This is a genomic window from Paenibacillus rhizophilus (assembly GCF_003854965.1).
GTDB classification, from domain to species: domain Bacteria; phylum Bacillota; class Bacilli; order Paenibacillales; family Paenibacillaceae; genus Paenibacillus_AQ; species Paenibacillus_AQ rhizophilus.
The window spans coordinates 1-57,196 of record NZ_RQPI01000014.1; the positions used below are offsets into that span (position 1 = coordinate 1).

Here is a 57,196-nt window from a genome sequence, read left to right on the forward strand (position 1 = left end):
TGTAAACGCCTCTTGTGATGAGAATCCATACTTTACGGCAATATCCAGAACGCGCTGGTCCGTGTCGCGGAGCTCCATGGCGGCACGGCTGATTCTTCTGTTCCAGACGTAATCCCGTAATGTCATTCCGGTCAATTGGTTGAACTGCTTGGAACAATAATAGGGGGAATACCCTAACTGCTCCGACATCTTCAATAGAGATGAACTCTCCGTTATATTGGCCTCCACCCAATCCACCATAAGCTGGACCATTTCATTCCATTCGTACATGGAAGTCCTCCCTCCTTTCCCTTCGATCATATCACCGGCGATCTTCGCATACTTGATTCGAGTTGCACAATAAAAACTTGCCGTTACTTGTGGTAGGGTTCAGCGTGCTGAATCTTAAACGCCGGTACGTACGGAGACAGCCGTTTCAGATACTCCTGAATGCTGCATCTAATCTTTCCGTTCGGATAGAAATGGATACGCAATATCGAGTGAGTAAACTCTTCAGCCCTTATAAGGAGTATTTACCCAAACTGGCCAAAACGTTACTTCGACTCATATTGAACCGTTTGCAGTCCGACCGGCTGCGGCTTCTTTTTCCCCTGGTATACCTCCTGCACAATGTACAGCGGGCGCCCTTTGGACTCGTCATAGATGCGGCCGACGTACTCCCCCAGAATGCCGAGCATCAACAGCACAAAGCCGTTGAAGGTCAGTGTAATGCCGATGACCGAAGCCCAGCCCTTGACAACCGAGTCGGTAAAAATCGCCAGATAGAGCACGTACAGAAGATACAGAAACCCCGACGCCGACAGCAGAGCGCCAAGTAAACCGGCCAGCTTCAGCGGCTTGTATGAAAAAGAAGTAATCCCGTCCAGCGACAGCTTGATCATCCGCTTCAGCGGATATTTCGTCTCCCCCGCCAGCCTTTCGTCGCGTTCATATTCGATTGCCTTCTGGCGGAAGCCCACCCAGCTGACCAGCCCCCGCACGAACCGGTTTTTTTCCGGCAATCGCTTCAGCTCATCGCATACCTTCCGGTCAATCAGACGGAAATCCCCCGTATCCACCGGAATGTTGATATCAGTCGAATAGGCGAGCACCCGGTAGAACAGGCTTGCCGTCCATTTTTTGAAGAACGTCTCGCCGTTCCGCTTGACGCGTTTGGCGTACACAACCTCATAGCCGCACTTCCACTCCTCAATCATTTGCAAAATCATTTCTGGCGGGTCCTGCAAATCCGCGTCGATAATGATGACTGCATCGCCCAGGGCGTAGTCCATCCCTGCGGTAATCGCGATCTGATGGCCGAAGTTTCGGGAGAGGTCGATCAGCTTCACGCTCTCGTCCCAATAGCTGTACTCCTCGATCATCTGCGCACTGTTGTCGGCGCTGCCGTCATTAACAAAGATCAGCTCATACGGCTCTTCCGTCGTTTCCATCACTTTTTTGATCCGCCGGTAGGTCTCCTGGATGACCGCTTCCTCGTTGTACATCGGTATAATTACGGAATAACGCACGTTTGCATTCATGAGCAGTTCCTCCTTTGTTAAAAAAGATGGGCAAGCATACCGGCGTTAATCTTCGGCGCGCCCGCCTGTTAAGTCAAAACCCTTGACGGTCAGTTCAGTGTTACCTCGTACAGCGTACCGCTTGCCGTGCCGCTTGTACCCTGCCATTCCGAGGACGGAATTTCCGTGCCGTTCTCGGTGATCCAAGTCGTCAGACCCGAGTTGCCCTCGCGTCCACCGCCCATGCCGCCGCCGGATACATAGAAATATTTGACCTGGCCGCTCTTCACCAGCGCCGCAAGCGTATCCGTCGTGTAGACCACGTCTGAGCCGGAGAAGCCGTTGAGAATGACAACCTTGTTGCCTTCAATGATGTACGGTCCGCCCGTGCTGTAATTCATCGTGGCGAACAAATATTTTTGACCCGTGTTATGCTCTTTCAGATAGGCCACCAGCGATTCATTGACGCTCTCGCCGCCGTTTCTGTCGAATGCGAACTGGCCGACGTCGCTGCGGCTGTCTCCGGCGCCATCATCGCTTGGGGCGCCCGTGCCGTCCTGGGCGTTAGCGCCGTTCGGGGTCGCCGCTCCGGCCTGGGCCGCTCCGTCTGGTGCCGTTCCGCCGGGTGCGCCGGAACCGTCTTGAGCGCCTGTTCCGCCCTGGGCCTGAGCGACTCCGTTCATTGCCATGCCGCCTCTCATCCCGCCGCCCATGCTGTTGCTGTCCGGTCCCGCTGCCGGGGTCATGCTGTTCAAGCCGTAGGTGATCGGCGTGAGCGACCAGTACAGCGGGCCGATCAGAAGCACGAGCAGTCCGGCGGTCGCCGCGAGCCTGGTGATCGGCTTCCCGCCGCCCTTAACCTTAAGCATCGCCAGCAGCACGGCAAGAACAATGCCCGCGGCCAGTACGCCGATGGACCAGCCGGCCCCGATGGTTGCTTGGTAGGGATGCAGAATGTACCACTGGAACCCTGCCGTTGCCAGAATCGCCGCCGGCAGCAACCAGGAGAGCCAGCCCGTATGTTCACGGTAAAGGCTCCACAGTTTGACGAAGCCCGCTCCGGCCAGCGCCGCAATCGGCGGAGCCATCATAATGAGATAGTATTGATGGAAGAAGCCCGCGATACTGAAAAATCCCGCAACCGGAAGCAGCCAGGCCAGCCAGAATAGGGCCTCCTTATGCTTCTGTGTAAAATGTCTTCTGCGCAGACTGGAGAAGATGCCGATGCAGCCAAAGAGGATGAAGGGAAGCAGCCAGCTGGCCTGTCCCGACAGCTCCGACTGGAACAGCCTTAGCGGTCCCGCCGTGCCGGTATTGAACATACCGCCGCCGCCCATGCCGCCCCGGTCGCCTCCCATCTGTCCGAACGCCCGTCTGCCGCCGTCATCCGCTCCGTTTCCCGGGAACTGTCCGCGCATTCCTCCATCCTGCCGGCCATCGTCTGCCGTGGCTCCGTCCTGCGTGCCGGATGCCTGACCTGCGCCTTGTGTGCCCGCGGAGTTCCCGTTCGGGTTCACCGAGGCTCCCGATGTTCCGTCTACGCCATCCTGTCCGCCTCCGGAAGCGCCGCCGGCCATTCCCGGCATTGCGCCGTTCAATGACGGCACCTCTCCGTTCATGCCCTGCGGAAAGCCTCCGCCGCTTCTATTGCCGCGGTCCCCGGTCAGACGCGATACGCCGTTATACCCGAAGGCCAGCTTCATGACCGAGTTGGTCGTGCTGCTGCCGATAAAAGGGCGCTCGCTGGCGGGAACCGAATCGACGATAACCGCCCAGGAAACGGAGATGACCAGCATGACGGCGGTACATGCGGCCAGCACGCCCGTTTTTTTCTTCCAATTGACCTTATAGGCCAGCCAATAAAAAAGATAGAAAGCCGGAACCACCATATACGCCTGAAGCATCTTCTCGTTGAACGCCACGCCGATTAACGCGAACGCTGCGATCAGGCTGCCGATTCTGCCGCGCCTCGTTCCCTTGAACAAAAACCACGTCGCCAGCAGCAGTGTGAACACGAGCATGGCATCGATATTGTTCGTTCGGCCGACGGCCGCCGCCACAGGCGTAAGCGCCATCGCCAGAGCCCCGAGCCGGGCCGCCGTTTTGCCGAAGGTCGGCTTCACCAGCAGATAGACCAGCAGGACCGAACCCACTCCGGCCAACGCTTGGGGAAGAATCACGCTCCAGCCCTTAAGCCCGAATATCCAGGCGAACAGCATCTGTATCCAGAACACGACCGGAGGCTTATCCACCGTTACCGACCCCGCCGAGTCCAGCGAAGCGTAAAAGAAATTATGCCAGCTTTGCAGCATGCTTCCTACCGCGCTTGTATAGTACAAATTCACATACTTCTCATTCCAGATCCCGTAGCCGTACAAAAATGCCGCAAGCAGCAATATGGCCAAAAGGACGAGATCGGACCCCATTTTTCTAATTAATCTCATCTTTATCACTCTCCATCCGCTCTTTGTTTCTTCCGGCCCGCCGCAAGGCTTGCCGCTTCCTCTTCCGTAATGTATTATGGCATCCCTACCTTAACTCGTAATGAATTCGGGCTGAATGTTTGCTGAAGGAACAGGCCGGCTGCAATTCCTGCAAATCTGCATGCTTCGTAATGAATTTCACCCAGGGAGAAAGAAATGGATGCCATTGTGCAGCTATTTAATGCTCCAACAGCCGCTATGGGGAGATGGGATACCAAGTGCCTGCGCATTTGCAGGAATTGGATTGGGGAGAGGGCTTTACGAAAAAAAGGATGTATAAACGCCGTATTTCTTCGAAACTCGAGCCGCAGCAGGCCCCGTTCAAAACGCCCCTGGTAGAACGGCTCGCCTAAGGCTTAACGGGGTGAAACGGCTGTCCCGCTTGCTGCCGCTTCAAGGCATAAGCCTCGTAATCAATGCAAAACAAATAAGCTGCCGCCGGCAGCATACCGGAAGCAGCTTCTATTCCAATCTATACTCCGAGAGATCCGGGAAATTTCAGCAAAATCCCCCGATATTTTTTCTGCAAATCAATCTTCAAATCAATCTTCCGCTGCCATCGCCGCAAGCTTGTTCACCGTGTTCCAGTTGCGGGACGTGGCGGACACGCCCATGATTTTTTCCAGAGGGACCTTGAACAGCGGGGAATCGCTCACTTTCGTACAGTAGAGAATGTACATTTCCTTGCCGATGACGCGCAGCTTGTCCTCTCCGTCCTCATATGGGCGCAGCCGCTCCATCGCTTCATCCGTCAGCTCTCCGGCCAGAAAAGAAACGTACAACCGCTTAAACTCCTCCGGTTCGGCCAGCTCGAACGGATTGTTCGCGATCGCCGCCTCCAGCTCTTCCGCGGTGCGGATGATAACGGAGGCGTCGAAGCCGAAGGTATCCCTGATGCCTTTTTCAATGGATTCCTTAAGAGCCTCTTCCCCCGTTTCCCCGCCGTCGAAAACCACATTTCCGCTCTGGATATAAGTCTTTACGTTCTGAAATCCGAGGGACTGAAGCATCGTCTTCAAATCCTGCATTTTGACGATTTTATTTCCTCCGACGTTAATGCCGCGAATCAGGGCAATATATTTTCCCAAAAGACAGCCTCCTTCATCTTTCGCTTATTCCAGCCTGATGCGGGTAAAATGTTCGACTACAGGAAACGGGTGGTAATAGTGATGAAGCAGCGCCTTCCACTCCGCATACTGAGGGGATTCCCTGAATCCCACCGTATGATCTTCAAGGCTCCGCCAGCGGACGAGCAGCAGGTATTTGTGATCGTCTTCCAGACATTTTTGCAACTCATGGCCCAAATAGCCTTCTATTGAGGAAATAAGAGGCGAAGCCTTCTTGAAGCTGACTTCAAACGCCTCCGTCATTCCCGGCTTTATATGCAGCATTGCCGCTTCCAGTATCATTGTCATCCGCCTCCGATCGCCCGTTAAATTTCCAGGATTAACACTCCTTATGAACCCAGCGCTCCCCGAAAAAATTCATGTACTAAATTATTAACCACAATAAGAACGGCCAAAGACTCGTTGACGCTGCCTACCTCAAGCGAATGATTGGCCTCGTCGATTTTATACAGAGATACATCCGTTAGCCCGCTGATTCCGGCTGTATCCTCTTCGCTGAACAGCGGATCGCCGCCGCCATAAATCACGGTGCCGCCCGTACGTTTTATATAAGGAACCGTCTCCGGCAGCGGCGTCAGGAACAGGCAGTCCAGCTTCACGGAGGGATCGTAATCGACCGCCAGTCTACCCCCGATGACCGTGCCGATGCTTTTGCCGATAAACAGCAGCCGTTCATACCCGGGGACCGCCGACAGCGCCCGCCCGCATTCTTCCCCGATAATCCCCATTTCCTCACGCTTCAGATCGACCCGCGCGCTCTGATAACCGTATTCCAGCAGCAGCAGGTCACATCCGTACTCCAGCGCGGTCTTGCCCGCATAATGCAGCAGTGGGAGCTCCGCCGGATAATTCCTCCCCGGAAACACAACAGCCAGCGTGTCCGATCCCTGCGAATAGTATTTGTGTCTGACTTCCCGGCCCCAATGCGAGGGCATTGTTATGTACTTCATTACCTTATCCGCCATTTTCCCGGCCGCCTCCCGAAACGAATGATCGTTTAGTCGGGCCTTTCGCCCTGATGCTTCCCATTATACCTTTAATGGATAGGCGTTGGAAATTAACAAGCCTTCACGCCAAAAAACCGGCGCCCGCCGAACAATCAACGGGTTGCCGGTTAATCATTCCGGTATGCTTTTTTGATATAATCGAAGTACATCATCTTCTAGGAAGGAAGTACGCTCAAAGTGACGCCGTTTACCGAAAGAGCCATTCGCATCATGCAGTCCATCCCCGAAGGAAGGGTGATGACTTACGGAGGGGTCGCCACCGCTGCGGGCAGCCCGCGGGGAGCGAGGCAGGTCGTTCGGATTCTGCATTCCATGAGCCGCAGCCACAAGCTTCCCTGGCATCGAATTATCAATGCCAAGGGAAGAATCTCCCTGGAGGACGGGGAATCGGGGGCGCTCCAGCGGCTTTACCTTCTGGGTGAGGGCATCGAGTTCGACGACCTCGGAGTTATCGACCTGAAGCGGTTCGGCTACGATCCGGGTCCGCAGGATTAGCGCGACCACCGCGAACCGTCCCTGCTTCCGCGCGCATTCAGCAGACTGTACAGCGTCGTATAGATGACCAGCAGCACAAAGGCGATGAACAGGGTGAAAAAGACGGATTGGCGGTTCACGCTGTCCAGCATCAGCTGATACAGCCGGTCCCTGTCGGTCAGCACATCCCAGCTGTTGAGGCGGTACACCCGGCCCAGAAGCACCCCATACCCTCCGAGAACACAGGCGGCCAGCACGAACAGCCAGGATACCAGAAGACCGCCCTTGCGCCAGATTACCGTCTGAAATTGATACAGCGAGAAGAAGCCTGTCAGCCAGGCGGTCCAGGTGAACAGCAGCAGCATGGTGAGATCATACCAGAACCGGCTCTGGACGACGCCGCCAACAATATAAATGCCGCTGCGAATCGTCAAATGAAGCAGATCGGTCATGATATACGGGGCATTGGGGAAAAAGACCAGCCAGGCCGCACCGAGCGGAAGCAGCAGCAGACTGTGCGAATCCCGTTTGTACAGCGCATGCGCCGCCAGCGAGAACAGAAACGGCAGCCATGCCAAAAACAGATTCCAGATCAAAAACTTATAGTGGTCATCGGTCCGCAGCGAAACTATGCCATACACGGCCAGCGTTGCCAGAGTAAGCCCGGCAAGCAGCAGAAATACTTTCGGATAATTCAGCTCCTTCATCGGTTTGCATTCTCCTTATCAGCGATAATAATGTATATTCCCCCATTGTATAAAAGAAGAAAGGCCTCCGTCCACCCAAAAAGGCCCGAGCGCTGTCGCCCGGGGCCTTTTTGGGTTTATCTTCAGATTGCCGCCGCCAAACGGTCAGCGGGCGACTTTCGGCTTGGAGCGCGCCTTGAAGCCAAGTCGGCTCTGCGCTTCTTCATAGCCGGACAAGGCGGCGCATTCCCGGAAGGCGGCATGCCGGCAGCCGATGCACTGCTCCCTGGAGACGGTCCGGAGCGCTTCGTTGATGGCCTCCCCCGTATGATCGTAGAACCGGGAAGCGCCGATCCGCTCGTAGAGTCCGGTCTTCCGCAGCAGCTCAAGCGGCTGGGGCTGCATACAGGAGATGAGCAGCTTGCCGCCCGAACTCTCCAAATGCCTAACAAGCCCCGCCAGATTGCTCTCGCCGGTCGTATCCATCAACGGCACTTTGCTCATCCGCAGAAGAACTACTCTCGGCTGATCCGGCCCGGCGCCGGGCATCGTGTTCTCAAAACGGTACGCCGCCCCGAAGAACAGCGGGCCCTCCACGTTGTAAATGCCGATCTGCGGGCAGTCATGCTCCTCGGAGACCATATGCGGCCCCACTTTGACCGACTCCGGATCGGGCAGCACCTTGGATACCAGGTGAACCTCGCCCATCCGCTTCACAAACAGGATAACGGCCAGTACCAGACCCACTTCCACGGCCGCCGTCAGATCGGCGAAGACCGTAAGCAGAAAGGTGATCAGCAGCACCAGCGAATCTCCCGTCCTCGTCTTGAGCAGATGAAGAAACGCCTTCCGTTCGCTCATATTCCAGGCGACCACCATCAGAATCGGTGACATCGCTGCCAGAGGAATACTGGAAGCATAAGGGGCGAACAGCAGCAGAATCAGGAATACAACGACGCCGTGAATCACGCCGGACAGCGGGGAAGCGGCCCCGCTCTTGATATTGGTCGCCGTCCGGGCAATCGCGCCGGTCGCCGGAATCCCGCCGAACAGCGGTGCCGCGATATTGGCGATGCCTTGTCCAATCAGCTCGCGGTTGCTGTCATGCCGGCTGCCGCTCATCCCGTCGGCCACGACGGCCGACAGCAGCGACTCAATCGCGCCCAGCATGGCAATAAGGAACGCAGGCCGCAGCAGCGACCCGATCCGTTCCCAGGTAATAACCGGGAAGTGGAAGCTAGGCAGCGTGTTCGGGATGTCTCCGTAAGCCGAGCCGATCGTCGTTACCTTGCCGCTGAAGAACAGAGCTGCCGTTACAGTGGCAACGATCAGACCGATCAGCGAGCCCGGCACCTTCGGAGCGAACCGGACCGCCAGCAGCACCACCGCCAGGCAGATTGCCGCGGTCAGAATACTGTTTAGATTAATCGTCGAAAGATGACGGCCGATTTCGCGCATGTTGTCCACGAACTTCTCATGCCGCTCTATCCCCTTCAGACCAAGGAAGCTGGCGATCTGCCCGGTAAAGATGATGACGGCGATGCCTGCGGTAAATCCGATCGTGACGGGCTTAGGAATGAATTTGATTAAGACGCCGAGCCGGAGCGCACCCATTAAGACAAGAATAATACCGGCCATCATGCCCGCAATGAGCAGATTTTCGTAGCCGTACTTCGCTCCAATGGCGAACAGAATCGGGATAAAAGCCCCAGTCGGGCCTCCAATCTGAAACTTCGATCCGCCAAACAGAGAAATCAGAATGCCGGCGACGATCGTCGTGTAGATGCCGTATTCCGGCTTGACGCCCGATGCAATAGCAAAAGCCATTCCCAAAGGAATGGCAATAACGCCGACGATCACGCCGGAAACAAGGTCCTTCCGCAGAGAACTCATGCTGTAGTCCTGAAATCGGCTCCATCCTATCATGTTATAACCTTCTTTTCTTTGAATATCTGATTATTTGAATATATATGACACATTACTCCTGTATTTTTTCGTTGTCAATCCTAAAAAACCGCGATCCTCCGCAGCCGCACCGCCTGAGAACGCCTTCAATTTAAACCTTGCGGGAGCCGCAGCATTTATTCGCTGCGGATCTCCTCAAGCAGAGAGATGGCGTTGACCAGGTGGTTATCGAAGATTTGCTTGGCCACGGCCAGCAGATCCTTGATCAGCGGATCACGGAGCGAATAGATGACCGAGGTGCCCTCCTTCACGCTGTTCACCACGTTCTTCGCCCGCAGAACGGCGAGCTGCTGCGATACGGCGGAGCCCTCCGAACCCAGAATCGCCTGCATCTCGTTAACGTTCTTCTCCCCTTCGCTTAGCAGTTCCAAAATACGGATGCGCATCGGATGAGCCAACGCCTTGAAAAACTCGCTTTTAAATTGCTGAATATCACTGTTCATATCACTTCTGCTCCTCACAGCTTCTTTCAATCTTCGCTTCAAGCTTAACGTCCGTTATATAAGCATACCCATGGAAGCCACCCCGCACAAGCCCGCCTCCTGCAGACGCTGCCCCGCCGTACGCGGAAATAGCGGTCCATTCTGCGCTAGTAAGCGGCCGGATAGATACGGAGGATTCCGGCCGTAAGCTCCACTGTGCCGCCAATCGCCATAGGCTCGCCGAGGCATTCGAACATAATCAGTGACTCTCCGAGCCGCATATAGGCTGTTCCGTCCTCCTCGATATCCTCCAGCGTACCGGTCAGGACGTTCTTGCCGGCTTCTATCGAAACCGCCGGCGGCTGTCCGGGTGCCGGGACGAGGTCGACCCATTTGATGAAGAGCTCGGGAAGCTCAAACTCGGCCTCGCATTCCTCTCCTGGAACAAAGGGGGAAGCGCCGAGCCATTGCCCCTTGCCCTCGCCATAGGCCGAGGCGAAATAGACTTCGCCATGGCGCTCTGCGGCGCGGGTTATCGATATTTTCATGTCCGCCACCTCTTTCCTTCCGGTATCTCCTCTTTTTTTACTTTCTCCAGCCGATTTTGTCAATATCGGGGATTGTCAATATCGGGGTTGTCCCCGGGAAGACAAGCCGGGCCCCCGTATTGCTTTGAGCACCGGGGAAACGTATAGTGCTATACATAAGGAGGTAGACGCAAATGAAAGTTTCCCTGCTTCAGCTCGACATCGCCTTCGGCAATCCGGAGGACAACTACGCCGCAGCGGAACGCGCCATCCGCCTTGCGGCTGCGAGGCAGCCGGACTGTCTTCTGCTGCCCGAGCTGTGGACGACCGGCTACGACTTGACGCGTCTCAGTGAAATGGCCGATCCTGAAGGAACGGCGGCATTAGCGTTTATCGGCGGCTTGGCCAAAGAATACGGCATTAACATTGTCGCAGGCTCCACCTCCTGGCAGCGCGCGGGCGGCGCAACCAACACCATGTTCGCCGTGAACCGCGAGGGCCTGCCTGTCTTGGAATACAACAAGCTGCATCTGTTCCGTCTTATGGATGAGCACCTGTATCTCCAGCCGGGCTCGTCTAAGGGCCTGTTCGATCTGGACGGGACTCCCTGCGCCGGCGTTATCTGCTACGATATCCGGTTTCCGGAATGGATACGCGCCCATATGGTTTCCGGTGCCGAGGTGCTGTTCGCCGCCGCCGAATGGCCGCTGCCGCGCCTTGCCCACTGGCGCGCGCTGCTCGTCAGCCGGGCGATTGAGAACCAATGCTATGTTGTCGCCTGCAACCGGGCGGGCTCCGATCCCGCCAATGTTTTTGCCGGGCATTCCATGATTATCGATCCATGGGGAGAAATTGTCTGCGAAGCGGGCGAAGGGGAAGAAATCGTGTCCGGCGAGCTTGATCTGGCCAAAGTGCGGGAAGCCCGGCGTCAAATTCCGGTATTTACCGACCGGAGACCCGAACTGTACACATGATGGAGCAAGCATCCCCCGGCCCTTGAAAAAAAGAAACGGCGCTGCCGTCCAAGCTGGAGGCAATGCCGTTTCTGGCCGATGTAATAACAAGAAGAAACGGCGCTACCGTCCAAGCTGGAGGCAATGCCGCTTCTCTCTGACATTCTTACAAGAAGAAACGGCTGCGCCGCCCTGCAAGGGTGCGGTGCAGCCGTTTCCCCTAAGGTCGCTAAACCTCCGAGGAAGCTCTTGTCGGCAGCTGCCGACAGCTAAAGGGATAGGCCCGCCGTTACACGTTTGCCTGTTCGGCGCTATATACCTTCACGTCCAGCGGCGCGGACAGGAATTCCCCCGCCTTGCCCGCAAAGGCCGTGAAATGGCTGGTTGCGTTATGGAACTTCACAGCCTCGGAATCACGCCAGGTTTCGACCATGATGAACACATTCTTTTGCTCCGAATGCTCGTACAATTCATAGGACAGGTTTCCCTCTTCCGCCTGGCTAGCGGCCACCAGCGGCCCCGTCTCGGCCAAAAAGGTCTCTCTGCGTTCCGGATTCACATGAAAAACGGCATGAATAATGATCATAATTTCGATTTCCCTCCTTGTCGTGTTCCTCTATATTTTACGCTCTAAATCTAATTATTTCCATTCGGCGATTTTGTTGATCGGCAGTCGAACCGAATTGAAGCCTTCCTCCGCCGCTTTGCCGATGGAGAGAAGCATTACGGGCGCATACCGTTCTTTATCCATACCGAAGACTTCGGAGACCTTGTCCTTTTCATAGCCGCCGATCGCATTCGTATCGTAGCCGTGGGCGCGGGCGACCAGCATAAGCTGCATCGTGGCCAGACCGGCGTCAATCAGCACGGTCTCTTTGTTGACTTGCGGCGGCAGGGTGGAAAAATACTTGGTCAGCCCGGCAATCTGTCTTTCCTTCACTTCAGCCGGCATCCATCCGCGCTCTACGGCGGTGCCGTAAATCTCTTCGGCATAGTCGAAGCTGTTCAAGTCCGCGAAGATGGCTATCACCGCCGCAGAGGTCTCTACCTGCACCTTGTTGAACAGGGCGAGCGGGGCCAGAGCCGCCTTTCCTTCCGGACTTTCGATCACGAGAAAACGCCAGGGCTGCATGTTGACCGAAGAAGGCGCCAGCGTCGCTTCCGTAAGAATTTGCGTCATTTCCTCTTTGCTGATTTTAACGGCAGGGTCGTATTTCCGGATCGATCGGCGTTTTGTAATAATTTCGGTAAAATCGTTGTTCATCGTCTTGTTCATGCGTATAGCTCTCCTCTTTTATAAAAAATTTCAAATTCATATGCGTTCAATCTAGGAAGCTCTTTCTCTTATATAAATTGTAAAAGATTAATTTTTATATGATTTATGTTACAAGCCGTTCATTCGCCTGCGGGCGATGATGTAAAAATGAAAGAAGTTGAAACGTTTCTTGGGCCGGAAATCTCTAAATTAAGGCGAAAAGGAGGCGGAACGTTCTTCGCTAATTTAGGAGGGAATGATAAGCAAATAATGCAAAAACCTGAAATTGTGCATCTTTTTATCACCTGCGAACAGCTATTGTATCACATGCCTACGAAAATACATGTATTTCCCCGCTCAGCATCAAATTCGGTCAGCACAGCCTCAAATTCCTGCATGATAGCAGGAATTCCTTATGAATAAACACTTTGGGTAAAAAAAGCTGCACTTGGGCTGTTTTGCAGGGCGCTGAACCAAAACCAGTAATCCCCCTGACCCCGTCAATTGATATTGGAGCGATTGTCCGATTCCTGACCAGATCTGATGGAGGAAATGTCGAATAGAACAACAGAAGCCGGCAAGTCTTTCGATAACCGGAAGACCTGCTGGCTTCTTAGCATTTGCATATAGGACAGCCGCATATCTATAACGCCGCTCAAACACCTCTCACTGGGCGTACCGCTCGCGCAGCATCTTTGCCGCTTCCAGCACCCTTGGATCACCGTACCCGAGACTGTAGCCGGTCTCCGCCGCCAGATCGGCAGCCGTGGCCAGCCGCGTGCCCCGGGCTGCAACCGCCTTTCGGACTCCGTCCGCGAACACGGCCGCCGAATCCGGGCCGCCCAGCTCGCCGAGTCCGCCGATGGTCTCGGGCCGCACCGCGGGATAGTCCAGGCCCGAAGCGCCGCAGACGGCTTCCTCGTAGAAGCGGCGCACCAGCTCGCCGCGCTCCTGTCCCGAGCCGCTTACAACGACAAAAGCATGCACAAAGTAGGCATGGCTCTGCCGTCGCTGGGCGATGCCGCAAAATTTCCGGCCCCCGATGGACAGGTCGTAATCGCCGGGGCAGTAAGAGCCTTTGACTTCTCCCGCCGTGATTCGCGCGGCGGCGGAAGGATGGGAGAAACCTGCCGCCTCCGCAATCAGGGAGGCCAGGAGGCGGAAATCACGGTGGAAATCGAGCGTTCCCCGGCCCTTAGGCAAGATCAGGGAGACGTTGACGACTCCCGCATCGAGGGGAACCGCCGCGCCGCCGGAATGTCTGACCGCCGTGCGGACGCCGCGCGCTTCCAGGCTCTGCATCGCCTGCCCTGCGCAAGGCAGGCGGCTGTCCCGAAGCCCAATCGCCACTCCGCCGGGATGGCTCCATAAATGCACCGAAGGAGGCACAAGCCCCGCGCCGACATCCCGGCACAGCGTTTCTTCAAAGGCAAAGGGGATCAGCATATCGCCGTCCCCCTCTTTTTCCGCAGAGCTGCCGGACAGATGTTCAAAGATCGCCATGCGTCCGGGAAGCGCTCCTGCCGGATCGGGATGATGCTCGTCCAATCCGCTTGATTGGCTGATTTCGCTTAAATGGTCCATTGATCATGTATGATGCCTACCAGCATCCACTGCCCGCCTTCCTTGACGAATGCAAGCCGCAGGCTCTGCCAATCCATCCCGGCATACTGCGGATCGAACCCGTCGTAATGGTATTCGACCAAGATGGCATCCGGGTACGCATTCCGCGCATTATTCAGCGAATTGCCGGTGCCGATGGTCTGATTGTAGCCCATTTCCGGCGCGTCCGCAAAGTCGGCGCTGTATATGAATTTATTGTAATACTGGGCAAAGGTCAGCTTGATCGGATCACCTGTACCGTCATAGGCGCCCCAGGTCCGGACGGTCTGATCCGTTCCGACCGCCGCGATTTCGCTCCAGCTCAATACAATGTCCTTCGCGGTGTCTACATGCCCGTACGGCGAGAAGCGAACACCCTTTGAATGAATCATGGATGAAAGAGTGTTCCAGTCTTTCTTCTTCAGGGCCAGCACCGCCTCTTCGGCGCGGTCCGCAATGGCTGCCTTCGCGCTCACCGGGTCAAGCGGCAGCACAATGTTAGCCGTGCCCGTCCGCACGTTCCAGGTTAACGTCCCGCCCATGCTCTCGGCTGAGAAACGCAGCGGAATATACACCCGGCCGCCACGGATTTCGGCAGGAACATCCAGCAGGACGGTCCCGCCGTCTCTGACCGCCTGGCTGCTCCCGGCCGTGATTTTGGCCAGGTGCGGAGCTTTCCGAATCGTCGCCGTGCGGGTCGCCGCATCCCAGGACAGCTGCGCTCCCATCCCTGCCGCCATTTCCCGAAGGGGGACCATCACTCTTCCTTGCTTGACATAAGCCTGAGACTGAAGCTTCAGAGTTGCCCCATTGATTGTCACGGACACCGTTCTGGCCGGGACAGCAGCCTGTGCGGAAGGCGTTCCGCCAGAACCCAATCCCGTAATCGTAGCGGTTAGACCGAGGCCGATCCAGACCGCCGCTATTTTTTTAAACATCTGTCTCACCCTTTCTCCAGCATATAATTGTAATGTGACTATAATCACGCTATTCTAAAATTAAGACGCTCTGAATACACAAAAGGTTACACACCATTTATTACCGCTTTGCTCAATCTTCTGAAGCACGGTCCCGCAGGTGACTATGAGTTGGGAGTGATAACTAATGTCAACAGGCACGAGAGTCCAAAGTTCCGAGGCCAGCCGGTCGCAGCAATGGGAGCAGGCCATGTCTGAGCTGTACAGAAGCTATCTGGATTACGGAAAAGAGGCGCTGAAGGATTTTGACGACGAGGCTGTTCATCAGGCGCGGGTGAGCAGCCGTAAGCTGATCACGCTGCTGTCCATTCTCGATCCCGCGGATGCCTCTGGCCTCAGCGCGTTATTTAAGCGCTCCCAGAAGCGTCTGGGCAAGGTAAGGGATGCCGACGTGCTCATCCTGTCCTTCAAGAAGCGGCGGAAGGAAGCGAGGCGCGAAGGCGACAAGAAGACCGCCAAGCTGCTGGGAGCGGTCATTCTGCATCAAAAAGAGAAGCGCAAACGACAGCGCGGGAAATTGGCCGACGAGCTGCCCGGGCTGCTGGAAGGCGATCCAGGCGGCAAATGGAATGAATTTGTAAAAGAACGCCTTCCCGCCCTCGTTTCCGATCGAGATGTCAATGTCGCGATGCGCGAGCTTGAAGTCGCTTTCGAGCAGCAGAATAAACGGTGCAAGGAGCTGCTGGGGCAAGAGAACCCGGCTTCCCGGGAGGCTCTGGACGAATTGCACCAGCTAAGGCTGCTGGCCAAGCGCATCCGTTATACCGCAAACGCGGCAGCCTTCGCACTGGATCAGAAGTTTCACGCGAATGAAGCGATATATAAAGACATCCAGTCGGAACTCGGCGAAATCACCGACAAACGCATGTGGCTGGAGAAGCTGGAGAATATCGGCCGCAAGGAGCTGGGCGCCAGCCGCAATACGTGGAATTCCTTCATCGATAAGCTTCAAGCCGAGCTGACGGACGCGCTTCGCCGGAACACCGTCGTCGACGTGCCGGATGCCCAAAGTCAAGCCGCCGCCGTACAGGAATGAGCAGGAATGAGCACCGGTATTGACCATAAACCTGACCATAAACCGCCCATACCCATAAGCAGAAACGGAAAAAGCTCAGGCTCTTGCGGCTACAGCCGGACGGACGAAGCGGAATTGTACCCTCTTATTTTTTAATAAGGAGGCCTGGAATAAGCATAGGGTGGAAAAACTCCTGTTTAATCCGGCCAATCAGCCGAGAATGCTGAAAAACCCGTCAATAAGCGGGAGGTTTTCCTGCTTATTGTCTGAAATGGCCGTTTTCGGGCAAATGTAAGGGAGGTTTTCCCTTTCACTTCAAGTTCCGGCCTTGGGCAAGCGTAATCGTTCGTTCAAGCTCTCACAGGTTCCGGGTACCGTAAAGGCCAATCTTGGTCAATGACAGGATAAAAAGCTTAGGCCGCCGCTTTAATTCCGAGGTGGGGCGTAACCTTCACCATCTCCATGCCAAAGCGGCCTTACACCGTTCGAATACCGGTGTAAGGCCGCTTGTTTACATAGATGTCTGTTTCACAGGGATGACTTCAAAGTCGGGACACCCCTTGTTATTAGAGCCGTCTTTCCTTGTGTTATCCCAAAATCGAGTTACACGAGATGCCGGCTCAGAACACCCGTATAGACGGATTTCGGGCTTAGCCCGACCAGCTTCTCCACCGGCTCTCCGCCCTTGTACACAATTACGGTCGGCATGCTCATGACGCCGGCTTCCTCGGCAAGCTCGGGCAGCTCATCGCAGTCTATCTTTACAACGGTTACCGCGTCTCCGTAATCCCGGTCCAGGTCCTCCAGTATGGGCAGCAGATTTCTGCAGGGCGGGCACCAGGCTGCGCCGTAGTCTGCAAGCACAATGCCGCCGCCCTCCACCGCTTCCCGCAGAACCTCGGGTGTTTCCGCATGTTTAATCGCCATTCGAATCATTCCTCTCCTGATTTAGCTTGGAATTCCGCACCGGACCCTTCCCGCTCCCGGCGGATGGAAGCCATTCTTTCCTCCAAATTAAGCTTGATCTGCGTCAACTGGTGCAGTTGACGTTCAATCTCCTCCAGCTTGGATTCATACAGCGGCATCACCTCCGCGCAGAATGCCTCCTTGTTCTTCAGCACGCAGTGCAAAAAGCCCGCGATTTGCTCTGTCGTAAGTCCCAGATTCAAATACAGCTGGATCGTCTCCACCGTCTCCGCGGCAAGCGGAGAGTATTCGCGGTAACCGTTGGCCAGACGGACCGGCGAAATCAAACCTTGTGACTCGTAGTATCGAAGCGACCGGACGCTGACGCCCGTCAATTTGGCAAGCTCGCCTATTTTCATTGCCTCTCACTCCGGATTAATGAGATTGTTTGCGTTCATTATAGACCCTGACACTGGTGTTAAGGTCAACCCCTTTTTTTCAAAAAGAGAATCCCTGGCCGCCGCCTGTGACATTCCCAGCCAAACGACGGATATTGTCAATTTGACAAAATCACCCTCCTCCCATATACTTGTTATAACAACTATCACAGAAAGAAGAGATTGGATTTGGAAAAAGACCGTCTGTGGAACCGTCATTTTTTGACCATATGCCTTAGCAGCTTTTTTATCTTTATGACCTTTTATATTTTGACGGTGACGATGCCCGCGTTCGTACTGGAAAATTTGCATGGGAATAAGCAAAATATCGGGCTGGTGACCACCGTGTTCGTCATCGCCTCCGTGATATTCCGGCCGCTGGCGGGCCGATGGCTCGACGAGTTCAACCGCAAGGCGCTTGTGGTCGGCTCGCTCCTGCTGTTTACCGTCTGCTCCGTGCTGTACCTGTTCATTCACAGCTATGCCGCCCTGCTGCTGCTGCGGTTTATCCACGGCATTTCCTTCGGGATCGGGGCAACCGCCACCTCGGCCATCGTGCTTGATGTCATTCCGGAACGCCGCAAGGGCGAAGGCATCGGCTACTTCAGCCTGTTCATGAGCCTTGCGATGGTCATGGGCCCGTTCATCGGCCTCACCATCACCGCCCATTCGGGCTTCGGCCCGCTGTTCGTGACGATCAGCGCGTTTGCGCTGCTGGCCTGCCTCTGCGGCATTCTGACGCCCGTTCCTCCCCATACGCCCCGGCCGAATACGCTTGGCAATTGGAACATCAAGCGGTATATCGAGCCCAAATCCGTTCCGGTGTCCCTGTCCGGATTTATTCTCGCTTTTTCGTACGCATCGTTGACGACGTTTATCTCCGTCTATGCCAATTCGATCGGACTGGGTACTGTCGCCAGCTACTTTTTTATCGTATTCGCAGCTTTGGTGCTGATCTCCCGGCCCTTTACCGGCCGCCTGTTCGATCGCAGAGGTCCCCATGTTCTCGTCTATCCGGGTATTCTCCTGTTCACCGCGGGGATGATCTGGCTCAGCCGGATCTCTTCCGCTCCGGAATTTCTGGCCACGGCGGGGCTAATCGGACTCGGCTACGGGGCCATTCTACCCAGCTTTCAGACGCTGGCGATCCAGTCGGCTCCCGTTGACCGGCGCGCGCTTGCCACCGGGACCTATTTCGTGCTGTTCGATCTCGGCTTCGGCCTCGGTTCTTATATTTTGGGCATCATCGCGGCCCATACGGATTACCGGATGATGTATCTCTGGGCCGGAACGATTTCCGTTTTGGCGCTGATTCTCTATTACTTCCTTCATCACCGGTCGCGGAAAAGAGAGCTGAAAACGGCCGGACCGGAGGAATCGCTGCCAAGCGTCCGTACGGCATACAGTGCAGACCAACAGGCGTAACCGACCCTAGCGGCGGGAGCGCTGAACCCAAAAAGCCGCGGAAATACAGAGGCAGCTGCTCCATACCGGAACAGTTCCGCTGTAATCCGCGGCTTTTTATCCATCGATCATTTCTTGGTCTTGCCGCTCTTCATAAATTTCCACATGGCGAGCAGGCAGCCGACCAGGCCGAGTCCGAGCAAAAGCTGCTGCAGCGCACCCAGCATTCTGGATTCGTAGGCGTTAATTTGGCTGCTGATGATAATCAGGATAATCGAGACGGCAACCATAACGCCGGTTCTGTTCTTCACCGTGTTCCTCCTTAAATGGACCTCTGACGCAAAAGGTCATAATCTTCTATTATGCCGCAACGATTCTAAGAGGACAACAGCATCAACACGACCAGCACGATCAGAAGCATTTCGATGATGGTCAGCGAGACGAACACCAACCGGATGAGCGAAGAAGACGAACGGAATTGTTCGTTGTTGATTCCTTCTCTTTTTCGCATATAATCGCCGGTAGCCGCCGCTACCACGCCTCCGCCGAGCAGCACCGCGGAAATGCCCGCGACCGCCGCGACAATGTGGCCGATTCCGCTGTAACGGGAATCCCGGAACACGATGCCGGCCGCCAGAAAGCCGAGACCCGCCAGCGCGACCGCCGTGCGAATCCAGGCCAGATAGGTCCGTTCGTTCGCCAGATGCTGCTGCGTATATTTCGATTCACTAACCTGCTCTTTCATGTCTCCCTCCCAGAAGATCATTCAAGGATCATTTCATCCCCTTAATTATTAAAACCCTTAATCCATCAGGAGATTGATGAATCAAGGGCTTATCTTTACCTTGGCAGCGGTCTTTCCGCGCCGCATTTCATGAATCCACTGAATGGCCCTTCGCTTCAATAAGCTGCTGCAGCAGGCTTGTAAGTTCCCGCTCCGGCAGGGCGTCCAGAAGGACGGACTGAAAAGTAGCATACGCCTTATCCACCTTTTCCTGGCCGATCGGAGTTAAGGAGGTATAGACGCTTCTGCGGTCTTCCTCGCAAATATGTCTTTTCATCGCTCCGCAGCCCTTGGCCTCGAACCGGCTGACCAGACGCGACATGGCGCTCTGGCTCAGACCCACCATGGATTCGAGCTGCTGCAGCCGCAGCTTCTTCCCGGGGGCATCGGACAGGAACAGCAGCATATAGAATTCCTTCAGGGACATCCGGTGCCTTTCTTGCAGCGCTTGTTCGAGCTTGCCCGCCATATTGCTCTGAATATGGGTCAGCGCCAGCCAACCGGCCACAAGTCCGTTACATTCCGCAATTTCCATATCGTAATTCCCTTTCGTCTAAGGCTTTCTTTATTATATCATCCGCGCATTGTTTTCACACGGCCGATGTTGCGGCTTTATCGCTTCTCGGCCGCGGAAACGGACTCGTCTTTCTTCTTTACAATACTTTTCACCGCCGACAGGGTTGTGCCCTGGGGAATCGGCAGGAGATAGCTTTTGGATACTCCGATTTGCTGGGAAGTATAAATGCCTGTATGCCCCGAGAACAGATAGCTGACCAGACAAGCCATGAACATGTAAACGGCAGCGTCCGCTCCAAATAATTCAATCCCCATCAAAAAGCAGGCAATCGGCGTGTTGGTCGCTCCGCAAAAGACGGAGATAAACCCCAGGCCCGCCAAAAAAGGAGCGTACAGATGCAGAATACCGGACAGCGCGTTCCCCAGAGTGGCCCCGATCGCGAACAGTGGGGTGACCTCGCCTCCCTGGAATCCGGCTCCCAAAGTAAGGGAAGTAAAGACAAGCTTGCCCAAGAAAGCAAACGGAGACACGATCTCCGTAAAAGAGCTCTGAATCAGCGGGATACCCAGCCCCAAATAATCGCGCGTTCCGAGCAGATAGACCAGACCGATAATAACGACGCCCCCCACTGCGCTCTTGAGCACAGGGTTCTTGAACAGCTTGGCGTACCCTTTTTTCAGCGCATGGGTCAGTTCACTGAACAATATACTGGTCAGCCCGAACAGAATCGCAGCGAATACGACCTTAAGAACGACGATCCACGTCAACTCGGGCACTGCGCCGATATGATAATGAATGTGGGAAACGCCCCAGAACGAGGTGGTGACCAGATTGCCCGTAAAAGCGGCCACAAAAGCCGGAATCAGCGCTTCATGCCGAATCAGTCCGATGGCCAGAACCTCCAGGCCGAATACCGTACCGGCCAAAGGCGTGCCGAAAATCGAGCCAAACCCGCCGCTTATGCCGCAGATCAGCAGGATTTTGCGGTCGATGGGCCGGGCTCGGATGATTTTCCCGAACCATTCGGCCAAGCTTCCGCCCATTTGAACGGCTGTTCCTTCCCGGCCTGCGGACCCTCCGAACAAATGAGTGACAAGCGTTCCGAACAAGACGAGCGGCGCCATTCTAAGTGGAATCGTCTCATTGCCGCTGCTGATTTGTTCAAGAATCAGGTTGTTTCCCTTCCCGCTGTTCTTGCCAATCTTCATATAAAGAAAGCTGACCAGCGCCCCGCCGAGCGGAAGAAGAAACAGCAGCCACGGGTTGGCTATTCTCACATCGGTTACATAGTCCAGACTCTTCAGAAAAAATGCGGAGGCCGTGCCGGATAGTATGCCTACACCGCTCCCGAGAACGATCCATTTGAGCAGCGTGCCTACAAGCGCAGCAAACACGCGTTGTTCAGCCCACTGGGCCCACTTCTGTCTTACTGCATTCATCTTCTTCTTTCCCTTCGTTATATAAATATTCATAAAAAAACAGACTCCTACCAGGGAAGTAAAGATCCTCTGGTAGGAGTCATCAGCCTCGCGGCGGTTACGGCGAACTCCATCGCCTATAATAGATAGGTCGATTCTAATTCATTTCGGGATGATCGTCAATGCGATAACTCAATCGTCAAACAAAACCATTTCGTGTTTTCTTAGTCTAACTATACATAACAAATCAATCCACAAGGTGATGAACTCATGACGATACGAAAAAACGCGCTCCTTTCCGCACTGGCCCTGTCCCTGCTATTCTCAGCCTCCGCCCGGGCGGAGGAAGCGGCCAAGCCGCCCGCCCGGCAGGATGAAACGACATCCCGGACGGACGGAACCGTTCAGGCCGCCGGGACCGTTCAGACGGCTCCGGGTGCTCAGACCACTCAGTCGTCCCAGACGGTTCCCGCGCCGATATCCATCTATCTGGACGGCTCGCAGCTTCAGCCCGAGGCGGAGCCGGTTAATCTGAACGGAACACTGCTCGTTCCGATGCGCAGCCTGTTTGAGGGGCAGGGGGCCAAGCTGTCCTGGAACAATACGGACAAGACGGTCAAGGCAACGAAGGACAGCACTACTCTGACCTACCGCATAGGCGATCTTACAGCCATGGTGAACGACCGGACAGTGCAGCTTAATGCTCCCGGACAAATATCCGGGGGATATACCATGGTTCCGCTGCGCTTCGTCAGCGAAGCCCTGGGCAGCACCGTTACCTGGGACCAGGCGGCCCACTCCGTCCAAATCTCTACGATGACCTTCGAGACGTCCATCCGGTGGGGCGTCAATCTGCGCAGCTCGCCCGACTCGGAAAGCGGGTTGCCGGATGCGTCAGGCCCTTCGCTGACAAAGGTTGGCCGTTCGCCGGTTGTTGGCGGCAGTTCAGCGGATGCCAGCGGCGGCTCAAACATTCTGGAACTGCTGCCAACGGGGGCGAAAATTCACGTCGTCCGCGAAGTGGACGCCTTCTGGCTGGAGGTACGGACCCAGGATAACCAAACGGGATACATATCGGCGAAACCGAAGTACACCGACTATACCAGCCCGTCCCTTACGGGCAAGCAGGCGGACGAGCTGATCGCCTACGGCGAGACATTTCTTGGCACTCCATATGTATTCGGAGCATCGCCGGATCAGACAAGCAGCTTCGACTGCTCTTCCTTTGTAAAGCGCATCTTTCAGGACACGCTCGCGGTTGATCTTCCCCGCGTGTCTTACGACCAGGCCAATGCAGGCACGGAGGTCGGGATGGACGAGCTGCGCAAAGGCGACCTGCTGTTCTTCAGCGCGCGCGATTTGAACATCGGGCATGTCGCCATCTATGCGGGGGACAACCAGCTGCTGCATACCTATTCGGAGAAATACGGCGTCCGTACCGAAGCCTTCAGCGACTACTGGAAGAAACGGCTCGTGACGGCGCGGCGGGTGTTTTAGGACAAGCTTTGGCAGCTACTCGAAACGATTATAGAGCCAATTTTTTGCATCAGCAAAGTGAAAGAAATACAAACGGAACTCTTCCTCCCTGAGGTGGCTGAGTTTCGTTTTATTCAGCAACTAACAGCTTATTAATTAAATCTAACTTGTAAAATACATCTTTGGTGTCTTCTTCAGGTGTACCTGCACCGATAGGTGGATGCACTACTAGCTGCTCATTTTGGATATATGGAAATGGTTCTGATTCAGAATAGACAAGTGTTTTAGAAACATGCCCCTTTTTAATAATTTCCAAAGAGAATACATCTCCACTCTGCTTGTCGATCGCAAATACATACCCTTCCAATCCGTGTCCCGTCTGATATTGAGGGGCAAGGATGTAAACATCCGCATCTTTAAAGTTTACCTTCTTAAAAGATAACTTTTTATCTGACGGCTGAACAAACAAATAAGCAGGCAGTTCCAACAAAACCTTATCATGTTCTCCTTGTCTATAGACAATGGAATAATTACTCTGGAACGTTTGATCTCCTTCTTGTCCCATCACACTTGATACGAGCAAGTGTCCTCGCTCTTCTTTTCCATTAGAAATCATAAGTAATTTCCCATAATCCGTTTGCAATTCTGCCCGAATCGATGGGGTCTCATTGACAGAATCAATAGAAATTGAATCAGTAAGATCAGATTTAGGAAACACACTAGAAATATCAGCTGAAGTGTTTGGTTCCTGACTGGATGAATTGTTAGAGTTAATCGTAGTCTCTGCATTTGTGGTATTGCCAAATGCGGCGATTCCAGAGTTTTGTTGACTGTTACAAGCAACGAGCAAGTTAAATGATAATACCGACGACGCTAATAGCAAAACATGTCGTTTAATTGTAATCCTCCTGCTTTCTTATATGTTCTCCCCTTAATTATACATAGAAAACTATCCAATAAATTTAATAAATGTATTATATTATTAAAAATACTGTATCATTTAGCCATCATTATATACCAAATAACTAACGGCAAAAGGATTGACATCCGACGGCCTGTTGCTTATACTTACCGTGACGTTAACGTAATGGTTGGAGGGTGCAAATGGAATCCAAAATGTTGATCGGAGAACTGGCTCGCAGAGCCGGGGTGACGCCCCGGACCATTCGCCACTATCAAGAGCTCGGATTGCTGGGGAATGTCGAGCAGGAAAGTAACGGATATCACTATTACTCGGATGAGTCGCTGCAGCGGCTGTACAAAGTCAACGTTTTGAAAAAATTGGGTCTCAGCCTGGATGAAATTCAATCCGTCATCGATCTGTACTTTGAAGAGCCGTCCATGATTAAAGGCAAGCAAAAGGTTCTCGAGATTTTGTCGAAGCATCTGGAACAAACCGACAAGAAGATGGAGGCTCTGGATCAATTCAAACAAGAGATCTTGAGCAACATGGCCCGGATTCAGCTTATGATTGATGAAATGTCGAACTAAGCGGTATCCGATCCATGCTTTACCCCTAAACCATTACGTTTACGTAATCGTCATTGATGGAAAAGGAGGTTCAATTATTGAAATGAGTAAATCTCATCTCGCTTATACGGCGATGCTGCTAACCGTGTCGGGGATTGCTGTCGTTTCGCTGCTTTACGTTATGATTCCGTTAACGCCTTATGTAATCACCGAATTTTCCATAAGCCCGATTCAGGCCGTCTGGGCGAGCAGCATTTTCAGCATGGCTTTCGCTCTGGGGAATTTATTCTTCGGTACCCTGTCCGACAGAGTGCCGAAAAAGCGATTGATTCTAGCAGGCCTCATTCTGCTTGCGGTATGCACTTTTTCCGTAGAACTGGCCTCTTCCTTTACCCCGTTCCTCGTGCTGCGGGCGGCACAAGGATTTCTTGCCGCTTCGTTCCCCCCGGTAGCCCTTGCTTATGTCAGCGATGTGATTCCCCCGGCGCAGCGTCCGAACGTCATTTCTTACCTGAGCTGCGGATTTTTGCTTGCCGGCGTAGTCGGACAAATATTCTCTGCCGAAGTGGCGGCGAACTGGGGAATGAAAGCTGTATTCGCATTATTAAGTTTCATATACGCCATTTTGATCGTGATCTCATTCCAGCTGCCGAAAGACCGACCGAATGCCGAACGGCCCGCGGTCGGCCCCGGCGTGTTCGAAGCATTCCGCACTCTGGTCCGGATACCGTCGCTGCTTGTCGCTTACGGGGCGGCGGTAACGATTTTAATGAGCTTTGTCGCCATGTTCTTTGGGCTGAGCGAGTTCGCGGTGCAGCAGCTTCATCTGTCTCCCGAGCGTATTCTTTGGCTTAGACTTATCAGCATGCTCGGAACGGTATGCGCATTGTTTTGCGGCTCCTGGATCCGCCGCTTTGGGCCTGTTCGCGTCCTCGTGGCGGGCTTTCTCACCGCTGCGGCCGGATTGGCCGGGGAAGCGGCGCTGTCCAGCGTCGATATGGCGCTGTTCATCGCCGCGATGGTTATCTTTGTCGCGGGAATTGCTGCGGCCGTTCCGTCGATCATTTCCCGGATCGGCCTATTAGGCTCGGCCGCATGCGGCATGGCTCTGGCGCTTTACGGATTTTTCGTCTTCGTCGGAGCGAGCCTGGGCCCAATCCTGGCCGCTACGCTGATGCCCTTCGGATTCGCGGCTTTATGCGGGACTTTGTCCGCCGTTATGCTTGCGGCGGCGGCCGTTACGGCGTGGAGCGCCAAACCTTCGGCCGATGATGAACGTTTGGATGCAGTTAATTCTTGAGAGGAGATGAATGGAAATGCAGGGGAAACGCATTGTTGTAATCGGAGGCAGCTCAGGAATCGGTCTGGCGGCAGCGAAACGGGCATCGGAACATGGAGCGGAGGTTATCATTGCCGGGCGCTCCGGGGAACGGCTTGAACACGCAGCTGCAAGCTTGAATGGGGAGATTCGGACAAGGGCGCTGGATATGCGGAGCGAGAACGACCTCCGTACATTTTTTGCAAAAATCGGAAATGTCGATCATTTAGTCATTACGGCAGGAGAAATGAAGCACGGATTGGGCAAGGTTCTGGATCTTGATGCGGCAAGCGCCAGAGAACAATTTGAGAGCCGCTTTTGGGGACCTTACCAGGCCATTCGCTATGGCGCGCCGGCTATTCGGGAAACCGGCTCGATTACGCTGACGAGCGGCGTGTTTGGCGATAAGGCGGTTCCAGGAGCGGCGGTGCCGTCCGCGGTGCATGGCGCCCTGGAGAACTTGGGCCGGGTGCTGGCCGCCGAGCTTGCTCCGGTACGGGTCAACGTCGTGTCCCCCGGCTATGTTGATACGCCCATGCACGACGGAATGCCCCCGGAGCAAAAAAAAGCCTGGTTTGAACAAACCTCAGCTACCCTGCCGGTACGGCGCATTGCTTCGGCGGACGACATTGCGGGCGCGATCCTGTTCTTGATGCAAAATACGTATACGACCGGAATTACGCTGACCGTGGACGGAGGAGCCAGATTCGTCTGAGAGCCGAAGCGGGTCCGACGCGATCAATTTCTAGTGAATAGAAACAGCCTGCAGACCAAGTCCGCTTAAATGCGAACGAAGTCTGCAGGCATTTTTTCCGCTTGCTTTGGAAGGTCGCCGCCGGTAACGTCCCCACTCGATGCCCTTTGGGATCTTACCCTCTTTACGCAGGAACAATTCCTTCATGACGAACGGCTTTCTTCGACTTTTATCATATGATCCTCTCTGTACTGGCCGGGACTTACGCCCACACGCTTCTTGAACACCTGGCAGAAATACCGCTGGTTATCATACCCGACGTTCTGCGATATTTTGGAGATTTTGAAGCTGCTTTCCCTCAGCATTTGTTTCGCTTTCTGAATGCGCAGCAAAGTGATATATTCAAGAATTGTCTGCCCGGTCGATTTGGAATATAAGTTGCTTACATAGGAAGAGTTGAGATCGAACCGCTCCGCCAATTGATCGAGCTGGATATTTTCATGGTAATGGGATTCCAGATAAGCTTTGATTTCTTGGACGACCTTTTCTTTCAGGGTGGTTTTCGTTACGTTCAAATAAAACTGTACACCCTGCGCACAATCCTGGCACTGTTTCTGCAAAGACGCCCAATCCGGCGCTTCCAGTATCCCGTCAATCAGCCGTGTACGGTCTCCGATCACGCTCTCGATCTTGATTCCATAGTCCTGCTCGATCAGATCGAGCAACCGGTTCACCCATTGGATGCCGGCCTTCTTCAGGGTAACGGGAGCGATCAATCGCCCCGTCCCCCATTCCGTCCAACGTTCAAGCAGCTCTTCAAACTCCTTCTGTTCGTAAAGGGTTAAGGATTCGATTCGTTCAGACCAATCCGAGAGCAATCTCTCAGAAACGCGGGTGATCCCAGGCCAACGGTTCCCATCCATTACCGAAACGCCGAAGAACAGACCCATTTGACAGGCCTGGTCTGCCGCCAAAAAAGAGAGATGCGCATCCATGATTCCGCTTACAACCGGACCGATTCCAAACGACAAGGAAAGATCGTCCGAGTCCGGGGAACCGTCAGCCGAAAACGCTGCGGCCGTAGCCAGCAGAATTTCTGATAAGGACCCGGATTCCTCCAAAGCCGCCATGCATAACAAGATGACTTTCTGCTGCTCGTAGAGCAGATCCACGACGATTCCGCGATTCGCCAAAAAGCCGGGAAGGGCATCCGTAACGCCATTGTTCTTCATTCGTTCGAGCCAATGCGTCGCCGGGCTTCCGATCACGATGGCCGCAAACTGGCCATACCGTTCGTACGGCGCCCTATCGAACGACGGACGTTTGGCATGGACGATGAGATCGGTAAACACCGCCCGATCCAGCGCTTTGGCAATCCGCTGCTCGGGGCGATTCTCCGCCGGGTCCGTTTTGCGCTTCAGACGCTCGATCGCCTTCGTGACGGTCCTGGCTACTTCTTCAAGCTCGGCCGGCTTGATCAAGTAATCCACCGCCTCCAGCTCAATGGCTTCTTTGGCGTATTCAAACTCGGAATATCCGCTCACGATGATACATTCCGCTTTGCAGCCTCTCTCCTTCAAGGCGCGGATCAGCTCCAGCCCACTCATCCCGGGCATCCGAATATCGGTCAGGACAACGTCCGGATCGGACTGCAGAATCCGTTCCAGCGCCTGCTTGCCGTTGTTGGCCGTCCCCGCAATCCGCACCCCGGACGCGTTCCAGTCGATCATGGTTGACAGCGTTTCCACAACAAGCTGTTCATCATCCGCTATAAACAGTTTATACATGACCTGTTCCCCCTTCATAGCCAGATGTTAATCGATGATGCCGATCTCAAGGGTAACTTTGGTGCCCGCACCCGGAACGCTGTCTATGCGAATTCCGCGGTCTTGGCCGTAATGCAATTGGATTCTCTCCTGTATATTCCTCAACGCATATCCCCTTGGCCGCGTAACCGCCGAATCAAAACCCACTCCGTCATCCTCTACTTCAAATACAAGCGTCTCCCCTTCTCTTCGGGCCCGAATGGCAATGTTCCCTTTGTCCTCCTTCAACTCGATTCCATGAAAGATCGCATTCTCCACCAGCGGCTGGATCAGGAGCTTCAACATCGGGATCTGCTCGATTCCCGGCTCCAGGTCGATGGCCACCTCAAATTTTCCGTTATAGCGGATGTTTTGAATCTCCAGATAATTTTTCACCTGGTCGATTTCATTGCCGACAGTCGTAATGTAGTCCCCGTTGTTCAAGCTTAATTTAAAAAAGTTGGAAAGGGACATGACCATCTTGGAAATATTCTTGGCTCCAATTCGTTCCGCCATCAGATAGATGGAATTCAGCGTGTTGTATAAGAAGTGAGGATTGATTTGACTTTGCAGCGCATGCAGCTCCGCTTCCTTCTCCTTCAGCTTGGCTTCGATCAATTTGTCGGACAGTTCGCTGTTGGTGCGGAAGGTCCGCAGGAATTGATTGCCGATTTTTCCGATTTCATCTTGCTCCTTAAAGAGGATTCCTTCGATTTCCTCCCGTTTGGCCGCTTTTCGGGCGACGGAAGAGAGCAAGGTCAACTGCTTGGTGATCCGTTTGGAGATCAAATACGAACCATAGGCGGCAAGCAGGAAAGCCACCAGCGTCAAGGTGAGCGTAACATTGCGAATCAAGACGATTTCCGAATTGATATTGGAATAGGGGATCATGCTAACCACTTTCCACCGGGTTCCCGGATTCGTATCGAAGGTGACGACATACCGTTCTCCGCCCACCGTATCGATGCGGGTGCCCCGTTCAGGCAAATCATAGAGCAGGTTCAATTCCTTTAGCGGTATCTGCTTCATATCGGCGGTTCGGGAATTGTAAAAGATCACTTGGTTCTGATCCAGAATCATCAGATGCCCGTTTTCCGCATTGGTGATGTCTTTGAACATTTCGTCGAACACCCGTCTATCGATGGAAATAATCAGCATGCCGATCGGTTCGAGCGTATCCAGGTTGTTTAATCGTTTGCCGTACAGCAGCAAATCCGGACTATTTTTGACGAGACGGACTTCATTGCTGTTCAGCCACAATCCCCTGCCGCCCATGTCACCCACCTGCCGATACCATTTTGACCGGGAGACCGCCTGATAGATATTGTCGTAAGTTAATCTGTCCCATTGGTTCGTAACGATCAGTTCCCTTTGCCCACTGCCTACGTAAACGTAACGTATATACGATTTGTTATTGGAAATATTGACGATCAGGTTGCGGGTGGCATTCTGAAGGTCATAGATTTTCTTGAAATCATTCTTGTCATAAGAAAGGAAGCTTTGAACGTCGCGGGAAGACAGCATCAGCTTCGAAATCGTTTCAACGTCGTTCACGAAAGTCTGGATATTCCAATTGATGGAGCCCAGCAGATTGGAGGTGGTATCGGACACCTTGTTCTCGATCACTTTGCTCAAATAGACAAAGGTTAAGGAGGCGATAAGGACAAGCGGCAGCAAGGAACAGGCGATGGACAAAATGATAATTTTGCTTCGGATGCTGATCGACAGGAAAGGCCGGGTTATTTTCATGAAATCCCTCTGTCTAAAGAGAAGTATAAAGCCTGGTACTTTCAGTATACCTTCAGCTCAAGGCAGATGGTAGATCAACCTTTAGTCGCTCCTGCGGTCATGCCGGAAATGACACTCTTATTGAAAACGAAGTACACAATCATGGTCGGGATCGTAGTGATGCTGATTGCGGCAAAGGTCGCTCCCCAATCCGTCAAACCGTATTGGCCGATATAATCCATTAAACCGACGGGAATGGTCCGCGAGCTCAGGTCGTGAATAAACGTATTCGCGAAGATAAACTCATTCCAGACAAAAATAAGATTCATGACGATAACCGTAACGATCGTATTTCGGGATAGAGGGAAAATCATCCGCCAGAAAACCTGGTAAATCCCGCAGCCGTCCATGACGGCGGCCTCCATAATCTCGTTCGAGATATATTTGTAGAAGCTCACGAAAAGATAGATCGAGATCGGCAGAGCAAAGCCTACTTGGGGCAAAATGAGAGAAGTGAGCGTATTGATAATTCCCGTTTTGTTATACAGAATGAAAAGCGGGATGAGCACGACCTGGATCGGGATCATGATGCCGCACAGAAATAAGAACAACACGCTTTGGCTCCATTTAAAACACATCTTTTCAATAACGAAAGCGGCCATGGCGCTGAACAGGATCACCAGCACGATTGTCGTCACGGCGACGATGAGACTATTGGAAAAATAAGTGCCCAAATTCCCTTTGTTCCAAACGCTGAGGTAATTCTCGAATGTGAATCGGCTGGGCAGGCTCAGCGGGTTATTGCCGGAAAAATCGGTAGGCGCCTTAAAACTGGAGATGAACACCCATACAATCGGATAAACTTGAATGGCAAGCAGAACAAAGGAAATAGTCACAAGAATCGCCTTGGAATAGCCAGAAAATTTCATCTTCAGGTCTCCTTACTGTCCATCATCCGTCTGATAAAGGCGACTGCAATGAGGCTCTCAATGACGATAAATACGGCCATCGCGCTGCCATAGCCGAAGTTCAGACTGGAAAATGCGGTTTTGTACATATATGTCGGCAGCAATTCCGTCACGCGGCCCGGTCCCCCGTTCGTCATGAGATACGGGATGTCAAACCCTTTTAAAGCACCCGTAGTAGCCATAATGATCGAAACCATCAGTACCGGCTTAATCAGCGGCATTTTGATCGAACAAAACAGGTTCCAGGAAGAAGCTCCGTCAATTCTCGCGGCTTCCTCGATATCGGAAGGAATTGAAATGAGCGCACTATACAAGATGATCATATAAAGACCGATATAACGCCAGCCTTCGGGTACCGATACGGCGGTCAGAGCCCACTTCAAGTCGGAAAGCCAAGGCCTGCTCCAGTCTCCAAGACCGATCTGCTGCAGACAAAAGTTCAACATTCCGACGGGTTCGAACGAGTAAACGTTTTGGAACAACTGCGCTATGGCTACCGATGTGATAATAGCGGGAGCGAAATACAACGTTTTAAACAATTCTCTGCCTTTGGTGATACTGGTCAGCAAGATGGCAACCAACAAGCCGAGAAACACTTGCATTGCCACAATGACAAGAACATAGATCAGGTTGTTGCCGAATGCCTTCCAGAACGTCTTGTCGCCGCCGAACATCTTGGCATAATTGTCAAAGCCGATATAGACCATATCGGAAACCCCGTCCCAGGAGAAAAAGCTGAAATACATCGACCAAAGGATGGGCGCCAGAACGGTGAACAAATACACCAGCAAGGCAGGCAGCAGGAAGACGAGAGCGGCTTTGTGATTGCGCAGGATTTTATCCATACCCTTGCTCATTCCCCATTTTTAATATTTTTTCACTTCATTGCCGGCCAACCGAATTGGGGTCGGCCGGCTGTTTAGCGTGGTCATTTGAAATATTTCGGCGCGTTTTCTTTAATAGCTTGATCCATTAATTCCGCAAAATCATCCGGAGTATGGGCTCCGAGAGCCAAGGCATTCAACTCGTTGCCGAGCAGCTCGTTCGTGGCCGGGTCGAGGCGTGTATCCCACGGCACTGCGAAAACGCTTCCGGATTTTGCGATTTCGTCTTGGATTTTATAGAAAAGCTCCGGCATCCCTTGCGTTTGATCCAGCGAATAATTGAAAGGCGAGAATTGTCCTTTTTTCGTATAGGCTTCCGGATATTTATCCAGGAGGAATTTGACGAATTCCTTCATCGTATCATCGAAGGTTTCTTGGTTGAATGCAACGCCGATGCCGGAGTTGATGAAATAATCGTTCTCAGCCGTCTTGGCGCCATCCGTCATGGGAAGCCGGAAAAATCCGATGTTGTCCTTCATTTCCGCGCTCACTTTATCATTTGCGAAATTCATAGTTTCCCATGAACCCATGTAATAGATGCCGGCTTTGCCTGCCAGGAACAAATCGCGCGCTGCGGTGTAATCCGTTGCAGTGAACCCTTGTTGGAAATATCCTTTGGTCCCCAGTTCGTGAACGAACTTAATGCCTGCCATGCCGGCGGGATCCTTGAAGGATGCCTTGCCTTGCTTTACATTCTCGATAAAATCATTGCCGGTCATGCGGAAAGGTTTATAAGCCAGGTACCGGAGAACCGGCCATTTGTCCTTGCCGTCGACGGCAATCGGCGTAATCCCGCCCTGCTTCAGCGCCTCGGCAACCTTAATGAATTCATCGAACGTCTTCGGCGGTTCAAGGCCGAGATCCTTAAACATCTTGATGTTGTACCAGAATACCTCGATTCCGTATTCGAGCGGGAAAGTGTACATGCTGCCGTCTGCGAATTGCTGATATTGCAAGGCAACCGGACGGAACTCGTCGTATTTCCCAAGGTCTTGCAGCAGTTTTTTCATATCCACGAGCTTGCCTTTCTCCACCAGCTTGGAAGCATAGGCATCGGGATCGGTATCAAACATAGCGGGCATCTCGTTGCTCGCAATCAATGTACGCAGCTTCTGCAAGTATGACGGACGATCGCCCGTGCCTTCCAGAACCAGTTCGAATTCCGGATGCGTTTTGGAAAATTCGTCCGCAATTTCCTTTACGGTAACGGCCGGAGGGCTGTCTACGCCGCGGGCAACGAACCATTTGTACGTTTTCTTGTCCGCCTTCTGCCCCGCGTTCGCGGGAGCTCCCGAACCATTTTCCGCAGCGCCGCCTGTATTACTGCCGCCTCCGCAAGCGCTTACTAATACCGTTACAACGACAAGCGATAACGCGAGAACCAGCCATTTGACGTAACGTTTCATCTATTTGACCTCCTGTTCGCTTGGAACGGATAAAGCTGCCTGTTCGAATTGCGCCCGGCCTTCCTGGACAAAGCAGCCCCAGCTTCCTGTCTTCAAATTATAAAGGCGTGTCGTCATGGCGACCCGGTCAGCCAAGTACACGACGCATACGGAATTCTCGACCACGATCCGGATATCATAAACCCTATCCGCTTGCAATTCAATCGGCACTTCCAGCTCAACCGCATGGGGGCGATCTCCATCGATGTGCCATTGCGCCTCGCCCTTCACCCTTCGGGGCCACATGTCGAATACGAGGCGGTTATGCATCGGTTCAAGGCGAATGTAATAGGCTTCATCCAGATCCTCGCTTGCACGGAGCATAATGCCGCAGCTTCTAGTCCCTTCGGAGAAGGACAGCCGGGCTGAAATCTTGCAAGTTTCGGGCATGGAGCCGGCTGATATGCAAGAGAAGGTTTCGTCAGCCGCTGTAGTTATGCGTCCCTCAGCCTCCTTCCAATTCCCGATCCGCGAACTCCATTCCGCCGCCTGCTTATTTGCAAAATGATTGGAAACTGTCTCAGGTATGCGAACCGTTAACGTTCCGTCCGGTTCTTGGACGACCTCGTGCACAACCAAATTGCCGGCCCACTGCCAGTCTCCATAATCGTCCTCCTTCTCTTTGCTGGGGTCCCAGCCGAACGCGTACCGCTTGTTTCCGTCACTCCATGTTTTCGCGGCATAGAACGCTCTGGCGTCAAACGCGTCGTTTCTCGGCGCCGTCCAAGGCCCGCTCAAAGATTTGCTCATACGGTAATGGGTGACGAACCGGTCCGAGAATGTGGAGTAAACCAGATACCACCATTCCCCGATCCGGAACAAGTCCGGGCATTCGTGTGTCACGTACATTTTCGGATCCCAGAACGGCTTGCGGATTTCCCATTTCCTAAGATCCTTGGAAGCGCACAATCCTATGCAGCCCCGGCGCCGGGAGGGGCCTTCCTTGTTCCTTGCGGCGAGAAGCATCCAGTATTCTCCCGCCTCTTCGTTCCAGAACACGAAGGGATCGCGCCAGTCATGTCTTTCATATTGAATTCCGTCCGAATAGAAGGTATCTTCGGGAATTTTCCGCCACGATTCCATATCAGTGCTCACGGCGTGCATAACGCATTGGAGCGGCTCGCCGTCCTCCACAAAGTCCGGGTACGGATTCAGGCCCGTGTAGAACAGATGGAATTCACCTTCGGCTTCAATGATGGAGCCGGTATAACAGTTCAGGTCTTGCTCGCTTACGCTTCCATGCTTCAGCATTTCCCCTTTTTCTTCGTAGTGCACGAAATCGCTTGTGCGGAGCTCGAACCAGGAAGTTCCTTCTCCGTGAATGTTCTTGTTCTCCCGCCAATCATGAAGGTAGAACAACCGGAATGTACCGTCTTTGTAGAAGGGGATGAGGTCTCCCACCCAAGCCCCCTCCGGCTTGTAAAACAAGTTCGGCAATGTATGCAACCCCTTTCATTTATCTTAAGTTGATTATAGAAGGATTTGAAAGCGCTTTAAATTCTAAGTTCTTTGTCATATGTTCAATATTTTTAGTTTTCCTGTCTATAGTTAAGACGCAGCGAAAATTTCCAAAATAAGGGTATGAAAAGCCGACTTATGTGAAAAAATATACAATATAGCTAAAGATGAGGTGAAAGTGATGAGTGAATTACAGGAACTCAAGGATCTTCTGTGCCAGTGCGGTCTCTCAAAGCGTCAGCTTCTAAAAGAGCTGATTGAGGCTGTCACAGACAGTAGGGCAATGTGCGGGCAGTGTGATGCGGGGTGTATCAATTGTCAAACGGGCTGCAATAATGGACCTACAGCAAAGTGATGCGCTGGTTTAAGGACTTCAAATCATAGAGGATGAGGTGACAGTAATGAGTGCGTTAAATGAAATCCGGGCGCTTCTTTCCGGATCAGGTCTCTCGAAGCGTGAGCTCTTAAGAGAACTCATCATGGATACGGTAACGGAGGATGAGGATGTATTAAGATGCACAATGGGATGTTCAATGCGCTGTACATCATGTTCTCCAGGATGCTCCAACGGAGGAGTAGCTAAATGATAGGGAGGTTATAATGATGGGACTTCTTCTAAGCCCCGAGGTGAAGCTGCGGCCTGACGGGGGAAGGTCAATCTTGTTTACCGCCAATCCGGGGGATAGCCCGCAGGAAGTATTTAAATTTCTCTACCCGCAGCAGGCTGTAATCCTCTCCTTATTTGACGGGAAGCGGGACCTGACTGCCGTTCGTGAAGCCGTGGCCTATCTCTTCGATCTGGATATTGAAGCTGCATCTCAGCAAGTGGATACCCTGCTGGCTGTTCGGGTAAATGATGAACAGACCATGGAATCCTTGATCATCGAAGCTTCCGGTATCAACTCGGATCAGGCACGGATTTACGATCCCAAGACTTTTATCATTCCGGAACAGATGATCGATATGGATGATACCCGGTGCAAAATGCCCTATACCTTGCTGGTACTCCCGACCATGCGTTGTGTGACCAATTGCAGGTATTGCTATGCTGATCGTGAGGGATTTAGAGGAAAACAGGAATTGGATTTAAATCTGTACCGCCGCCTGTTGAAAGAGGCCCGTGAGTGCGGTATAGAAACCGTCGAGTTCTCGGGGGGCGATTTTTTTTGCCGGGAGGATGCTTTTGATTTCATTGAAAGCACTCTGTCTGCCGGTATGTATCTCAATATACCCACGAAGTATCCTTTATCCAGAAGTATGGCCCAGCGGCTCGCGGCAACCGGACTATCAACCATCCAGGTTAGTATTGACGCTCTGAACCCGGAAATCATTGACCGTCTCATGGGGCTTACCGGCTATGGGGAGAAAATACTGCAAACGCTCGATTACTTGGGTGAAGCGGGAATCAAGGTTCGCACCAACACCGTGTTAACCCCGGTTAACATCAAGGATGCCGTATCCCTGGCGCGGTATTTGATGAAGAAGCCTTATGTGCTGAGCAGCAATTTTACTTGCTACGGACGTTCCTTGTATCGCCACGACGACAGCCTGTTTTGTTCCCCGGAGGATATAGAGATTTTCGAGGAAGAATTCAGCAAGATCAAAGAGGAATTTCCGGACAAAGTGAATTTCAGCGGCAATAATGATAATCCCTATGCCGGAGATGAATCGATAAGGAAGAAAAACTTTTGGGAAAGAGCTTATTGCACGGCTAACCGGCGCGGTGTTGTTGTGCTGCCAGACGGTAAGGTAACCATCTGCGAAGAGCTGTACAATCAACAACATTTTATTATCGGCGATTTAACGGAACAGACTTTGCTGGAAGTGTGGAATTCGCCAAGAGCTTTGGAACTTGCGTACCCGGACCAGGCTGCGGTTTCCAACGGACCTTGCCGTGATTGCTCCGATTTCCGGCGCTGTCATGAGGGCCTGGGAAGATGTGTCAGGGAAGCTCTTAAAGCTTATGGATATGATCAGCACTATGCTCCAGATCCCCGTTGTCCCCGGGCGCCTGTGGGCAGACGTTTGGCGTAAAATAAGCCGTAAGGCCTCTCTTTTAAGAGGGGCCGGCGGCTTTTTTTCTAAGTATACCCTTAACTGAACTCGCGACGGAGGGGCAATGAGAACCACAGCCCATCCAGCCATGCCAGCTCCTCTTCCGTTAATTTATCCGTGTCGGCGTCGCGCAGGCTCGAGTCCAGTTGCTCCGGGCGGCTCGCTGGCCGTTTAGCTAAGATTCCCCATAACCGGGTGCGGTACATAAGGCTCCTCCAGGCTCGCCATTTCATCAGCATCCAGCTTCACCGACAGCGCGGCAACGGCGTCCTCCAGGTGATGGGGCTTTGTTGCGCCGATGATCGGGGCGGTAACCGGCTCCTTTTGCAGGACCCATGCAAGGGCAACCTGCGCGCGCGGAATGCCCCGTTTGGCGGCAATCTCGGCCACTTTCTCCACAACCTTGCGGTCGGCATCGGCCATTTTCGAATAAAACGCTTGTCCGACTGCGTCTTTCTCCGAACGGGCCGTCTGTTCCTCCCAATCCCGGGTAAGCCGGCCTCTGGCTAGCGGACTCCACGGAATAACGCCGATTCCCTCTTCCCGGCAAAGCGGCAGCATCTCCCTCTCTTCTTCCCTGTACAGTAAATTATAGAAATTCTGCATGGAGACAAACTTGGTCCAGCCATTGCGCTCAGCAGTATGCTGGGCTTTCAGGAACTGCCAGGCGTACATAGAAGACGCTCCGATATATCTGGCCTTGCCTGCCTTTACGACGTCATGGAGTGCCTCCATCGTCTCTTCAATCGGTGTCGTATTATCCCACCGGTGGATCTGGTACAAATCGACGTAGTCCGTACCCAGCCGTTTCAGGCTGTTATCAACTTCACTCAGAATCGCCTTGCGGGAAAGTCCCGCACCGTTAGGGCCCGGACTCATACGGAAAAATACCTTCGTCGCGATGACCACCTCATCCCGGCGGGTATATTCCTTCAGGGCGCGTCCGACAATTTCTTCGCTTGTTCCGTCGGAGTACACATTTGCCGTATCGAAAAAGTTAATCCCGAGCTCCAGCGCTCTTTTAATGAAGGGTCTGCTCTCCTCTTCATTCAGTGACCAGGGAGCCATTCCGCGTTCTGGCACCCCATAACTCATGCAGCCAAGACATAATCGGGAGACTTCCAGACCGGTACGGCCAAGTTTGACATATTCCATAAATGGCACAACTCCTTTGTTTGGTATAGGCCTCATTCCGCCAAGGCAGGGCATACCCTTATTATCCAATAAATGAAAAAGGGCCGCTATCCCATTTGTCTTAAATTCTTGCCTAATCCTCTCACTCCCATTAACGTCACCGGCGCAGATGCTTTATAATTGAGCAAGAGAACACCAACAAGGAGGAGCCTATGTCTGAGGAAATGCGAGACCAGAGGGATGAACTCGTCAAACGGATCAAGCATCATACCGGCCGGGACGGAGTTCACAAGACCGCAATTCCCTCTTTATATTTTTTCCGCAACTCTAATTTGACCAAGCCGGTCCACAGAGTGTACAACCCTTCCCTTTGCTTCATCGCTCAAGGCTTAAAAGAAGTACTGCTGGCACAGGAGCGGTTCGAATACGGTCCGACAAACTACCTGATTTCATCCATGAATCTGCCGGTGATCAGCCAGGTCATCAAAGCTTCTCCCCTCATTCCGTATTTGAGCTTCAGGCTTGAATTTTCACAGAACCAGATTTTGGAGGTTATCAATGACTCCGACATTCAAATCGCTTCGAAAGAATATGCCAAGCGGGCATTGTTTGTCGGCAAGATAGAGAGTTCTATACTGGATGCGATACTCCGTCTAACCCGGTTACTGGACCATCCGAAAGACATTCCGTTCCTTGCTCCTATCTACACCAATGAAATTCTATACAGGCTTCTGCAAGGGCAGTATGGCGCAGCGCTCGCCCAAATCGCCATGGAAGGAAGCAGCACGTACCGAATCCGGGACGCTATCGAGCAAATTATTAATAACTGTAATAAGCCTTTGCGCATTGAAGAGCTTGCCGAAACAGCCAATATGAGTATTTCTACGTTTCACCGGCACTTCAAAGAGGTCACTGCGATGAGCCCGATTCAATTTCAAAAACAGCTGCGCTTGCAAGAAGCCCGGCGCCTTCTGCTATCCGAGTCGGCGGACGCCGCCGATGTCGCATTCCGGGTAGGCTACGAGAGCGCATCCCAATTCAGCCGGGAATATTCCCGTATGTTCGGCGCTCCTCCCAGAGCGGACATCAAGCGTCTGAAGGAAAAGTATGACCATCGGCTGGACGCATGAGTTGGCTGTTCGTGTACCGAAATAAAAAGAGAAACCCAGGGTCTTTGAGAAAGACCGGGTTTCTCGACAAGCTGAGCAGAAAAGTTATCCTTTCTGCTCTTTTTAATTTAAACTTCATTCAATCTTATTTAATTTTGGTAATTTTCTTTCGCGTTAATCAGTTCATGATTTGACATAATGCCAGTTTTACTAGTTACTTGTGTATTTTTTTCTCCATAGAATTTTGGTAACCTATTGTGTAGGTCAAAATAAAAGCCACAGAGAAAGCGACAACGTTTACAAGAATATAAAGGGGCAATTGGTTATTCAAGTAAAGTAATATTCCAGGAATAGCTGTTAGCGCCATTCCAGTGGCTTTTAAATGTAAAATAGAGGCTAAAAATCCACCAACTCCTCCACCGATCATCGACATAATAAAAGGTCTCACTAAAGGAAGTGTTACACCAAAAACTGCTGGTTCAGTTATACCTAGAGCTGCGGAAAAACTAGATGGATATGCAATTTGCTTCAACTGTCGGGAACTTGCTTTGATTGCCACGGCTAAAGCTGCTCCGGCTTGAGCAACATTCCCAGGTGAAATCGGATTCAACGTATTCCAACCCGTCTGTGTGAGCATATTGATTTCCAAAAAACTTATAATGTGGTGAATCCCAAAGATCCCTAACAATTGACTGAAACTACCATATAGTAAGCCGCCAAGACCAAATGGCAACTCAAGTAAAAACTCAACACCGTGTAACACAAGTATTTCAATTTGATGAAAAATAGGTCCAATAATAAATAGTGCTAATGTAATAGAAGAAAGAAGCGTCAAGAATGGAGTTAAAATAAGATCAAGTGAATTCGGAATTTTCGTTCGTAAAAACTTTTCAATTTTAGAACCCACAATCCCTATAATAAATGCGGGCAGTACAGAACCTTGATATCCCAAAACTTTAATAAAGCCGAAAAATACTAATGGTTCTGCTAAGTTCTGTCCTACTTCGTATGCATTTGGCAATCCTGGATTAACAAGCATTAGTCCGATTACAATGCCTAATACTGGGCTGCCTCCAAATACTCTAAACGTTGACCAACAAATTAGTGCAGGTAAAAAAGCGAAAGCTGTGTCCGTTAAAACCTGTGTAAATAACAATAGTTCTTTAGGAACACTTTCAGGTGTTAAGCCCACTAATCCTAAGACGGCTTCCTGGGTTAGCAAACTTCTCAATCCCATAAATAAACCGGTTGCTACCAAGACAGGTATAATAGGAACAAAAATGTCTCCAAAAATTCGAACTGCTCGCTGAAAGCGATTTCCTTCTTTTTTAACAGAAGTCTTATTTTGAATGTTCCCATCCAATAACTTCATAACTTCCGCATAAATTTTATTAACTAATCCGGTTCCCAAAATAATCTGAAATTGACCAGAATTAAAGAAACTTCCCTTAACTTTATCAAGTTTCGCAATTTCATCAGCATTAATTTTTTCTTTTTCAACGGTGATAATCCGCAGTCTTGTAGCACAATGTTCTACAGAATGGATATTTTCGCTTCCACCGATTAATTCTATAATCTTTTTGGCCAATTCTTGATCATTCATATTATGCTCTCCTTCAAAATGAAAAATAGAGTAATTCACCTTTTTGCTGCAATCCCACATATTTCACACTTAAATTTTCTTCCTCTGTAAAGTATCTCAATGAAAAAACGCATTCTCCATCATTCACGAAAATCTCTATAGAGGAGTTATCGCTGTAAATACTCATTTGGGACAGGCTTTGGACCTGTTTTACTTTCGTTTCCTTTTTACCGGTTACCCAATTCTCCCGCGTGACAGAGAATACGTTTTTCTTACTGCAATAATGAATTTCTACTGCACAATTTCTTAAAAACAATTTAAAATCAGCAGTACAATCTTTTCTACTCAACTCTAGTTCAAATCGCCCACTCTCTAATTCAAAACAACCTTGGGAAGATGTAAATCTCTGTTCACGTTTTCTCAGTTGTTTTACCTCTTCAATTGGTTTTTGTTTAATTTCCCCATTCTCCCGTGTTATAACACGTGGCAAAGTCAAACAATGCAAGTAACCATATTGTTTAGTAGGGCAAAGATACTCCTCATTCTCAGACATTCGGGACATCCATCCCACCATAATTCGTCTCCCTTTAGGATCGAAAAAAGATTGAGGTGCATAGAAATCAAATCCATAGTCAAGTAACTGTAAAGAGCTTTTTGGTAGAAATTTTTTTGCTTTTTCATCAAATTTTCCAGATATAAAGGCTGCATAACTAGAAACTTCCGTTAAATCATCTTCTTGTTCTGGTCTCACTTGAGGACAGCAAACCAATATATCTGTTTCATCATCTATTGAAAATAAATCCGGACACTCACACATGTTGTCTAATCGCTCATCATACAAAATATTTTCATATTTCCAATGCAACAAGTCACAAGAAGAATAGAGAGCTATCGCGCCTTTCTGCTCTTTCGTTTGAGCACCTACTATCATCCACCAATTGTTCTCACCTCTCCAAACTTTTGGATCTCGATGGTGTTCCGTAAACTCCGGGGGCGTTTCAATTGCACGTTCTTCTTTGATAAAAGTCTGACCATTTTTAGATGTACTGATGCACTGATAGCTTTTTCTCTCCCCGTTATTTTTGGTGTTTCCGGTGTAGAATAAATACATTTCTCCATCATGTTCTATACTGCTGCCTGAATAAACACCATCTCGATCCAACTTTCTATCTGGAAGAATAGCAGAACCTTGGTTGTTCCAATGAATCATATTGGCTGAAGTAAACACCCCCCACTCTTTGTATTGATGATTCGTATCAAACCGATTCCATTGGTGGAAAAAATAATACTTATCTTTGAACCAAATGAGTCCATTCGGATCATTTAATAAACCTCTGTCCGGCTCAATATGATATGTCATTTTATAAGGATTCCTCAAAAAACATCCCACTCTCCAACATAAATTTACTGAATTTCATTTACACACTATGTTTTTTAAATCTCCAGAACATACTTGAAAAGTCTTGCTTGATTGTTGACAGCGTAATACCAACATTCATCAGCTCATCTCCTCCAAACAACTCTCCTGACTCAACATTTTCATAAACATAATCTGGATGTAACCCTTTAAATTTTATCGTTCGAAGTGGAGCTGCCGGTTGTGATAATACTTTGAAATAATAAGCTGCTGCTTCTGATTGATCTTCGGAAACAAAGTTCCATGCAGCTTCATTTCCATCAAAGGGGTTAAATATTCTATAAAATCTGCCAAATTGAATAAGTGGCCGAATCTCTTTATACAAAGCAATTTGTTCTTTAACTGCTTCTTTTTCTTCCTCTGTTAACTTCGTTAAGTCCAGCTCATAACCAAGGTTTCCAGACATGGCGACATACCCTCTTGTCTCAAGAGGAGTCATTCTTCCAACTTGATGATTCGGGACAGATGAAACGTGCGCCCCCATTGTAATCGGCGGATAAACAAGACTTGTACCATATTGAATTTTCAAACGACAAATGGCATCTGTGTTATCGCTTGTCCATATTTGCGGCATATAATAAAGCATCCCTGCGTCAAAGCGACCTCCACCACTTGAACAACTCTCAAACAATATATTTGGAAATCTCGCTGTAATTTCTTCCATAATTTTGTACAATCCTAATATATAGCGGTGAGCGGTTTCACGCTGTCGTTCAGGTGATAACGCCATTGACCCTATATCCGTCATATGACGATTCATATCCCACTTTACATAGGTTATGGGAGCATCCGATAAAATATCTGATAACGCTTTAATAACGTAATCACAGACGTCCTGTCTCGATAAATCCAAAACGAGCTGGTTCCGTCCTAACGTATGAGGGCGATCCGGTACTTGTAAACACCAATCTGGATGAGTTCGATATAATTCACTATCTATAGAAACCATTTCAGGTTCAAACCATAGGCCAAACTCCATACCAAGATTACGAACACGGTTCGCAAGATCAGCTAAACCATTGGGAAGTTTACGCTGATTGACTACCCAATCCCCTAACGAACTTTTACTGTCATCACGTTTTCCAAACCATCCATCATCTAGTACAAATAGTTCTATTCCTAATTGATTTGCTTCATTGGCAATTTGTTCAATTTTCTCTGCGTCAAAATCAAAATAAGTAGCTTCCCAATTATTAATTAGAATCGGACGTACCCTATCTCGAAATGGAACGCGGCATAGCCTTTTACTATATAAATCGTGATAAATTCTGGACATATCACCCAAGCCTTTTGCCGTGTAAACCAATATAACCTCAGGCGTTTGAAAGGTTTCCCCCGGCTCTAACAACCATGAGAAATCGAAAGGATTAATCCCTATAGATACTCTTGTATTGCGATATGGGTCCACTTGGACTTGTGCGGTAAAATTTCCGCTATAAACAAGGTTAAACGCATACACTTCACCTTGATCTTCATCTGTTCCTTTTCTTACTAATGCCAAGAACGGCGCTTGTTGAGGACTGCTGGCTCCCCGGCAACTATCGACCATTTGAATTCCCGGTACAATTCTACGTCTTTCAATATTTTTTTCATTAATATGGGCACCATACAATGTGATTAATTCAAATTCATCATCACGGAAATCAACACTTGTACTTAGCGCTCGCAGTATTTTTAAATTTTGTGAGCCTTGATTATCAAACTGAACAGATCTGGTGATGACATCTCGATCTGCATACAAACTATATGCTAACGTAGCAGTCAGTCCCAGCATTCGGTCTTCCATAATGATTTCAAGTGTTTCCGCTTCGTTGTCATCCTCTACATAAGTAGATGGTAGCCCTTTCAATTTTGGTTTACCTTTATACATCCGATGTTTCTTATAACGAAGGTCTGTCACGATAGAGCCATTGTCTAATTGGATTTGATAAGCTGGAATTCTAAAATCACCATTTCCATATGCAGGATACTCCTGAGGCAGCGTATCTAGCGAGAATGTACGATCTGACGCATCCGGGTTAGGTGAAAACCCCCGTTCCATAAAGATAATTTTGTTGCTTCCACGATAGGAGTGAACTCTCTTCCCCCAGTATAAGTGGGCTAAATAGCCATCTCGTATAACCTGCATGACATAACTCGTGTTGTTCCCTTGCAAATGAAATAACAGTTGGTCATCATCGATGTAAATAGTCACAACAACCCCCCAGATAAGTAAGCATGTATACAATGTATACACCTTCACTATTGAATGAAATATATTGCATGACTTAATGCTTATGGATTCATTCTAATAGTTTTATTTCCATACTTATATGGAACTATGTAGACTCATTATGGTACGATGTGATAACTTGAAATCATTTTCAATTTGAGGTGAAACCATGCTTTTGAACTTTTCCAACAGTTCTCGCAACAATCTGGACTTGAATCTGTACACATGCGGGAGAGAAGCTTGTATAAATAAATATTCATATGGTCCAGCGATACGAAGCGGATACATTATTCACTATATTTTAAAAGGAAAAGGGATTTTTAAAGTTCACGATAAAATCTATCATCTTGGAAAAAATGAAGCGTTCTTAATTGAGCCAAACATTTTAATTTATTATGAAGCGGACGCCGATGATCCGTGGGAGTATACCTGGGTCGGATTTCAAGGGATAAAGGCCAAAGAATATCTGAACAGGACGAGTTTAAGTACAGACAATCCGGTGTTCTCTCCTTATGATGACAAGAGATTAGCCAGTTGTATTGAACACCTCATTGCAGCATCAAAGAACAATTCAAATAGAGACCTGCTGTTGAATTCAAAGTTATATGAGTTTTTATACTTATTGTGTGAAATGTATCCGAACCGTGAAGTCAATATTGCAGAGAGACAACAAAAATATATCGAAGAAGCCATGCTTTTTATTGAACAAAATTATTCTCACAACATTACCATCCATGAAGTTGCAAAATATATATCGATTGACCGCTCCTACCTGCACCGCTTGTTCAAGCACTATCTGAATAAGTCTCCGCAAGAGTTTCTGCTGAATATAAGAATGGAAAAAGCATGTCAGTTGTTAAGAGATTCTTCTCTAAAAATTGGAGATATCGCCCGTTCGGTGGGTTATAACGATGTTCTTCTATTCTCTAAAACATTTAAAAAAATGAAGGACTGCACTCCATCTGAATATAAAAAGGGGACTGCCCGGGCATCAGAGAATTAGGCAATCATTTAAGACAAATGACATTCAAATCGCTGCGAAAGAAAATGCCAAGCGGGCATTGTTTGTCAGCAAGATAGAGAGTTCTATACTGGATGCGATACTCCGGTTAACCCATTTGTTGGACAATCCGAAAGACAAAAAACTGCCCCAAATGAAATGATTCATTTGGGGCAGTAATCGACAGTAGCAAACGGGAAGATTTGTCCGTCACTTCGCCTCTATACTATTGTGGGACGAACGGGCAAAGCTAAATGAGGCAGCCGCAATACAGACAGCAACCGCGACGGATGCAGCCCCGGTCCAACTGACCGCCAGCATCGATGCGTTTCTCACGGCAATCCCCCCGATTCCGGCGGCCGCGGCTATGCTTAGCTGTAAGATAGAACCGTACAGGCTGAGCATGATTCCTGAGGCTTCCGGAGCAAGCAAGACCAGGTTATACTGCATACCCGGGCCGGATGACCAGGCCGAGAAAGCCCACAGCATCAAGAGCGGAATGGCGACGAAGGTTGATCCGGCGATCGTGGACAGTAACACAAGAGCGATGACATGGACAACCATGCCGCCCACAAGTGTTCGGGGGATACCGATCCGATCCGTCAGGAATCCGCCAAACTTGGAACCTACTAACGTAGCGATTCCGAAGGCAAAGAGAGCAACGCTCACTTCCCGTTCGCTCATCCGTGGAACGGTTAACAGGAAGGGGGCGATATATGAAAAAAGCACGGCATATCCTAAATGCCAGAAGAATATTACACCAAGGCCGATTACGATTTTCGGATTCTTCAAAAGAGCGAGCTGCTTGCCCAGAGGGACGGCTTCCTCGCCATTTGTGGCCGGAATCATTCGCGACACAGTGAAGATGGCCAGCAGGCTGAGAATACCGATCCCCCAGAAGATTACCCTCCAATCGTAAGCTGCGGCCACAACACGGCCAATGGGGACGCCGGCAATGAGGGCTGCACTGGCTCCCGTTATAACGGTGGCAATCGCCCCGGCCCGGCGTTCAGGTGAAGCCAGCCTTGACGCGAGCGTCTTGGCGATGGTGGCAAAAACTCCACTTCCTATAGCAAGCAGAACGCGAGAGAAGATGAGAAACCCAAAGCCGGGAAGGACGACAGTCAAAACGCTGCCGAGCATAATGACGCCCAGAGAAAGCATTAATAGCTTGCGCCGATCCATTTTCGCCATCGCTATCATTACAACAGGTGTGCCGATTGCATTGGCAATCGCGAATACCGTGATTAGCTGTCCTGCCGACGATACCGAAATATGGGCGGAGGCCGCTACTTTATCCAAAATGCCTGCAATGATGAACTCCGATGTTGCGGTCATGAAGGTAATGAAGGCCAACAAGTAAATTTTCCAGGTGTTGTTCATGTTTTATTCGTCACTGTGGAGTTATGTCCACATCGGCAGCAGCGTTTCTCCGCGGTCCGTTGCGGGCGTAGGAGTAACCGAAAGCGAAGAGATTTCATCGCGCCATTCCGGAGTCATGTCCACATCGGCCGCGGCGAGCGAATCCTCAAGCTGTTCCAGGTTTCTTGCCCCGATAATCGGAGCCGTTATCACAGGATGCGACATCGCCCAGGCGACGGCTAGCGTCGAGGGCTTCACGCCGCGCTCCGAAGCATGTGCAGTAAATCGGTCGGCTACGGCATAATTCATTTCATCCGCGTAGCGGTCCGTATATCTTTTTTCTTCAACCAACCGCCCCTGCTCCGGTCGTTTGTTCACTCCATATTTACCTGTAAGGAGTCCGGCTCCAAGAGGACTGTAGGAAATCACTCCAAGTTGTTCGGAAGCAGCGAGCGGCAAAATTTCCACCTCGGCTTGGCGCTTAACCAGGTTATACATCGGCTGGATCAATTCAAAACGGGCAAGCTGCTCTTTTGCAGAAATCCCCAATGCCTTGGCCATTTGCCAAGCGGACCAGTTGCTTACTGCCGGATAGAGAATTTTGCCCTGCGCCTGAAGGTCGTCAAGCGCACGGAGCGTTTCTTCCATCGGAGTCTTTTCATCGAACATATGCACAAAGTAAAAATCGATGCGGTCTGTCTTCAAGCGACGCAGACTATTTTCAACTTCGAGCATAATGTGGCGGCGGGAGAGTCCCCCGGCATTAACATCTTTCCCCATGGGATAGAACACTTTGGTGCTCAGTACAATCTCATCCCGGCAATCCGCAATACACTCTCCCAGTATCTCTTCAGACCGTCCCCCACTATAAACATTCGCTGTGTCAAAAAAGTTAATACCCGCTTCACGGCTGCGCTTGAACATAGCTTTGGACGTTTCTTCATCCGCATTGCCGCCAAAAGACATCGTACCGAAGCATAAATTCGAGACCTGAATCCCCGTCTTCCCTACTGTGCGATATTTCAATTTGAACCCTCCTTAAATCCCATGCTTGCTGCGTGGGACGAATAATCTTCTCACTGATGGCTAACTCGATGACGCGCCGGTCCGGCATAGATATCAGCCCGCGCGGTTAAGCTTCCTTGTACGCAAGGGAAGCCGACAGATCACGGTAGGCGTTGATCTGCTGCTGGAGCTCGGCGACCTTTCGCTCGGCTTCGGCGATCGCATCGGCACCAGCGATCCAGCGCAGCGGCGGCTCCTCCTGGCTCGCGATGGTAATCAGCCCCTTGGCGAGCTTGGCGGGATCGCCGCCCTGCTTGCCGTTCTGCTCCTCCCACCAAGACCGGGTTTGAGCATTCCGCTCGGCATAATCCTCGATGGACAGTTCCGCGTAGGTCGAAGACTCCGGCTTAAGCAGCTCGGTTCGGAAGAATCCAGGTTCGACAATGGTCGTTTTGATCCCGAACGGTGCGATGTCGTAGTGCAGCGACTCCATCCAACCCTCAAGACCGAACTTCGAGGTGGCGTAGGCGGCACAGAACTCATAGCCGACGAGGCCGGCGGTCGAGGAGATGGAGATAATATGGCCGGAGCGGGCCTTGCGCATCACGGGCAGGACTGCCCAGGTAACGTTCATTGGGCCGATAAGGTTGGTGGCGAGCTGACGCTCGATCTGCTTCGGGCTCAATTCCTCGAAGTAACCGAGATAACAGTTGGCGGCGTTGTTAACGAGTACATCGATCGTTCCGAACCGGTCAACCGCCGTCTTGACGGCGGCTTCGGCGTCGGTTGGGTTGGTTACGTCCAGCTTCACAACCAGCAGGTTCTCATCCTCGCCAACGGCCTCGGCCACCGCGTCGGTACTGCGGCCGGTGGCGACGACCTGGTGTCCGGCCGCAAGGGCGGCCTTGGCGATGTCCACGCCCATGCCGCGTCCTGCACCAGTGATAAACCAAACTTTTTTGTCAGACATATTTTTTCCTCCTGTATGGTGGTGGTGTCCCTTATTTCCCTTTCAAAAACACTTCTTTTGCTACCATAATGGCAGACATGGCCTTCGGCCATCCCGCGTAAAAAGCAAGATGGATAATGACTTCTTTAAGCTCTTCTTCCGACAGACCATTCTCTTTGGCTTTGTTCAAATGAAATCCCAGTTGTTCCGTATTCCCGCCGGCGATCAGGCTGGCTACGGTAATCAAGCTGCGGTCACGCGGAGCCAGCTCCTTGCGTTCCCATACATCGCCAAACAGAACATCGTCGGTAAGCTCTACGAGCTTCGGCGCGAAATCTCCGATCGCTCTTTGTGCGCCTGTAAGTTCTTTTTCATTAGACATTTTCCTACCATCCTTCCCTCATATAATAAACATTAAATCAATAATAATTCTTGATGTATTAATGAACTCACGTCTATAATTATAAACAGCTCCAGAATGTATGCAATTGTCAGATGGGAGCGATTTGTCAAGTAATGAACAAATACTTTATAGGTGTTAATTATTTTTTTTAGAAAGTAGGGCGGCCTTTCATGTCTAAAGTGGATCGAAGAATACTCAAAACGCAAGAAGCGTTGAAAAAAGCTGTTATTGAATTGATGTCTGAGAAAAATTTTGATGACATTACGATACAAGATATTTCCGACAGGGCGAATGTGAGCCGCGGGACCATCTATCTTCATTACATGGATAAATATGATTTGCTGGATAATCTCATGGAAGAACATATAAACGTTCTAAGGGAGAAGTGCAGAGCGGCATCTGAATTGGAATTTACCGAATCGACTCTTATCTGGACCGAATACTTTGAACGTCATTATTCATTCTTTTCCATGATGTTAGCGAGTAAAGGCGCTCCTTATTTTCGTGGTCGGTTTCTTGATTTACTGATCGAAGAATTAAAGAATGAGGCCGATGTAATCAAAGGAAAGAACGAGGGATTAAATGAAGAACTTCTCGTTAGGTTTGCTGCATCTGCTTTCGTGGGGGTAGTGGAATGGTGGTTTATGAACGAAAAGCCTGTCCCGCATCAGGTCTTGGCTAAACAACTGGGGACATTATTAGAAAGAAATTTATAATCTGTTCATTAATGAACAAATGCAGTTGATTTGACAATTGCAAGCAGTATGAATTCGTTTATAATAATAAACATATGTATATTAAAGTATCGATGTTATTTATCTTTAGGAGCAAAGGAGTAGTGAAAAAACATGTGTAAGACTCATGTTCTAAGTGTCCCAAGTGCAAAAGCGACATTTGAAAAGACCACTATTGAACGGAGAGAATTGCGGCCGGACGACGTCTTAATCGATATTAAGTTCTCCGGGATTTGCCACTCCGACATCCACAGTGCATTCGATGAATGGGGCGGCGGAATTTTCCCAATGGTTCCTGGTCACGAAATCGCCGGAATTGTGGCAGCAGTAGGAACAGAAGTTAGCAAATTCGCGGTTGGCGATCGCGTTGGCGTCGGCTGCTTTGTTGACTCCTGCGGAGAATGCGAATACTGCCTTAAAGGTGAGGAGCAATATTGTACGAAAGGCTTTGTCGCCACCTACAACTCCCTGGACTATGACGGCAATCCGACATACGGCGGATACAGCCAAAAAATAGTGGTAACAGAACGATTCGTTGTCCGGATTCCGGACAGTCTGGAGCTGAATGTGGCAAGCCCGCTGCTGTGTGCAGGCATCACGACATACTCTCCTTTGAAGCACTGGAACGCCGGTTCGGGCAAGAAAGTTGCCATTGTGGGAGTGGGGGGTCTTGGCCACCTTGCGATCCAATATGCGCATGCCATGGGTGCTGAAGTCACCGTCCTGAGCCGGTCTATCGGTAAAAAAGAGGAAGCCCTGAGCTTTGGCGCCGATCATTACTTTGCAACGAGCGATCCCGCCACATTCAAAACATTGGCCAGTCAATTCGACCTCATCTTAAATACCGTGTCTGCAAATCTTGACGTTGATGCGTATTTATCGCTGCTTCGCATCGATGGAACGCTTGTCAATGTCGGTGCGCCGGCCGAGCCGGATAAGTACCAGGTATTTTCCTTGATCATGGGCCGCCGCAGTATCGCAGGCTCACTCGTTGGCGGAATCCGGGAAACGCAAGAGATGCTCGATTTCTCCGCGGAGCACGGCATTGCCCCCAAAATCGAGGTGATTCGCGCGGACCAGGTAGACGAAGCGTATCAGCGTGTCCTCCGCAGCGATGTGCGTTATCGATTCGTTATTGACGTGTCTACGTTGTAATTCATAAAGATGGGGCTGTCCCCAAAGTCGTCGTAGATGACTTAGGGATCGCCCCATCTTTTTGAAATAGATGGATAAATTTTGTTGTTTCTTTCGTCTATATGGGAAACTATGCTAATAACAGTTCCGAATTAGAGGCCGGTAGACCGCCTCAGTACTTTCTACAAAACTCAATTGAACCCGCCGTTTACGCGAATCGTCTGACCTGTTATCCAACGGGCTTTGTCGCTGACGAGCAACTCGATCGCATTCGCGATGTCCTCCGGTTCGCCAAGCCGTCCAAACGCATTCATTCGGCGGTACGAATCAATTAACTCCTCTGATTTGCCGTTCAAGAATAACTCGGTTGACACTTGCCCGGGCGCTATGCAATTGATGACGATGTCTTTCGGACCGAATTCCTTTGCCAACTGACGGGTCAACTGCTCGACCGCACCTTTCGTTACAGCGTAGACGCTGTACGTTGGGAGCATCGCGCCCGACACGGAGGTCGAGAAGTTGACGATCGTCCCGCCTTTTGCCATATGCTTCATTGCTTGTTGACAAGCGAAATAAGTCCCTTTCACGTTGATCGCGAAATTCCGGTCAAACATCTCCTCCGTCACATCCGCGATAGCCTTACATTCCATGACGCCGGCATTATTGATCAGAATGTCCAAGCGTCCAAATCGCTCAATAGTCTCCGAGAATAACGCTTCGACTTCATTCACCTTGCTCACATCGGCGCGGATTGCCGCCGCTTCACCACCGAATTGTTCAATCGTCTTTACGACCTCGTCCGCTTTCTCCTGATTCGAAGAATAATTGACAACCACTTTCGCGCCGGATTGCGCTAATTGGATGGCTACTTGCCGTCCGATACCCCGCGACGCCCCAGTGATGATCGCGACTTTTCCATTCAAACTCATTTCCATTCTCTCCTTTATTTTGATTTTGGCCGATTGGTTTTCCGCCGTGCCCGACCTTGTAAACTTATTATATTGAATGTTTGTATTAACCCGTTAGAACATACCTGTTCAATCCTTGCCTATTTCTCTTCTGTCTCGTTATTATAAAAGTAAACCATACCCTTTCTGGAAAGGAACTCGCAAACATGGACGAATCACTGCGAATGGAGCAAGCCTTGCAACAATTGGCGCTCTTGATACGTCGCCATGCTCCGTCGAACGGCACGCATCAGACGTCCGTGCCTTCTTTGGCGTTAATGCATACCACACAGTTGTCAGAACCGCTGGAATCTGTATATAAGCCATCCATTTGCGTCGTGGCGCAAGGGGCGAAAACGGCTACACTGGCCGACGAAACCTACCGATACGATCCTTCGACTTACCTGGCCACTTCCGTTGAATTGCCGATCATCGGCAAAATCATCGAGGCTTCGCCCGAGATCCCGTATTTAAGTTTGAAACTGAGCTTTGACCCCGACGTCATCCTGGACATCGTGAAAGAGACGAATCGTCCCGTTATCGTTCCCGTGGAAGCCTGTCGCGGCATAACCGTGAACCGAACGTCTCCCGCATTACTCGAAGCCATCGTGCGGCTCATGCAGTTGCTAAACGAGCCTGAGGACGTTCCGATTCTGGCGCCGCTCGTCATCCGCGAAATTCTGTATCGAGTGCTTCAAGGCGAACAAGGCGCGCGCATCCATCAATTCGCGATCATTGGCAGCCATGCGCACAACATCGCTCAAGCGATCCAGTTGATTAACCGGCAATACGACCGTCCGCTCGTGATCGAGCAGCTTGCAAAGTCCGTAAACATGAGCACGTCGGCGTTTCATAAACATTTCAAGCGCGTCACGGCGATGAGCCCGTTGCAATACCAGAAAATGGTGCGTTTGCAAGAAGCCCGGCGCTTAATGTTGACGGAGACCGTACAAGCTTCCGATGCGGCCTTCCGCGTAGGCTACGAGAGCCCGTCCCAGTTCAGCCGAGAATATGCCCGTATGTACGGTCGACCACCGATGCTGGATGTTCAGGAGCTTCGCGGTTGATCGCGAGCTCCACTGTGCTTGGCTGAATTCCATGAATGGCAGCAAGAGAAAGTTTGGCATAGACAAAAAACAGGGCCTTGACGATTGATCGTCAAGGCCCTGTTCTCCATATAGTCCGAGTGCGTAGGCGAGTTCCTCCTGTTCTTCCTCGGTCAACTCCAGCTTCGTCTTTTTACCCAATTTTCTCTGCTGCTGAATGAATCCTGCCAGGTAGCCACCCATGCCCCTCTCGGGGCACAATAGATTAATGAAAATTTTTGATGACATTACGATACAGGATCTTTCGCTCTTATTATTCATCAAAGAGAATAAACTCACGATATTTTCGCGCAATGACATCCAGTATCACTTCTAACCCAATCAACGAATGAACGACTTGCTTTTGATAACTTGGCAATGGAGTTGCTTCAAAAAAGAATGAATAGTCGGCATGCTCGGTCAAAAAATTACTTCCGAATTTCGTAATGGCTGCAATCGTTACGTTTTTTATTTTTAACGCCCGAACGACATCTTTTATCATTTCTGTTTCGCCGCTAAATGAAGTAAATATAACCAAATCGTCTTCCGTAATAATAGAACTATTAATCGCCAAGTTTGTCTCGCCTGAAATCAATATATTTTGTCGATTCGCAATCATTAAATCCTTGGAAAATTCTTTTGTGAAATTATTCTGTGAGAAACCGGTGGCGTATAAAAAGACCATGCGTGCATTTTTCAACTTCACCAGGAAAGGCTGGAAATTCGTTTGCTCTACATATCGAAAAATCCGGTCTAAATCCCGTTTTAATAATAGAGTCAAATCACTGGGCTCAAGTGAGGATAGGGTCATGTCCGACCTGAGAGCATACTTCAATTCTGAAAATCCATGATATCCCAGCTTTTTTGCCAAGCGCAGCACCGAACTTTTTGAACTAAGCAATGCCTCGCCTAATTCGACGATATTCATGCTAATGACATCTTGGGGCCGATTGGTTATGAATCTTACCATTTCTTTTTCAGAATCGGTCAAATCGTCATAATGTATCTTTACACGCAAGTCAAAATCCATAAGCAACACCATTCCTGAAAAATGTATTGGATCAGATCCTTTTTTAGTATACAGCAAAAAAGACTAGTAAGAGGCAATTCTCTACTAGTCTAGTCCTATTGTCAGTTCTTTATTCTTCAATAAAATAAATTACAGCTTCATACGGACGAAGCTCCAGGTTGCCCAGCTCTTTCCGGGTATCCGGATAATTGGATAGTAACAATCTGCCGAAGGAGTGCTTCAGCTCCTCAGGCAATTTATAATTAACTTTTCTCTCGGAGAAGGAGCAGATGACTACTAACTTCTGCTGATCCAGGGTACGCGTATACCCGTAGACAGCGGAATCGTATGGATGAATCAGTTCATATACTCCGTCAACCACAACCGGAAGCTCTTTCCGTAGACGGATCAGTTCTTTGTAATGGTAATACACCGAGTTTGGATCGGCCAAGCAATCCTCCACATTAATCCAGTCGTTATCCGGGCTGAAATCAATCCACGGCGTTCCGCTTGTAAATCCATAATTATCCGATCCATTCCATGGCATCGGTGTGCGCGCATTATCACGCGACTTCAAGAAGATGGACTCTTTAATGTACGCTTCCGGAAGTCCTTTTTCCTCAAATTCTTCCTTCATACAATAGGTTTCAATATCCTTATACTGATCTGAAGAAGCGAAGCGGACATTGCGCATTCCCAGCTCTTCTCCCTGATAAATATAAGGCGTACCTTTCATCATATGAAGGAGGGTTCCTAACATTTTTGCAGATTCTACCCGATAGGTTGTGTCATTTCCAAAGCGGGTAACTGCACGCGGCTGATCATGATTGCTCCAATAAAGGGAGTTCCATCCCCTGCCTTCCAGTTTGTCCTGCCACTCTGTCATAACGTCCCGTAAATCGCTCAGCTTGAAACGGATGTCTGAGAATTTTCCAAAGGGTCCGTAATCCAGATGCATGTGATCGAAATGGAAGACCATATTTAATTCCTTCCGATCCGGGTCTGTGTATAAAACCGCTTGGTCACTATTTGTATTTGCTGTCTCTCCAACGGTCATAATGTTATATTTGCTTAATACTTCTTGATTCATTTCATGGAGAAATTCGTGGACACGCGGTCCATTAGAAGCACCAATATAATACGATTTGGTATAGATTGCATCCTCCGGTGCATCCGGCCAATCCTGACGTTTACTGATTAAGCTGATTACATCCATCCGGAAACCGTCGATTCCCGTCTCGAACCAGAATTTCATCATATCATAAATCGCTTCACGGACCTTGGGATTCTCCCAGTTCAAATCCGGCTGTTCTTTGGCAAACAGATGCAGATAAAATTGTCCGCGGCTCTCGACATACTCCCAGGCCGGACCGCCAAAGGTCGAGCCCCAATTCGTGGGCACACTTCCATCTTCTTTTGGGTCTTTCCAAATGTAAAAGTCTGAAAACTCATTGTCCCGCGATTCACATGACTTCTTAAACCATTCATGCTGATCGCTCGTATGATTAACCACCAAGTCCATAATAATCTTAATATTTAAGAGGTGCGCTTGATCCAAAAGCCGTTTAAAATCATCCATCGTCCCGTATTCGGGATTGATATTATAATAATCTGCAATGTCATATCCATTATCCACCAGGGGTGATTGATAAATCGGATTCAACCAGATCACGCTAATGCCCAAATCCGCTAAATACGGGAGTTTTTCAATAATTCCGTTTAGATCACCTATACCACTTCCAGTTGTATCTTTAAAACTTTGCGGATAAACTTGGTAAACGACGCTTTTTTTCCACCAATCTTTTTCATTCATCATCTCATTCATCTCATTCATCTTCTTCATCATCTTTTGGCATATTGGCGACGAAGTCATTTACATATACTAACTGTTCCCTTGCTTCATTCACGGCATTAAGAATTTGATCGGCTGTTAAATATTCATCATCAGGCTGAACCAGTACGGAAATGATAACCGGTAAATTTATTCCCGCTATGATGTGGAAGTGCGGGTGGGTCATATATGGTGCGAATGCCTGATTAACCGATCCTCCGAGCAAGTCCGTGAACACCACTACTTCATCTTCTTCCCCCACATCGCCTAACAATTCTTTGACTTCTTCCTTAACCGGTGTGTTGGTCAGGTACGCTGAAAGGGCATGAACATTACCTATACCTTTAGTTATATAGTTTAAAGTTTCTTTTATACCTTCTGCCATTCTATCGTGGCTGGCAATGATAATTTTTCGCATATGTTTGGTTCCCTTTCCTTTCTGGTCTTTAGCGATTAAACACCCAAAATTCCAAAGTAAGAGCAGACTAACGCTAAAGCAATGATCAAAAATATGATGTTTGTGAGGCTGAGCTTCTTCGACCCGATCAACTTATAGACGACAAGGGTCAATACCGCCGGCAGCAGCGCCGGCATAATCTTGTCCAGAATTTCGGTTTGAATGGGCAGCGTGACTTCTCCCGTTTGATACTTAAGCTGAATATTCATTTTGACAACGGCTGGAATTAATGCGCCAACAACGGTTAACCCCATGATGGAGGCTGCTTCAGTAAAGATATTTAATCTGTCGCCGAGGGCAGTGATTAATTTCAATCCGGAGGTGTGGCCCACATCAAACAATTTAATCCGGAAAAAGAAGAAGACGATATTAAGCAGCAACCAAATAATCGCACCTGTCGGATTTCCCTGTAAGCCCATATATCCGGCAATTGACCCCATAATCGTTGGGTACAGTACCCAAACAAGCGTATCTCCAACACCGGCAAGCGGTCCCATCATCCCCGTTTTAAACGCTTGAACTGCATCCTTCGATTGGATGCCATCCTTCTGTTCCATCGCTACCGAGGCTCCCAGGAGGAGATTGGCCATCCAGGTCGTGGTATTGAAGTAATTGAAATGATTATTTAAAGATGCTTTATAGTCCTCATCTTTTTTATGGATTTTGCGTAAAACCTTGTTCAGTCCAAACACAACCGCCGGAGCCTGCTGGTTCTCGTAATTAAAGGTGTTACAAGCCATGAACATATACCGGATGGCTGCTGCGCGGATGTCTCTTTTCGTTACATTATTTGTTGCCGGTTCTGCGTTACTCATCGAATTCGTCTCCTTCAACTGAGGTATTGCCGTTCCCCGCCGCAGCCGCCGCAGGTGTACTATTCATTTTTTGGGTGAAGAAATAATAGGCAAAGGCGAAGCCTAAAATGGCAATTCCCAGGATCGGCAGGCCCAGATACGCGGAAATCACAAAGCCAATCAAGAGCATCGTCAGGTATTTCTTCACTGGCATAAACTGAAGCAGCAAGGCAATCCCGACTACCGGCAGCATGGACCCGGCTATGGATAATC

Annotated in this window: 57 protein-coding genes and 1 riboswitch (1 of these 58 cut by a window edge); of the genes, 16 read left to right on the top strand and 41 right to left on the bottom strand. The window is 50.4% G+C overall.

Annotated features, from left to right (window positions below; all coding sequences use genetic code 11):
• From EH198_RS19085 to EH198_RS19115, 6 genes are all read right to left on the bottom strand, one after another.
• Positions 1–270: helix-turn-helix transcriptional regulator (locus EH198_RS19085; RefSeq protein ID WP_148091517.1), on the bottom strand; the 270-nt coding region annotated here is incomplete at its 3' end.
• A gap of 263 nt (positions 271–533) precedes the next feature.
• Positions 534–1,520 (bottom strand): glycosyltransferase family 2 protein, encoded by a 987-nt coding sequence (locus tag EH198_RS19090; RefSeq protein ID WP_124697123.1) that lies wholly within the window; start codon positions 1,518–1,520, stop codon positions 534–536.
• A gap of 89 nt (positions 1,521–1,609) precedes the next feature.
• On the bottom strand, positions 1,610–3,943 hold the full coding sequence (locus EH198_RS19100) for a glycosyltransferase family 39 protein (protein WP_246014446.1): 2,334 nt from the start codon (positions 3,941–3,943) through the stop codon (positions 1,610–1,612).
• 581 nt (positions 3,944–4,524) lie between these two features.
• A complete protein-coding gene (locus EH198_RS19105) occupies positions 4,525–5,070 on the bottom strand; it encodes a DUF1697 domain-containing protein (protein WP_124697124.1) in 546 nt (181 codons plus the stop codon).
• Between the two features lie 24 nt (positions 5,071–5,094).
• A complete protein-coding gene (locus EH198_RS19110; protein ID WP_124697125.1) occupies positions 5,095–5,391 on the bottom strand; it encodes an antibiotic biosynthesis monooxygenase family protein in 297 nt (98 codons plus the stop codon).
• A gap of 47 nt (positions 5,392–5,438) precedes the next feature.
• Positions 5,439–6,074 carry an alpha/beta hydrolase gene (locus EH198_RS19115; protein WP_124697126.1) on the bottom strand — a complete coding sequence of 212 codons (636 nt, stop codon included), beginning with the start codon at positions 6,072–6,074 and terminating at the stop codon, positions 5,439–5,441.
• A gap of 219 nt (positions 6,075–6,293) precedes the next feature.
• Between EH198_RS19115 and EH198_RS19120 the strand changes: the two genes are divergently transcribed.
• Positions 6,294–6,611 (top strand): MGMT family protein, encoded by a 318-nt coding sequence (locus EH198_RS19120; RefSeq protein WP_124697127.1) that lies wholly within the window; start codon positions 6,294–6,296, stop codon positions 6,609–6,611.
• Here EH198_RS19120 and EH198_RS19125 read toward each other — a convergent pair.
• The 4 genes from EH198_RS19125 to EH198_RS19140 form a co-directional block, all read right to left on the bottom strand.
• Complete coding sequence (locus EH198_RS19125) at positions 6,608–7,297, bottom strand: DUF1361 domain-containing protein (protein ID WP_124697128.1); 690 nt, start codon at positions 7,295–7,297, stop codon at positions 6,608–6,610. The two genes, EH198_RS19120 and EH198_RS19125, sit on opposite strands and share 4 nt — an antisense overlap.
• 144 nt (positions 7,298–7,441) lie before the next feature.
• Positions 7,442–9,199 (bottom strand): SulP family inorganic anion transporter, encoded by a 1,758-nt coding sequence (locus tag EH198_RS19130; protein WP_379309780.1) that lies wholly within the window; start codon positions 9,197–9,199, stop codon positions 7,442–7,444.
• A gap of 158 nt (positions 9,200–9,357) precedes the next feature.
• A complete protein-coding gene (locus EH198_RS19135) occupies positions 9,358–9,684 on the bottom strand; it encodes an ArsR/SmtB family transcription factor (RefSeq protein WP_124697130.1) in 327 nt (108 codons plus the stop codon).
• A 146-nt stretch (positions 9,685–9,830) separates the two neighbouring features.
• Entirely contained in the window at positions 9,831–10,211 is a 381-nt protein-coding gene (locus EH198_RS19140) for a hypothetical protein (protein ID WP_124697131.1), read from the bottom strand.
• Between the two features lie 173 nt (positions 10,212–10,384).
• Here EH198_RS19140 and EH198_RS19145 point away from each other — a divergent pair, with 173 nt between their 5' ends.
• The gene (locus EH198_RS19145) at positions 10,385–11,164 is read left to right on the top strand and encodes a carbon-nitrogen family hydrolase (RefSeq protein WP_124697132.1); all 780 of its coding nucleotides are present in this window, start codon (positions 10,385–10,387) and stop codon (positions 11,162–11,164) included.
• Positions 11,165–11,432: 268 nt separating this feature from the next.
• Here the strand turns inward: EH198_RS19145 and EH198_RS19150 are convergent, their stop codons facing one another.
• Together EH198_RS19150 and EH198_RS19155 are read right to left on the bottom strand one after the other, a co-directional pair.
• Entirely contained in the window at positions 11,433–11,729 is a 297-nt protein-coding gene (locus tag EH198_RS19150; protein ID WP_124697133.1) for a putative quinol monooxygenase, read from the bottom strand.
• A gap of 54 nt (positions 11,730–11,783) precedes the next feature.
• Complete coding sequence (locus tag EH198_RS19155) at positions 11,784–12,419, bottom strand: nitroreductase family protein (RefSeq protein ID WP_124697134.1); 636 nt, start codon at positions 12,417–12,419, stop codon at positions 11,784–11,786.
• Between the two features lie 105 nt (positions 12,420–12,524).
• On the opposite strand from EH198_RS19155, the gene EH198_RS19160 reads away from it, so the two are divergent.
• Positions 12,525–12,821 carry a hypothetical protein gene (locus tag EH198_RS19160; protein ID WP_148091518.1) on the top strand — a complete coding sequence of 99 codons (297 nt, stop codon included), beginning with the start codon at positions 12,525–12,527 and terminating at the stop codon, positions 12,819–12,821.
• Positions 12,822–13,064: 243 nt separating this feature from the next.
• Here the strand turns inward: EH198_RS19160 and EH198_RS19165 are convergent, their stop codons facing one another.
• Positions 13,065–13,982, bottom strand: a complete 918-nt coding sequence (locus tag EH198_RS19165) for a lipoate--protein ligase family protein (RefSeq protein ID WP_246014448.1) — start codon at positions 13,980–13,982, stop codon at positions 13,065–13,067.
• Positions 13,970–14,938, bottom strand: a complete 969-nt coding sequence (locus tag EH198_RS19170; protein WP_124697136.1) for a copper amine oxidase N-terminal domain-containing protein — start codon at positions 14,936–14,938, stop codon at positions 13,970–13,972. Before EH198_RS19170 ends, EH198_RS19165 begins: the two co-directional genes overlap by 13 nt.
• A gap of 166 nt (positions 14,939–15,104) precedes the next feature.
• Here EH198_RS19170 and EH198_RS19175 point away from each other — a divergent pair, with 166 nt between their 5' ends.
• Entirely contained in the window at positions 15,105–16,013 is a 909-nt protein-coding gene (locus EH198_RS19175; protein WP_124697137.1) for a CHAD domain-containing protein, read from the top strand.
• Between the two features lie 582 nt (positions 16,014–16,595).
• On the opposite strand, the gene EH198_RS19180 is transcribed toward EH198_RS19175, so the two are convergent.
• On the bottom strand, positions 16,596–16,919 hold the full coding sequence (locus tag EH198_RS19180; protein ID WP_124697138.1) for a thioredoxin family protein: 324 nt from the start codon (positions 16,917–16,919) through the stop codon (positions 16,596–16,598).
• Between the two features lie 5 nt (positions 16,920–16,924).
• On the bottom strand, positions 16,925–17,317 hold the full coding sequence (locus EH198_RS19185) for a MerR family transcriptional regulator (protein WP_124697139.1): 393 nt from the start codon (positions 17,315–17,317) through the stop codon (positions 16,925–16,927).
• Between the two features lie 207 nt (positions 17,318–17,524).
• On the opposite strand from EH198_RS19185, the gene EH198_RS19190 reads away from it, so the two are divergent.
• Positions 17,525–18,760, top strand: coding sequence for an MFS transporter (locus EH198_RS19190; protein WP_124697140.1), 1,236 nt, complete (start codon positions 17,525–17,527; stop codon positions 18,758–18,760).
• Between the two features lie 107 nt (positions 18,761–18,867).
• Here the strand turns inward: EH198_RS19190 and EH198_RS19195 are convergent, their stop codons facing one another.
• The 4 genes from EH198_RS19195 to EH198_RS19210 all read right to left on the bottom strand — a co-directional run bounded on the left by EH198_RS19195 (position 18,868) and on the right by EH198_RS19210 (position 21,479).
• Complete coding sequence (locus EH198_RS19195; RefSeq protein ID WP_124697141.1) at positions 18,868–19,050, bottom strand: hypothetical protein; 183 nt, start codon at positions 19,048–19,050, stop codon at positions 18,868–18,870.
• A 65-nt stretch (positions 19,051–19,115) separates the two neighbouring features.
• Positions 19,116–19,484, bottom strand: coding sequence for a YidH family protein (locus EH198_RS19200; RefSeq protein WP_124697142.1), 369 nt, complete (start codon positions 19,482–19,484; stop codon positions 19,116–19,118).
• A gap of 127 nt (positions 19,485–19,611) precedes the next feature.
• Entirely contained in the window at positions 19,612–20,058 is a 447-nt protein-coding gene (locus EH198_RS19205) for a MarR family winged helix-turn-helix transcriptional regulator (protein WP_124697143.1), read from the bottom strand.
• 77 nt (positions 20,059–20,135) lie between these two features.
• Positions 20,136–21,479, bottom strand: coding sequence for a voltage-gated chloride channel family protein (locus EH198_RS19210; RefSeq protein ID WP_124697219.1), 1,344 nt, complete (start codon positions 21,477–21,479; stop codon positions 20,136–20,138).
• A gap of 66 nt (positions 21,480–21,545) precedes the next feature.
• Positions 21,546–21,605, bottom strand: a riboswitch (Fluoride riboswitch).
• Positions 21,606–21,728: 123 nt separating this feature from the next.
• On the opposite strand from EH198_RS19210, the gene EH198_RS19215 reads away from it, so the two are divergent.
• Positions 21,729–22,955, top strand: coding sequence for a stalk domain-containing protein (locus EH198_RS19215; RefSeq protein ID WP_221621546.1), 1,227 nt, complete (start codon positions 21,729–21,731; stop codon positions 22,953–22,955).
• A 109-nt stretch (positions 22,956–23,064) separates the two neighbouring features.
• Here the strand turns inward: EH198_RS19215 and EH198_RS24390 are convergent, their stop codons facing one another.
• A complete protein-coding gene (locus tag EH198_RS24390; RefSeq protein WP_148091519.1) occupies positions 23,065–23,817 on the bottom strand; it encodes a hypothetical protein in 753 nt (250 codons plus the stop codon).
• A 221-nt stretch (positions 23,818–24,038) separates the two neighbouring features.
• Here EH198_RS24390 and EH198_RS19225 point away from each other — a divergent pair, with 221 nt between their 5' ends.
• From EH198_RS19225 to EH198_RS19235, 3 genes are all read left to right on the top strand, one after another.
• Entirely contained in the window at positions 24,039–24,425 is a 387-nt protein-coding gene (locus EH198_RS19225) for a helix-turn-helix domain-containing protein (RefSeq protein WP_221621547.1), read from the top strand.
• Between the two features lie 82 nt (positions 24,426–24,507).
• Positions 24,508–25,704, top strand: coding sequence for an MFS transporter (locus tag EH198_RS19230; RefSeq protein ID WP_185702975.1), 1,197 nt, complete (start codon positions 24,508–24,510; stop codon positions 25,702–25,704).
• Between the two features lie 16 nt (positions 25,705–25,720).
• Entirely contained in the window at positions 25,721–26,437 is a 717-nt protein-coding gene (locus tag EH198_RS19235) for an SDR family oxidoreductase (protein WP_221621548.1), read from the top strand.
• Between the two features lie 182 nt (positions 26,438–26,619).
• Here the strand turns inward: EH198_RS19235 and EH198_RS19240 are convergent, their stop codons facing one another.
• From EH198_RS19240 to EH198_RS19265, 6 genes are all read right to left on the bottom strand, one after another.
• Positions 26,620–28,203, bottom strand: coding sequence for a response regulator transcription factor (locus EH198_RS19240; RefSeq protein ID WP_185702976.1), 1,584 nt, complete (start codon positions 28,201–28,203; stop codon positions 26,620–26,622).
• 27 nt (positions 28,204–28,230) lie between these two features.
• Positions 28,231–29,970, bottom strand: a complete 1,740-nt coding sequence (locus tag EH198_RS19245) for a sensor histidine kinase (protein ID WP_124697148.1) — start codon at positions 29,968–29,970, stop codon at positions 28,231–28,233.
• Between the two features lie 74 nt (positions 29,971–30,044).
• Positions 30,045–30,878 carry a carbohydrate ABC transporter permease gene (locus EH198_RS19250; protein WP_124697149.1) on the bottom strand — a complete coding sequence of 278 codons (834 nt, stop codon included), beginning with the start codon at positions 30,876–30,878 and terminating at the stop codon, positions 30,045–30,047.
• 2 nt (positions 30,879–30,880) lie between these two features.
• Positions 30,881–31,762 (bottom strand): carbohydrate ABC transporter permease, encoded by an 882-nt coding sequence (locus tag EH198_RS19255; RefSeq protein WP_221621549.1) that lies wholly within the window; start codon positions 31,760–31,762, stop codon positions 30,881–30,883.
• An 83-nt stretch (positions 31,763–31,845) separates the two neighbouring features.
• Positions 31,846–33,207: an ABC transporter substrate-binding protein gene (locus EH198_RS19260; RefSeq protein ID WP_124697150.1), complete on the bottom strand. Its 1,362-nt coding sequence runs from the start codon at positions 33,205–33,207 to the stop codon at positions 31,846–31,848.
• Positions 33,208–34,683, bottom strand: coding sequence for a glycoside hydrolase family 32 protein (locus tag EH198_RS19265; RefSeq protein ID WP_185702977.1), 1,476 nt, complete (start codon positions 34,681–34,683; stop codon positions 33,208–33,210).
• A 624-nt stretch (positions 34,684–35,307) separates the two neighbouring features.
• Between EH198_RS19265 and EH198_RS19270 the strand changes: the two genes are divergently transcribed.
• Positions 35,308–36,738: a radical SAM/SPASM domain-containing protein gene (locus EH198_RS19270; protein ID WP_185702978.1), complete on the top strand. Its 1,431-nt coding sequence runs from the start codon at positions 35,308–35,310 to the stop codon at positions 36,736–36,738.
• A 192-nt stretch (positions 36,739–36,930) separates the two neighbouring features.
• On the opposite strand, the gene EH198_RS19275 is transcribed toward EH198_RS19270, so the two are convergent.
• Entirely contained in the window at positions 36,931–37,914 is a 984-nt protein-coding gene (locus EH198_RS19275) for an aldo/keto reductase (RefSeq protein WP_124697153.1), read from the bottom strand.
• Positions 37,915–38,105: 191 nt separating this feature from the next.
• Between EH198_RS19275 and EH198_RS19280 the strand changes: the two genes are divergently transcribed.
• On the top strand, positions 38,106–39,023 hold the full coding sequence (locus tag EH198_RS19280; RefSeq protein WP_124697154.1) for an AraC family transcriptional regulator: 918 nt from the start codon (positions 38,106–38,108) through the stop codon (positions 39,021–39,023).
• A gap of 193 nt (positions 39,024–39,216) precedes the next feature.
• Here EH198_RS19280 and EH198_RS19285 read toward each other — a convergent pair whose 3' ends face one another.
• From EH198_RS19285 to EH198_RS19295, 3 genes are read right to left on the bottom strand one after another with little or no spacing between them, the layout of a single operon-like run.
• Complete coding sequence (locus EH198_RS19285) at positions 39,217–40,605, bottom strand: PTS transporter subunit EIIC (RefSeq protein WP_124697155.1); 1,389 nt, start codon at positions 40,603–40,605, stop codon at positions 39,217–39,219.
• Positions 40,606–40,618: 13 nt separating this feature from the next.
• Positions 40,619–41,944 (bottom strand): glycoside hydrolase family 32 protein, encoded by a 1,326-nt coding sequence (locus EH198_RS19290; protein ID WP_124697156.1) that lies wholly within the window; start codon positions 41,942–41,944, stop codon positions 40,619–40,621.
• Positions 41,945–42,002: 58 nt separating this feature from the next.
• Positions 42,003–44,195, bottom strand: coding sequence for an alpha-galactosidase (locus EH198_RS19295; RefSeq protein ID WP_124697157.1), 2,193 nt, complete (start codon positions 44,193–44,195; stop codon positions 42,003–42,005).
• Positions 44,196–44,382: 187 nt separating this feature from the next.
• Here EH198_RS19295 and EH198_RS19300 point away from each other — a divergent pair, with 187 nt between their 5' ends.
• Both EH198_RS19300 and EH198_RS19305 read left to right on the top strand, forming a co-directional pair.
• Positions 44,383–45,216 carry an AraC family transcriptional regulator gene (locus EH198_RS19300; RefSeq protein WP_124697158.1) on the top strand — a complete coding sequence of 278 codons (834 nt, stop codon included), beginning with the start codon at positions 44,383–44,385 and terminating at the stop codon, positions 45,214–45,216.
• A 28-nt stretch (positions 45,217–45,244) separates the two neighbouring features.
• On the top strand, positions 45,245–45,376 hold the full coding sequence (locus EH198_RS19305; RefSeq protein ID WP_246014458.1) for an AraC family transcriptional regulator N-terminal domain-containing protein: 132 nt from the start codon (positions 45,245–45,247) through the stop codon (positions 45,374–45,376).
• Positions 45,377–45,423: 47 nt separating this feature from the next.
• On the opposite strand, the gene EH198_RS19310 is transcribed toward EH198_RS19305, so the two are convergent.
• The 4 genes from EH198_RS19310 to EH198_RS19325 form a co-directional block, all read right to left on the bottom strand.
• Complete coding sequence (locus tag EH198_RS19310; RefSeq protein WP_124697159.1) at positions 45,424–46,596, bottom strand: MFS transporter; 1,173 nt, start codon at positions 46,594–46,596, stop codon at positions 45,424–45,426.
• A gap of 21 nt (positions 46,597–46,617) precedes the next feature.
• Positions 46,618–47,601, bottom strand: a complete 984-nt coding sequence (locus EH198_RS19315) for an aldo/keto reductase (protein ID WP_124697160.1) — start codon at positions 47,599–47,601, stop codon at positions 46,618–46,620.
• A gap of 106 nt (positions 47,602–47,707) precedes the next feature.
• Positions 47,708–48,550: an SDR family NAD(P)-dependent oxidoreductase gene (locus EH198_RS19320; RefSeq protein ID WP_124697161.1), complete on the bottom strand. Its 843-nt coding sequence runs from the start codon at positions 48,548–48,550 to the stop codon at positions 47,708–47,710.
• 31 nt (positions 48,551–48,581) lie between these two features.
• Positions 48,582–48,911, bottom strand: a complete 330-nt coding sequence (locus tag EH198_RS19325) for a carboxymuconolactone decarboxylase family protein (RefSeq protein WP_124697162.1) — start codon at positions 48,909–48,911, stop codon at positions 48,582–48,584.
• Positions 48,912–49,102: 191 nt separating this feature from the next.
• On the opposite strand from EH198_RS19325, the gene EH198_RS19330 reads away from it, so the two are divergent.
• Both EH198_RS19330 and EH198_RS19335 read left to right on the top strand, forming a co-directional pair.
• A complete protein-coding gene (locus EH198_RS19330; protein WP_124697163.1) occupies positions 49,103–49,648 on the top strand; it encodes a TetR/AcrR family transcriptional regulator in 546 nt (181 codons plus the stop codon).
• Between the two features lie 132 nt (positions 49,649–49,780).
• Entirely contained in the window at positions 49,781–50,821 is a 1,041-nt protein-coding gene (locus EH198_RS19335; RefSeq protein WP_124697164.1) for an NAD(P)-dependent alcohol dehydrogenase, read from the top strand.
• Positions 50,822–50,991: 170 nt separating this feature from the next.
• Here EH198_RS19335 and EH198_RS19340 read toward each other — a convergent pair whose 3' ends face one another.
• Entirely contained in the window at positions 50,992–51,729 is a 738-nt protein-coding gene (locus EH198_RS19340; protein WP_124697165.1) for an SDR family oxidoreductase, read from the bottom strand.
• Positions 51,730–51,914: 185 nt separating this feature from the next.
• On the opposite strand from EH198_RS19340, the gene EH198_RS19345 reads away from it, so the two are divergent.
• Positions 51,915–52,814: an AraC family transcriptional regulator gene (locus tag EH198_RS19345; RefSeq protein WP_036598170.1), complete on the top strand. Its 900-nt coding sequence runs from the start codon at positions 51,915–51,917 to the stop codon at positions 52,812–52,814.
• A gap of 292 nt (positions 52,815–53,106) precedes the next feature.
• Here the strand turns inward: EH198_RS19345 and EH198_RS19350 are convergent, their stop codons facing one another.
• From EH198_RS19350 to EH198_RS19370, 5 genes are all read right to left on the bottom strand, one after another.
• Positions 53,107–53,862 (bottom strand): MurR/RpiR family transcriptional regulator, encoded by a 756-nt coding sequence (locus tag EH198_RS19350; protein WP_124697166.1) that lies wholly within the window; start codon positions 53,860–53,862, stop codon positions 53,107–53,109.
• Positions 53,863–53,971: 109 nt separating this feature from the next.
• On the bottom strand, positions 53,972–55,675 hold the full coding sequence (locus EH198_RS19355; protein WP_281278023.1) for an alpha-glucosidase: 1,704 nt from the start codon (positions 55,673–55,675) through the stop codon (positions 53,972–53,974).
• Entirely contained in the window at positions 55,668–56,090 is a 423-nt protein-coding gene (locus tag EH198_RS19360) for a PTS sugar transporter subunit IIA (RefSeq protein ID WP_124697167.1), read from the bottom strand. The genes EH198_RS19355 and EH198_RS19360 overlap by 8 nt, the downstream gene beginning before the upstream one ends.
• A gap of 35 nt (positions 56,091–56,125) precedes the next feature.
• Positions 56,126–56,944, bottom strand: a complete 819-nt coding sequence (locus EH198_RS19365) for a PTS system mannose/fructose/sorbose family transporter subunit IID (RefSeq protein ID WP_124697168.1) — start codon at positions 56,942–56,944, stop codon at positions 56,126–56,128.
• Positions 56,937–57,196, bottom strand: partial view of a PTS mannose/fructose/sorbose/N-acetylgalactosamine transporter subunit IIC gene (locus EH198_RS19370; RefSeq protein WP_124697169.1) — the 3' portion only. 544 nt of this gene lie beyond the right edge of the window; only the last 260 of its 804 coding nucleotides appear in the window; the start codon falls outside the window, past its right edge — the gene reads right to left on this strand; the stop codon is at positions 56,937–56,939. The genes EH198_RS19365 and EH198_RS19370 overlap by 8 nt, the downstream gene beginning before the upstream one ends.

What these genes read in the sequence shown, in the direction of transcription:
- EH198_RS19355 (WP_281278023.1), bottom strand. Translation starts at nt 55,675, where the DNA reads ATGAATGAGATGAATGAGATGATGAATGAAAAAGATTGGTGGAAAAAA.
- EH198_RS19260 (WP_124697150.1), bottom strand. Translation starts at nt 33,207, where the DNA reads ATGAAACGTTACGTCAAATGGCTGGTTCTCGCGTTATCGCTTGTCGTT.
- EH198_RS19330 (WP_124697163.1), top strand. Translation starts at nt 49,103, where the DNA reads ATGTCTAAAGTGGATCGAAGAATACTCAAAACGCAAGAAGCGTTGAAA.
- EH198_RS19200 (WP_124697142.1), bottom strand. Translation starts at nt 19,484, where the DNA reads ATGAAAGAGCAGGTTAGTGAATCGAAATATACGCAGCAGCATCTGGCG.
- EH198_RS19210 (WP_124697219.1), bottom strand. Translation starts at nt 21,479, where the DNA reads ATGAATGCAGTAAGACAGAAGTGGGCCCAGTGGGCTGAACAACGCGTG.
- EH198_RS19150 (WP_124697133.1), bottom strand. Translation starts at nt 11,729, where the DNA reads ATGATCATTATTCATGCCGTTTTTCATGTGAATCCGGAACGCAGAGAG.
- EH198_RS19090 (WP_124697123.1), bottom strand. Translation starts at nt 1,520, where the DNA reads ATGAATGCAAACGTGCGTTATTCCGTAATTATACCGATGTACAACGAG.
- EH198_RS19135 (WP_124697130.1), bottom strand. Translation starts at nt 9,684, where the DNA reads ATGAACAGTGATATTCAGCAATTTAAAAGCGAGTTTTTCAAGGCGTTG.
- EH198_RS19205 (WP_124697143.1), bottom strand. Translation starts at nt 20,058, where the DNA reads ATGGAAATTGCGGAATGTAACGGACTTGTGGCCGGTTGGCTGGCGCTG.
- EH198_RS19240 (WP_185702976.1), bottom strand. Translation starts at nt 28,203, where the DNA reads ATGTATAAACTGTTTATAGCGGATGATGAACAGCTTGTTGTGGAAACG.
- EH198_RS19290 (WP_124697156.1), bottom strand. Translation starts at nt 41,944, where the DNA reads ATGACATATCATATTGAGCCGGACAGAGGTTTATTAAATGATCCGAAT.
- EH198_RS19340 (WP_124697165.1), bottom strand. Translation starts at nt 51,729, where the DNA reads ATGAGTTTGAATGGAAAAGTCGCGATCATCACTGGGGCGTCGCGGGGT.
- EH198_RS19225 (WP_221621547.1), top strand. Translation starts at nt 24,039, where the DNA reads ATGGAATCCAAAATGTTGATCGGAGAACTGGCTCGCAGAGCCGGGGTG.
- EH198_RS19255 (WP_221621549.1), bottom strand. Translation starts at nt 31,762, where the DNA reads ATGGATAAAATCCTGCGCAATCACAAAGCCGCTCTCGTCTTCCTGCTG.
- EH198_RS19165 (WP_246014448.1), bottom strand. Translation starts at nt 13,982, where the DNA reads ATGGACCATTTAAGCGAAATCAGCCAATCAAGCGGATTGGACGAGCAT.
- EH198_RS19250 (WP_124697149.1), bottom strand. Translation starts at nt 30,878, where the DNA reads ATGAAATTTTCTGGCTATTCCAAGGCGATTCTTGTGACTATTTCCTTT.
- EH198_RS19325 (WP_124697162.1), bottom strand. Translation starts at nt 48,911, where the DNA reads ATGTCTAATGAAAAAGAACTTACAGGCGCACAAAGAGCGATCGGAGAT.
- EH198_RS19320 (WP_124697161.1), bottom strand. Translation starts at nt 48,550, where the DNA reads ATGTCTGACAAAAAAGTTTGGTTTATCACTGGTGCAGGACGCGGCATG.
- EH198_RS19125 (WP_124697128.1), bottom strand. Translation starts at nt 7,297, where the DNA reads ATGAAGGAGCTGAATTATCCGAAAGTATTTCTGCTGCTTGCCGGGCTT.
- EH198_RS19155 (WP_124697134.1), bottom strand. Translation starts at nt 12,419, where the DNA reads ATGAACAAGACGATGAACAACGATTTTACCGAAATTATTACAAAACGC.
- EH198_RS19280 (WP_124697154.1), top strand. Translation starts at nt 38,106, where the DNA reads ATGTCTGAGGAAATGCGAGACCAGAGGGATGAACTCGTCAAACGGATC.
- EH198_RS19170 (WP_124697136.1), bottom strand. Translation starts at nt 14,938, where the DNA reads ATGTTTAAAAAAATAGCGGCGGTCTGGATCGGCCTCGGTCTAACCGCT.
- EH198_RS19365 (WP_124697168.1), bottom strand. Translation starts at nt 56,944, where the DNA reads ATGAGTAACGCAGAACCGGCAACAAATAATGTAACGAAAAGAGACATC.
- EH198_RS19285 (WP_124697155.1), bottom strand. Translation starts at nt 40,605, where the DNA reads ATGAATGATCAAGAATTGGCCAAAAAGATTATAGAATTAATCGGTGGA.
- EH198_RS19180 (WP_124697138.1), bottom strand. Translation starts at nt 16,919, where the DNA reads ATGGCGATTAAACATGCGGAAACACCCGAGGTTCTGCGGGAAGCGGTG.
- EH198_RS19230 (WP_185702975.1), top strand. Translation starts at nt 24,508, where the DNA reads ATGAGTAAATCTCATCTCGCTTATACGGCGATGCTGCTAACCGTGTCG.
- EH198_RS19175 (WP_124697137.1), top strand. Translation starts at nt 15,105, where the DNA reads ATGTCAACAGGCACGAGAGTCCAAAGTTCCGAGGCCAGCCGGTCGCAG.
- EH198_RS19335 (WP_124697164.1), top strand. Translation starts at nt 49,781, where the DNA reads ATGTGTAAGACTCATGTTCTAAGTGTCCCAAGTGCAAAAGCGACATTT.
- EH198_RS19110 (WP_124697125.1), bottom strand. Translation starts at nt 5,391, where the DNA reads ATGATACTGGAAGCGGCAATGCTGCATATAAAGCCGGGAATGACGGAG.
- EH198_RS19115 (WP_124697126.1), bottom strand. Translation starts at nt 6,074, where the DNA reads ATGGCGGATAAGGTAATGAAGTACATAACAATGCCCTCGCATTGGGGC.
- EH198_RS19245 (WP_124697148.1), bottom strand. Translation starts at nt 29,970, where the DNA reads ATGAAAATAACCCGGCCTTTCCTGTCGATCAGCATCCGAAGCAAAATT.
- EH198_RS19350 (WP_124697166.1), bottom strand. Translation starts at nt 53,862, where the DNA reads ATGGATTTTGACTTGCGTGTAAAGATACATTATGACGATTTGACCGAT.
- EH198_RS19160 (WP_148091518.1), top strand. Translation starts at nt 12,525, where the DNA reads ATGTTACAAGCCGTTCATTCGCCTGCGGGCGATGATGTAAAAATGAAA.
- EH198_RS19275 (WP_124697153.1), bottom strand. Translation starts at nt 37,914, where the DNA reads ATGGAATATGTCAAACTTGGCCGTACCGGTCTGGAAGTCTCCCGATTA.
- EH198_RS19300 (WP_124697158.1), top strand. Translation starts at nt 44,383, where the DNA reads ATGCTTTTGAACTTTTCCAACAGTTCTCGCAACAATCTGGACTTGAAT.
- EH198_RS19310 (WP_124697159.1), bottom strand. Translation starts at nt 46,596, where the DNA reads ATGAACAACACCTGGAAAATTTACTTGTTGGCCTTCATTACCTTCATG.
- EH198_RS19345 (WP_036598170.1), top strand. Translation starts at nt 51,915, where the DNA reads ATGGACGAATCACTGCGAATGGAGCAAGCCTTGCAACAATTGGCGCTC.
- EH198_RS19235 (WP_221621548.1), top strand. Translation starts at nt 25,721, where the DNA reads ATGCAGGGGAAACGCATTGTTGTAATCGGAGGCAGCTCAGGAATCGGT.
- EH198_RS19270 (WP_185702978.1), top strand. Translation starts at nt 35,308, where the DNA reads ATGGGACTTCTTCTAAGCCCCGAGGTGAAGCTGCGGCCTGACGGGGGA.
- EH198_RS19145 (WP_124697132.1), top strand. Translation starts at nt 10,385, where the DNA reads ATGAAAGTTTCCCTGCTTCAGCTCGACATCGCCTTCGGCAATCCGGAG.
- EH198_RS19215 (WP_221621546.1), top strand. Translation starts at nt 21,729, where the DNA reads ATGACGATACGAAAAAACGCGCTCCTTTCCGCACTGGCCCTGTCCCTG.
- EH198_RS19100 (WP_246014446.1), bottom strand. Translation starts at nt 3,943, where the DNA reads ATGAGATTAATTAGAAAAATGGGGTCCGATCTCGTCCTTTTGGCCATA.
- EH198_RS19140 (WP_124697131.1), bottom strand. Translation starts at nt 10,211, where the DNA reads ATGAAAATATCGATAACCCGCGCCGCAGAGCGCCATGGCGAAGTCTAT.
- EH198_RS19185 (WP_124697139.1), bottom strand. Translation starts at nt 17,317, where the DNA reads ATGAAAATAGGCGAGCTTGCCAAATTGACGGGCGTCAGCGTCCGGTCG.
- EH198_RS19360 (WP_124697167.1), bottom strand. Translation starts at nt 56,090, where the DNA reads ATGCGAAAAATTATCATTGCCAGCCACGATAGAATGGCAGAAGGTATA.